A 57671-nucleotide genomic window follows, 5' to 3' on the forward strand; every position below is an offset into this window, starting at 1 on the left:
AACTTTTGTTTTATTGTGTCGCCCTCAAGCGACTTCTTAAGTATATCACTTAAGTTATTTCTTGTCAACAAGTTTTTTTAAGTTGAAATTCAATTTCTAAAAACTTAATTTTCTTAAACTTGTTCATCGCATCTCTCAGCGACGTGTTTTATCTTACCATATATATTATACAGCTCTATTATTGTATAGTTCTATATAGTAAAAATATATATACTATTCTTTATTTTACTTTTATTTTCTTCATATTTCTTATATTGACACGCCAGGATGACATTACTTCTTAGTATATACTTTATATCTCTAAACTAAGCTTTTATTTAGCATTTTATACCTATATAAAACAAAAAAACTATGTAGGAGTAACTAAAATCCTACATAGTTTTTTTATTTTATCACTTAAATTCTTTATCTATTCTATATCAATATCATTTTCACTATGGTCTTCTGCTCTCTCTACTAATTCATCTAAGCTATTATCTTCATTTACTAAATCAATTTCTTCATTAGATTCAAATTCATTTTCTTCTAAATCTTCATCATCACTTTTTAGTATTTTAGCTATAGCAACTATTTTCTCTTCTTCATTAGTTCTCATTAGAGTTACACCCATAGCAGATCTACTTGTTTTTGATATATCTGATACATTTATTCTTATAGCTACACCATTAGTATTGATAAGCATTAATTCATCATCAATCTTACAAACTGTAGCACCAACTAACTTTCCTGTCTTTTCACTTATCTTATAAGTTATAAGACCTACTCCACCCCTATGTTGAATCTTATATTCACTTACAGGAGTTCTCTTACCAAATCCATTTTCACTAATAACTAATAATTCTTCATCATCAACTGCAATATCCATACATACAGCTACATCATCACCTTTTAATGTTATAGCTTTAACTCCAGATGCAGTTCTACCCATATGTCTAACATCTTTTTCATTAAATCTTAATGCATAACCATTTTGAGTAACAAACATTACGTTAGCATCACCATAAGTAATCTTAACTTTTAATAATTCATCATTTTCTCTTAAGTTTATAGCTATTAGTCCATTCTTTCTTAAATTTCTAAATTCATTTAAGTGAGTTTTCTTTACAATACCTTGCTTAGTTCCCATAAATAAATAGCCATCTCTACGCTTATCTGTTACTGTTAATACTGTTTGTATTTTTTCATCTGGTTCAATAGCTATTAAATTAATTATATTGGTTCCCTTTGCTTGCCTTCCAGCATCAGGTATTTCATAAGCTCTTAATTTGTACACTCTACCTCTATTAGTAAAGAATAATACATCTGAATGAGTCGAAGTTATCATTACATGATCTACAAAATCATCTTCCTTCGTTGACATTGCTTGTATTCCTCTTCCACCTCTTCTTTGTGCTGAGTATACATCTGCTGAAATTCTCTTTATATATCCAGATTTAGTTAAAGTTATAACTACATCTTCTTCTTGAATAAGATCTTCTATATTAATTTCATTCATATCTTGTTCAATACTAGTTCTTCTTTCATCTCCATATCTAGCTTTTATTTCTAAAAGTTCATTTTTTATAACTCCTAGTAATTTTTCTTCACTTGCTAATATAGATCTTAAATATTCCATTTGTTTTAATAATTCATCATATTCATCATCAATTTTATCTCTTTCTAACCCTGTTAATCTTCTTAATTTCATTTCTAAGATTGCTTGAGATTGCTTTTCTGAAAGATTAAATTCATCCATTAAAGTATTTTTAGCTATTTCACTTGTAGATGAGTTTCTTATTACACTTATTACTCTATCAATATTATCTAGTGCAATTTTTAAACCTTCTAATATATGCGCTCTAGCTTCTGCCTTATTTAACTCAAATGTAGTTCTTCTTGTTATAACTTCTTTTTGGAAGTCTATATAATGAACTAATACTTCTTTTAAATTTAAAACCCTTGTTTCGTTATTTACTAATGCTAACATAATAACGCCAAAACTATCTTGAAGTTTTGTATGCTTATATAATAAGTTTAATATTATATTTGGATTAGCATCTTTCTTTAATTCGATTACGATTCTCATACCTTCTCTATCTGATTCATCTCTTAAATCAGATATTCCAGTAATCTTTTTATCTTTTACTAATTCAGCAATGTTTTCTATAAGTTTAGCTTTATTAACTTGGTAAGGTATTTCAGTAAATATTATTTTATGTCTACCATTTTCTTCTTCAATATCTGATTTAGCTCTAACTACTATTTTACCTCTTCCAGTTTCATAAGCTGATCTAATCCCTGCATGACCCATTATTGTTGCTCCAGTTGGGAAATCAGGTCCTTTAATTTTAGTCATAAGCTCTAGTACACTAGATTCTGGATTATCTATAAGCATTATTGTGCCATCTATTACTTCTCCTAAATTGTGAGGAGGTATATTAGTTGCCATTCCAACTGCTATTCCTGATGATCCATTAACTAAAAGATTTGGAAATCTAGACGGTAAAACTGTTGGTTCTTCTTCTTCACCATCAAAGTTTGGCATAAAATCAACTGTATTCTTGTTAATGTCTCTTAACATTTCAACAGCTATCTTATTCATCTTTGCTTCTGTATATCTCATTGCTGCAGCACCATCGCCGTCAACAGAACCAAAGTTTCCATGTCCATCTACTAACATATATCTCATTGAGAAATCTTGAGCCATTCTAACTAATGCATCATAAACAGAACTATCTCCATGTGGATGATACTTACCTAAAACGTCTCCGACTATTCTAGCACATTTTCTATATCCCTTTTCAGGTGATAATCCTAAAATTTGCATAGAATATAATATCCTTCTATGAACAGGTTTTAACCCATCTCTAACATCTGGTAATGCACGACCTACTATAACACTCATAGCATAGTCTATATAGCATTTTTTCATTTCATTTTTTATATCTACAGATATAATTTTTCCTTCATTAAATTCCATGTACTTCACCTCATATTAAGTACTAAATGTCTAAATTAACAACATTCTTAGCATTTTGCTCTATAAATTCTCTTCTTGGTTCAACTTTTTCTCCCATTAAGATAGTAAATATCTCATCAGCTGCCATTGCATCTTCAATTTCAGCCTTTAATAGAATTCTCTTTGATGGATCCATCGTTGTATCCCATAATTGAGTAGCATTCATTTCTCCTAAACCTTTGTATCTTTGAATATCTACCGAATTATCTTTTCCACCCATATCCTGTAATACTGCATCTAACTCAGCATCAGAATAAGCATATGTTTCTTTTTTACCTTTACCTACTCTAAATAAAGGTGGTTGCGCAATGTATACATGCCCTTGCTCTATTAATTCTCTCATATATCTATAGAAAAATGTTAATAATAATGTTCTTATATGCGCACCATCAACATCGGCATCAGTCATAATTATTATTCTATTATATCTAATTTTTTCAATATCAAAATCTTTTCCTATTCCACCACCAAATGCAGTAACCATTGATCTTATAGTTTCTGAATTTAATATTTTATCTAATCTTTGTTTTTCAACATTCATTATTTTACCTCTTAAAGGTAAAATAGCTTGGAATTTTCTATCTCTACCTTGTTTTGCAGATCCACCAGCTGAATCCCCTTCGACTATATAAATCTCACATTCCCTAGGATCTTTTGATGAACAATCTGCTAATTTCCCAGGTAATGTTGTTCTTTCTAATACAGATTTTCTTGTTAATTCCCTTGCTTTTCTAGCAGCTTCTCTTGCTCTAGCTGCCATTAAAGCCTTATCTATAATTATTTTACTTGTTCCAGGATTCTCTTCTAAGAATATTCCTATATATTCACTAACTATAGAATCTACTATTCCTTTAACTTCACTATTACCCAATTTTGTCTTAGTTTGGCCTTCAAATTGAGGATCTTCAATTTTAACAGATATTACTGCTGTAAGACCTTCTCTTATATCATCACCAGAAAAGTTCTTATCATTTTCTTTTATAAATCCAAATCTTTTTGCATAATCATTAAAAGCTCTAGTTAATGCTGTTTTAAATCCAACTAAATGGGTTCCCCCTTCAATTGTGTCAATATTGTTAGCAAAAGAAAATAAATTTTCTGTATATCCATCATTATACTGTAATCCTAATTCAACTGAAACTTTATCTTTTATTCCTTCTACGTATATAGGCTCTGGATGTAACGGTGTCTTATTTCTATTCAAATAAGATACGAATGATTTTATTCCACCCTCATAATAATAATTTTCTTCTCTATCATTTCTACAATCAATTAATGTTATATTAATACCTTTATTTAAAAAGGCTAATTCTCTTAATCTTTGAGATAATGTATCAAAATCAAATAAAACTTCATCAAATATTTCTGCGTCAGGTTTAAAGTATATTGTTGTACCGCTTTCTTCAGTATTACCAACCTGTTTTAAATCGTAAAGCACTTTACCTTTGCTATACTCTTGTTTCCATATATGTCCTTCTCTTTTTACTGTAACAATACATTTTTCTGAAAGAGCATTAACAACAGAGGCACCAACACCATGTAAACCACCAGATACCTTGTATCCTCCGCCACCAAATTTTCCTCCAGCATGAAGTATTGTCATTATTACTTCAACTGCTGACTTATGCATTTTAGGATGCATACCAACTGGCATTCCTCTTCCATCATCAGATGAAGTAATAGAATTATCTTCATTAATTTTAACTTCTATGTTTTTACAGTATCCAGCTAAAGCCTCATCTATACTATTATCAACTATTTCATATACTAAATGATGTAGTCCCCTAGAACTAGTACTACCTATGTACATACCAGGCCTTTTTCTAACAGCTTCTAACCCTTCAAGTACTTGAATCTGATTTTCATCATATCTTTGATTATTTTGTTCCAAAACAGACTCCTCCTAAATTTAAAAATATTTATAACTAAAATTTTAACTTACGAATTATATTCTATATCAGTTCTTTTAGTTAAAGTTGCAGAAGATATTGGTGAAAGATATATCTTACTCATTTTATTAACTTCAGCAATAACAAAAGATTTAGGTTTTTCATTCGTAATTCTTTGTACAAAGCCATCTTCTTCTGCTAATCTTAAAAATTGTATAGTATCTGAACTATACATAGTATTTTCCAAATCGAATATTCCAATAATATCTTTTATAGGAACTACAACATTTTCTCCTAAATGCAAAAACACTATATATTCCTCCTTTAATTCACTATTTCTCCATTGCATACTTTGAACACTTTAGATTTATCATCTAAGTAATCTTCTAAATCATTTATACCGGTACAAGTAATTATTGTTTGTATATCATTAAGAGTGCTCAATACATATCGCTTTCTATTTATATCAAGCTCAGAAAGAACATCATCAAGTAATAAAATCGGATATTCCTTTGTAATTTCTTTAATAATCTTAAGTGAAGAAAATTTCATAGTTAAAACTGCAGTTCTTTGTTGACCTTGAGAACCAAATTTTTTCACATCTATATTATTTATTAATATATTAAAGTCATCTCTATGCGGGCCTATTGATGTTAATCCTTGTTCTCTATCTCTTAACAAATTACTTCTTAATTTTTCTAGAAAAGCATATTTGAAATTATCTTTAAACTTTATTCCTGAATCATATTTGAAAACTATGTCTTCTTTTCCCGAAGTTATTTCATTATGAATAAATTTTCCATAATAATTTATCTTATCTATATATTCTAACCTTTCTTTAACAATATAATCAGCATATTCTATTAATTGTAAATCATATATCTCTAAAATATCCTTATTAAAATCTCTTGATCTTAAAATTATATTTCTTTCATTCAATATTTTATTGTATTGAACTAGATTAAAATAATATTTTTTATTGATTTGACATAACTCCATATCTAGAAACTTTCTTCTTATCCCAGGAGATTCTTTTATTATTTTTAAATCTTCTGGTGAAAACATAACTACGTTAAAAGTTCCAAAAAGCTCTCCTATTTTATTTATTTTTATAGAATTAACTTTTATAGCTTTTTTACCGTCTCTTAAAATTTTTATATCAATTCTTTTGTCTAATCTTTTTTTTCCTACAAGTAAACTTATATATGCTTCGTTCTCTTTCCAATTTATTAAATCTTTATCTCGTGATGTTCTGTGAGATTTAGCAAATGCACAATAGTAAATTGATTCTAAAATATTAGTCTTACCTTGGGCATTATCACCTATAAACACATTAACACCTTCACTAAGATTTAACTCTGAATTATTATAATTTCTATAATTAACCAACATTATCGCTTTTATATACATAAAATACACCTATAATCAATTATATCATAATAGAAAAGTTATAGCCTGTTTATTAAGAAAATTAAAAAGCTATACTAAACTATTTCAAATTTTTCATCTTTAAATTCTATAACATCTCCAACTTTCAATTTTTTTCCTCTTTGCAAACATATTTCATCATTAACTTTTACTAAACCTTCTTGTATATAAATTTTAGCTTCTGATCCTAGAGAAGCTATTCCACTCCATTTCAAAAATGCATCTAATTTTATAATTTCAGTATTGATCTCAATTTTATTCATAATTTTTGCATAAATATTAATAAATATTTACTTCCTCCTTATCTCATTTGTCTTACTGGTAAAACTAAATATTGAGAATTTTCTCCATTTTTTTCTTTTATGACACATGGACTTACTCCTGATGTCATTTCTAAAATTATCTCATCACTTTCCATATTCTTAAGAACGTCTAATAAATATCTCGAATTAAATGCAATTTCAATTTCATCGCCTTGCAAATTTATTGAGACTTCTTCCCTAACTTTTCCCAATTGAGAATTAGATGTTATTATTACAGTGTCTTCTTTAATGTCTAAATTGATTAAATTATTATTTCCATCTTTGGCCATTAAAGATGCTCTTTCTATACCGTTTTGTAATTCTTCTTTCTTTACGGTGACTAATAATTTATGTTCTTGAGGTAATAATGAAATGTAATTAACAAATTTTCCATCTAGTAATCTTGATATAATTTTAGTATTTTCTAAATTAAATAATATATGATTATTAGTAAATGTTATATCTACATTTTTATCATGATCTTCTAGAATTTTTGATACTTCAACTAATGTCTTTCCTGGGATAACAACCTCTAAATTAATATCATTATCTAAAAATTCACTTCTTATAGCTAATCTATATCCATCAAGTGCAACTAAATTTAAAGTTCTATCTTTAACTTGAAATAATATCCCTTGTAAAATAGGTCTTGCTTCATCTTGTGCAATAGAAAAAGAGGTTCCCTTAATCATATTTTTTAAAATGCTTTCATTAACTTCTACTTTTAAATCTTCGTTAATATTAGGTAATGAAGGGAATTCATCAGCATTCATACATACAACATTGAAAACTGATTTTTCACAAGTAATTTGTATTACATCTTCTTTTATTGTCTCTATTTTTATATCAGAGTTTGGAAGTTTTCTAATAATCTCTCCAAATATTTTAGCATCAATAACTATCTCACCTTTGTCCAAAACATCTGACTTAACTAATGTTTGAATACTAAGATCCATATCTGAACCTATTAATCTTAAACCATCATTAGTAGCATTTATGTAAATACCGTCTAATACTTTCATTGTTGATTTTCCTGTAATAGCTTTTTGAACTATAGAAATACCCTCTAATAATTTATGTTTTTCACATATAAAGATCATAAAAAATCCTCCTTAATTATTCACATATATTTTTAAATTTAATTAGAATAGATATATATTTATATATAATAGTAATAGTAGTAGGGGCTGTTAATTTGTTGATAAGTACTGTAATCCTAGTAATATCAACGGAATTTTATGCAAAAAGATTGTGGATAAGTCGGTAACTAAAAGCATACCTTATCCACAGTTTTCAACATAGTATTATTAAAATATAGTTATCCACAAGTTATTCAATACTTATTATGTACATATGTTAATTAATTTTGAGAAACCTTCTTTGTAATGTCAGAAACAGTATGCTGTAAGTTCTCATCATTCTTTAGATTTTCAGATATTTTTTCATAAGCATGAATTACAGTAGTATGATCTCTACCGCCAAATTCTTCTCCTATTTTCGGTAAAGACATATCTGTTAGTTTTCGGCTTAAATACATAGCTATTTGCCTTGGATAAGCTACATTTCTAGTTCTTCTTTGAGATTTTAAATCATCTATTTTTAAGTTAAAATAATTAGCAACTATTTCTTGAATTGATGCTATAGTTACGTGTTTACCTTGCTTTTTAGAAATTATATCTTTTAATGCTTCTGAAGCTAAATCAACAGTAACTTCTCTATTAGTTAAAGATGAATAAGCAATTATTCTTATTAATGCGCCTTCTAACTCTCTGATATTAGATTTAATTTTTGTAGCAATGTATCCCATAACTTCATTTGCTACTTTTAAATTTTCTACATCGGCTTTTTTCTTAAGAATTGCCATTCTAGTTTCAAAATCTGGTACTTGAATATCAGCAATTAAGCCCCATTCAAATCTAGATCTTAATCTATCTTCTAATGTTGGAATTTCTTTTGGTGGACGATCAGATGATAGAATTATTTGTTTATTTGCGTCATGTAGTTCATTAAAAGTATGGAAAAATTCTTCTTGAGTACGCTCTTTTCCAGCAATGAATTGAATATCATCTATAAGTAAAACATCTACATTTCTGTATTTTTTTCTGAATTCTTCATTTTTATCATCTTTGATGGCGTTTATTAATTCGTTTGTAAATTTTTCTGAAGAAACATAAACGACTTTAGCTTTAGTGTTATTTTGTAAAATATAGTGTCCGATTGCATGCATTAAATGCGTTTTGCCAAGTCCAACGCCTCCATATATAAATAAAGGATTGTACGCTTTAGCAGGAGCTTCAGCAACGGCAAGTGAAGCTGCATGAGCAAATCTATTGCTATTACCTATTACAAATGAATTAAAAGTATATTTAGGATTTAAAGTTGAAGACATTTCATCATTTACAACTATATTTCTTCTAGAATTTTTATTCATACTTTTACTAGAGTTATCATTACTATTTAATTCATCTTCATTATTAAGATCTGATTCTATTAAAAATTCTATATCATATAATTTAGAACAAACAGCTTCTATAGAATTAGCAACCAAACTTTTATATCTTTTGTCTAGAATATCTTTAGTAAAAGAATTTGGAACGCTTATTTTTATACTTTTATCAGATATAGAAATAGGTTCACAACTTTTAATCCAAGTATTGAAACTGACTTCACTCATTTCACTTTTTACTATATTCAAGGTTTTTTCCCATAATTTATTTAGGTCAGCATCCATCTCTATCCTCCAAATATTATTAAAAAAAAATTTTTTTTAAGGTATATATAAATTATTAACAAGATATTAACAATATAATAAACAATATATTTTAATTGTTGACTAAGCGAATAAACTTATACACATGTGGATAACTTATTTAGAAAAAAAATTAAACTATATACTTATCAACAATTATAAAAAATAGATATAAACATCAATCGATAGTATATAATTTCAATTATAGTGAGAAAATATAAAATAATTTTAAAAAATAAAATTAAAAGTAAACAAGTTATTCACATATTTATCCACAGCTGTGGATAAATATTTATTAAATTAAGTTATTCACAGTTATAGTATTTATAATATCATAAGTAAACAGGGAGATTCAATAAGTTATCCACAAAAATATTATGTTTAATAAATATTTATCAACAATAGACTGTATCTTGACAGAAAATTAGGATATATATATAATAGAAAAGTAATTTTAAAATAACCGCAAAGTATAGTTTTTACTATAAATAATAAAAATTAAGGGGGTGCATTTTAAATGTTCATGACTTATCAACCAAAAAAGAGACAAAGAAAAAAGGAACATGGCTTCAGAAAAAGAATGAGCACTCAATCAGGAAGAAACATTCTTAGAAATAGAAGACAAAAAGGAAGAAAAAAATTAACAGCATAAGGGCCGCATTAAGTGGCCTTTTTTCTGCAAATGCAGGAAAAAAGGAGTAATGGAAATACCGTATGATTTATAGATTAAAAAAAAATATAGAATTTATAATTGTATATAGAAGAGGGAAATCATTTGCTAATAAGACTTTGGTTCTATATGTATTGAAAAATAAAAGAAACAAAGACAAAGATGGTATCGCATATAGTAAAGTAGGAATTTCTGTAAGTAAAAAAGTTGGAAACAGTGTTGTTAGAAGTAAATGTAAGAGATTATTAAGCGAGAGCTTTAGATTAAATTATAATAATATATTAAAAGGATATGATTGTGTGTTTGTAGCAAGAAATCCTATGAGAGATAGTAATTATTTTGAAACTGAAAAGGCGATGAAGAATTTAATTAAAAAGGCAGGCTTATATTATGATGAAAAAAGTTGTATTAAGTCTAATTAAATTTTATAGAAAATCTATTTCACCTGGGAGAAGTCCATGTTGTAGATTTACGCCAACTTGCTCACAGTATGCATTGGATGCCATAAATAAGTACGGTGTTATTAAAGGAAGTTTAATGGCTCTGTATAGAATTTTAAGGTGTAATCCTTTTTGTAAAGGTGGGTATGATCCTGTAAAGTAATGAAGTTTAGGAGGTATAGATTTTAATGTTTGAAAAGATAATTCAGTTTATGGCTAATATATTCAATTATCTACATGATTCCATCTTAAACCTAGGTGTTTCAGATGTTGGATTATCGTATGTGTTAGCGATTCTTATATTTACATTAATGATTAGACTACTTATATTGCCACTTAACATAAAAGCAGCAAAGTCTACTCAGAAAATGCAAGCGGTTCAACCGCAAATGAAAAAGATTCAAGAAAAATATAAGAGTAATCCAGAAAAATTAAATGAAGAAATGAGAAAATTTTATAAAGAAAATAATGTTAGTTTAACTGGAGGATGTGTTCCATCATTATTACCATTACCAATATTAATGGCTTTATATTATGTATTCTTTAGAATAGAAGGCATGAATGGAGCATCATTTTTATGGATTGCAGATTTAGGTGCTAGAGATAAGACGATGATATTACCTATTTTAGCAGCCTTATCAACATACTTACCATCTTACTTAATGACAAAAGCTACTCCAATGGACGATTCACCTATGAATATGGGTACTATGAGCTTAGTTATGGCAGTAATGATGGGAGTTATGTCAATAAACTTTAAATCAATATTAGTTTTATATTGGATAATAGGAAATGTTATTCAAACTATACAAACATATTTCTTAAATTATTTACCAGCTAAGAAAAAGGTTGCATTAGCAGCTGAAGAAACAGCTGTTTCAGAATCTTCAGATTCTAGTTTTTCTATGATTGTTGAAGAACCTAAGAATTTAGCTAGTACAAAGAAGAAAAGTAAAAAGAAAAAATAATTTTTTAATATATACTTTCTTTATATAATAAGGTGGTGAATTAGGGAATGAGATCAGTGGAATTAGAGGGGAAAAATGTTGAAGAAGCCTTAAATAAAGCTTTACTTGAGTTAAATACAACAAAAGATATGGTAGATGTTGAGGTTTTACAACGTGGTTCAAAAGGGTTATTTGGCTTTATAAGTACTAAACGAGCTAGAATAAAAGTAACCTTAAAACATAACTATATTGATGATATAAGAAATTTTATAAACAAAATTCTTGATTCTATGGGCATAAAGGCAGAAATAGATATTAATGAACAAGATAATGTGATAAATATAAGTTTGTCAGGTGATAAACTAGGCTTGCTTATCGGCTATAGGGGAGAGACCTTAGATTCATTACAATGCCTTATTTCTTTAATGATTAACAAAGATAGCAGCATTCAATATAAAAGAATCGTACTTGATATAGAGAATTATAGAAAAAAGAGAGAAGAAACTCTCAAGAATGTTGCAAATAAAACTGCTGAAAAAGTAAAGAGAACGGGCAGACTATTTAGACTAGAACCGATGAATCCTTATGAAAGAAGAATAATTCATTCAGCTTTACAAGATAATTCATTTGTTAACACTTATAGTGAAGGAAAAGAACCTTTTAGAAGAGTTGTTGTAGAACTTAAAAAGAATTAAAAAGGAAAGCCTTGATGAGGCTTTCCTTTTTGGTTTTAATTTAATATATAGCTATATTTTAAACATATTTTGATATATATAGTAGGTAAAGTGGCATTGTAATTGGACTTTACTCATTTTAGTATTCATAAGTTCAATTACTTAGTTTAATTTACTTATGCAGATATCAATAATTTGATAAAATAGAGCTAATGCATGTGATTTTGACTAATTCGATATTCATTGGTTATAATAATACAAATAAATCACAAAATTAATAACATGAGGAGAATCAGATTATGAGAGAATTTGATACCATTTGTGGTATAGCAACCCCTATTGGTGAGGGTGGAGTTTCTATTATTAGAATTTCTGGAAGTAAAGCATTAGATATAATTATCAAAATATTTGTTAGTAAAAATAATATAGATTTAAAACAAATGAAAACTTATACTATGAGATATGGACATATTATAGAGCTTGAGAGTAAAGATGTAATTGACGAGGTTATTATAAGCTATATGAAGGGACCTCATAGCTATACTACTGAGGATATAATAGAAATTAACTGTCATGGTGGTGTTATATCAACAAATAGTGTAATGAATCAGGTTATTAAAGCGGGTGCAAGAGTTGCAGAACCAGGAGAATTTACAAAGAGAGCATTTTTAAATGGTAGAATTGATTTAAGTCAAGCTGAAGCAGTTATTGATATAATAAAAGCTAAAACAGATTTATCTATGAAGTCAGCACTTATGCAAAGTGGTGGAGCTTTATCAAAGCAAATTAAAGAAATAAGACAATATTTATTAAATACCTTAGCACTAATTGAGTACGGAGTAGATTTTACAGAAGACGATGAAGATATTGATGATACTTTAGTTTTAAGGGTTAAAGATGGAATAAAAACTACTATTTTAAAAGTTAAGGAACTATTAAAAGGGGCAGATGAAGGTAAAATAATTAGAGATGGTCTTAATGTTGTTATTATTGGTAAGCCTAATGTAGGAAAATCATCTTTACTTAATGTGCTATTAAAAGAAAAAAGAGCTATAGTAACAGATATTCCTGGTACTACAAGAGATATAATCGAAGAGTATTTAAATATAGATGGTATACCTATAAAAATAACTGATACAGCAGGGATAAGAGAGACTGAGGACACAGTTGAGAAGATAGGCGTTGAAAGATCTAGAGAAAAGATTGAAGAAGCAGATCTAATTATTTTAATATTAGATTCATCTAGAGAGTTGGAAGAGGAAGATAAGGAAATAATTAATACTATAAAAGACAAGAATCACATAGTATTATTAAATAAAACGGATTTAGATAGAAAAATAGCAGATATTGATTTGGATAATCAAATAAATATTTCAGCTAAAACTGGTTATGGAATTGATGAATTAAAAAATAAAATAAAAGAGTTATTTTTTAGTGGAGATATAAATAGTGAGAGTTTAATAGTCTCTAATGTTAGACATAAGCAAGCATTATATAGATCATTGGAAAATTGTGAAGTAGCATTAGATAGAGTCAATGCTAATGAATTTTTAGATTTAATTTCTATTTATGTAACGTCAGCAATGAAAGCACTTGGGGAAATAACAGGTGATGAATTAGAAGAGGATGTATTAAACAAGATTTTTAGTGAATTTTGTGTAGGAAAGTAGGAGTGGTATATGAAATATAATTATGAAGCAGGGGAATTTGATGTAGTAGTAGTTGGTGCTGGTCATGCAGGATGTGAAGCGGCATTAGCATCTGCTAGAATGGGATTAAATACTTTAATTTGTACTATAAATTTAGATTCAATAGCTATGATGCCATGTAATCCTAATATAGGGGGAACTGCTAAAGGTCATTTAGTTAGAGAAATTGATGCATTAGGCGGAGAAATGGGAGTGAATATAGACCATACATTCATTCAATCAAGAATGCTAAATACGTCTAAAGGACCAGCAGTTCATTCATTAAGAGCACAAGCTGATAAAAAAGACTATCAATTTAGAATGAAGAGAGTATTAGAAGAACAAGAAAATCTTCAAATAAGGCAAATTGAGGTTACTGAGCTTTTAGTTGAAGATAATAAAATAACAGGCGTTATTACTAAAAATGGAGGGATTTTTAGAGCTAAGGCTGTAATTTTATCTACAGGTACATATCTAAAAGGAAAGATAATAATAGGTGAAGTTAGTTATTCTGGGGGGCCAAATGGTTTATTCCCAGCCAATGATTTATCACAATCTTTATTAGATTTAGGAATTTCATTAAGGAGATTTAAAACTGGAACTCCAGCAAGAATCAATAGAAGATCTGTAGATTTTTCTAAAATGATTGAACAACCAGGTGATGATAAAATAGTACCTTTCTCATTTATGAGCAAAAATATAGATAAAGAACAAATATCTTGTTATTTAACATACACTAATGAACAAACTCATAATGTGATTAAGGAAAACATAGGAAGATCACCAATATATAATGGAAGTATTAAGGGAGTAGGTCCTAGATATTGTCCATCAATTGAAGACAAAGTAATGAGATTTCCTGATAAATTACAACATCAAATATTTGTTGAGCCAGAAGGTCTAGACACTCTAGAAATGTATGTAGGGGGGATGTCTTCATCTTTACCAGAAGAAGTTCAATTAAAAATGATGAGAACATTACCTGGATTAGAAAATGTAGAAATAATGAGAACTGCATATGCAATTGAATATGATTCTGTAGATCCTACTGAATTAGAACCAACATTAGAATTTAAAAATGTTGAAGGTTTATATGGTGCTGGCCAATTTAATGGTAGCTCAGGCTATGAAGAAGCAGGTGCGCAAGGATTAGTAGCTGGTATAAATGCTGCATTAAAAATCAAAGGCGAAGAACCAATGATATTAACTAGATCAGATGCATACATAGGAGTTCTTATAGATGATTTAGTTACTAAGGGTACTAATGAACCATATAGAATGATGACATCTAGAGCTGAGTATAGATTAATTTTAAGACAAGATAATGCAGATTTTAGATTAACTGAGATAGGAAAAAAAGTAGGATTAGTTACAGATGAAAGATATGAGACTTTCTTAAATAGAAAAAATACAATTGAAAATGAATTAGAAAGATTAAAGAAATTACAAATAACTAATAAAAGAGAAACAAATGAATTTTTACTATCAGTAGGATCAGCTGAACTAAAAAAACCTATAAGTTTTTATGAATTAATAAAAAGACCAGAAGTTGACTATTTTAGCTTAAAGGATTTAGATGCAGAAAGGCAAGAATTTTCAGAAGATATTGGTGAACAAATAAATATAATTGCTAAATATGAAGGATATATAAGTAACCAACTTGAACAAGTAGCTCAATTTAGAAAATTTGAGAAGAAACTATTACCTAAGGATATAGACTATAGTAATGTAAAAGGCTTAAGAACAGAGGCAGAACAAAAATTAAATAGTATAAAACCTATAAGTATAGGTCAGGCATCACGTATTTCAGGGGTATCTCCAGCAGATATATCTGTATTACTTATTTATCTTGAACATTATTATAATAAATAATTTATTGGAGGTATTTATGAAATTTTATGATTTAATGTGCAAAGCGGCACAAGATGTAGGGTTAGAATTATCAAAAGAGCAATATGAGAAGTTTATAATATATAAAAATCTTCTTCAAGAATGGAATGAGAAAGTAAATTTAACAGCTATTACAGAAGATGAAGAGATAATAAAGAAACACTTTATAGATTCAATTAAGGCATTTAAGAGGGATGAATTTAAAAAGGCAAGTACTTTAATAGATGTAGGTACAGGAGCAGGTTTTCCAGGGATACCAATAGCTATTATGAATGAAAACATACAAGTTACTTTGCTAGATTCATTAAATAAGAGGGTTAATTTCTTGAATTTAGTAACAGAAAAATTAGGATTAAAAAATGTAGTTACTATTCATTCAAGAGCGGAAGATGGAGCTAGACAAAAAAATCTTAGAGAATCTTTTGATATAGCAACATCTAGAGCAGTTGCAAATATGAGTGTTTTATCAGAGTTTTGTTTGCCATATGTTAAAATTAATGGTCACTTTATAGCTTTAAAAGGACCATCAGTGGAAGAAGAAATAAAGGATGCAGATAAGGCTATAGCTACGTTAGGAGGGCAACTACTAGATATATGTGAAGTTGAAATTGAAGATACTGAATTAAAACATAACTTAGTTATTGTTAAGAAGATAAAAGAGTGTCCTAAAGTATATCCACGAAAAGCAGGAAATGTTACTAAAAAGCCTATAAAATAGTGTGAATATAATTTTACAATTATTTACATAAGTTTCATTATTATAATAATTAATTTATATTTTATAGATTTATTCAGATATAGTTTGCAGATTATTGGATAATATTAATAAATTTGTTTTATAAAACAATTAACAAATTAAAGGAAAAATGTAGCTATTATAGAATATAAATGATATGATTTTGGTATTGAAATTGTTATATTAACTTAATAGGGGATGGGTTTAGATACATGAATAATGAAATAATCAAGATAGATATAGATAAGATAGTTCCTAATCTATATCAACCACGTAAATATTTTAATGAAGAGGCAATTGAGGAATTGTCACAATCAATAAAACAACATGGTATTATACAACCAATAACAGTTAGAAAAATCGGTGAAACTTATGAACTTGTAGCAGGAGAGCGTAGATTAAGAGCTGCTAAAGTGGCTGAGTTGGATGTAGTTCCATGTAATATAGTAGATATAACTGATTCAGAATCAGCAGAAATAGCATTATTAGAGAATCTTCAAAGAGAAGATTTAAATTATATTGAAGAAGCAGAGGCTTATAGTAATTTACTTAATGATCATAATTTTACTCAAGAAGATTTAGCTAAAAGAATAGGAAAAAAACAATCTACTATTGCTAATAAGTTAAGATTATTAAAACTAGATCCTAAGGTGAGACAAATGTGTCTTGAAAATAAACTAACTGAACGACATTCTAGGGCTCTTTTAAGTTTACCTAATGCAGAGCTTCAATTTAAAGTTGTTTCTAAGGTAGTAAAAGACGGACTTAATGTGAAGAATACAGAAGAATTAATTAATAAGGAATTGCTTAAACTAGCAGGAAAACAGTTAAATAAGAAAAGAACTAATATAAAAGCTACTTTACCAGCTAAATTGTATGTAAATACAATAAAACAAGTATTTAAGAAATTTAACATACCTGCTGAATATGATTGTACGGATTCAGATGAGTTTATTGAAGTAACAGTTAAAATTCCAAAGAATAATAAGTAATTGATTAGCTGAAATTATTACTTATTTATGACTTTTTAGTATTAATAGTATATAAACTAAGAAAAATTTTATTTTTTCAGGTTTATATACTATTTTTTTATTACATTATTCTTTTATTATTTATGGAATATATATATAATGTTAATATGGGAGAGGGGGTGTAGGCTCTTATAGGGCTTAATTATGAAAACAATTTGTGTTTTTAATCAAAAAGGTGGAGTTGGTAAGACAACTACGAATATAAATTTATGTGGTTATTTAGCTATGGCAGGACATAGAGTTTTAACAATCGATATTGATCCTCAAGGAAATACTACAAGTGGTCTTGGTCTTGATAAAAGAAATCTTAATGTATCAATGTATGATGTTTTAACAACAGATATACCTATAAAAGAGTCAATATTAAGAACTGATTTAGTTGAAAATTTATTTATAGCACCTTCTACTATGGAGCTTGCAGGAGCTGAAATAGAAGTTATAGGAAAAGAAAATAGAGAAAATATAATGAAAAACAAATTAAAAGAAATTGAATCAGAATACGATTATGTATTAATAGATTGTCCACCATCATTGGGATTACTAACTATAAATGCATTAACATGCTCAGATTCTGTTTTAATTCCTATTCAATGTGAATTCTATGCATTAGAAGGTGTAAGCCAATTAGTTAATACTATTCAATTAGTTAAAAAATCTTTAAATAAGAACTTGGAAATTGAAGGTGTAATCATGACTATGTATGATTACAGAACTAATCTTAGCAATGAAGTATTTAATGAAGTAAAAAAATACTTTAAAAGCAAAGTATACGAAACAACTATTCCAAGAAACATAAGACTCGCAGAAGCACCAAGTTTTGGATTGCCTATTATGTTATATGATGATAAGTGTAAGGGTGCAGAAGCTTATGTTAAATTAACCAAAGAATTTTTATCTAAACAGGAATAGGAGGAAATGAAAATGGTAAAAAAATTTGGACTAGGTAAGGGATTAGGTGCACTTATACCAGATGAAATAGATGAAAATATTAAGCAAGAAGATATCATTGATAACAGTAAATCAAATAATATGCTTATATCACTAAACAAAATACGAAGTGATAAGGAACAACCAAGAAAAGCATTTGATTCTGAAAAAATAGTAGAATTAGCTCAATCAATAAAACAACATGGTATAATTCAACCTTTAATAGTAAGACAAGTAAACAAAAGTGAATTTGTAATTGTAGCTGGTGAAAGAAGATGGAGAGCTGCTAAAATAGCAGGATTAAAAGAACTTCCTTGCATAACAATGGATATAAGTGATAAAGATATATTAGAAATATCTTTAATTGAAAATATTCAAAGAGAAGATTTAAATCCAATTGAAGAAGCACTAGCTTATAAAAAATTATTAGAGGACTTTAGAATAACACAATCTGAATTAAGTAATAGAATTGGAAAATCTAGAGTTACAATTGCAAATACAATGAGATTAATTAATTTAGATGAAAGAGTTCAACAATACTTAATTGAAGGAATTATCACAGAAGGACATGGTAGAACATTGCTTGCAATAGATAATAATGATTTACAGTATGAATTAGCTCAAAAAGTAATTGACAATAAATTATCTGTTAGAGAATTAGAGAGATTAATTAAAAATATAAATAGTGAAAAAGCAAATAAAGAACCATTAAAAGAATTAAATCCATATTATAAGGATGTACGTAATCAACTACAGAATTATTTTGGTACTAAGGTAAATATTCTAGATAAAAAAAATAAAGGAAAGATAGAAATAGAGTACTATTCTGAAGAAGATTTACAAAGAATTTTAGACATTATTAATATACAGTAAAATGTTTCACGTGAAACATTTAGTGAAAGGAATGACCTAGTTGGAAAAATTATTTGGGATAATTAATCAAATAACACCATATCTAATTATAGGTATGATAGTTATAATTGTTTTATTATTTATTTTAATTTTTGTATTAATTAATTCAATAAACAAATTAGAAAGTAAATACAGAAGATTAATGAGAGGCACAAATGGTAAAAACTTAGAAGAATTGTTGCTTGAAAAGCTAGATAGTATTGATGATATTAGAGAAACAGCCGAAAATACTTTAAATGAATGCAGTAAGCTAGAAACAAAGATAAAGGATTGCGTTCAAAAAGTTGCTATTATGAGATATAAAGCTTTTGAAAACGTAGGTAGTGACTTAAGTTTTTCAATTGCTATGCTAGATGATAATAATGATGGAATATTATTAACTGGAATTTATGCACGAGAAGAAAGTACAACATATGCAAAACCAATTGATAAGGGAATATCAAGATATGATCTTTCAGAAGAAGAGCTTTATGTATTAAACGAAGCTGCTAATAAATATGAAAATAAAAAACATAAATAATCTATATTACTAAAAAGAGCTAGTTTGAAANNTTTCAAACTAGCTCTTTTTATAGAAAAGTATAAAATTACTGGATTTGAAAAACAATCCAATAAGTGATATGGAAATTTATTTGAAAGTTAAATTCAGTAAATTTTGAGTAGATTTGAGCTTATGTAATTACATAAGCTCAAAATAATAACTTTCAACTTTATATCTTGGTTTTCAACTTGAAATTTAGTAGTTACATTTTTAGCGTATAAAAATATAATATTAATTATAATTGTTAGGAAAAGATATTACATGATTGTTTGACGTATAGTCATTAGTAGATTTTGTTTTTAAAGTAAAATGATATATAGCTTTTGAAATTATATCTGCAATCATTGTAACAGTATATAATCTAGTGTTTTGCAAAACTAGAAAATCAAAATTACTAGAAATATTAACTATACCAGTTATAGAAATGTCTCCAACTGCTGGAAGGTCTTTATTTAAGGCTTTTCCAGGATAAAGAGGCTTTCTATCTATAAAAATTTTCCCAATATTATTTATTTTGCCTAAGCAAGAATCTATTGCAATAATAAAAGGATTATTAAACTTTATATTTATTTCATTTATTCTTTGAATTAAATTTTTTGAATGAATTGGATTTTTTAAATTTCCACATATATGAATGTTATCATAAGATAAAAATTCAAGTTTATATCCAATTAAAGGGCCTAAACAATCACCTGTTGATCTATCAGTTCCTATGCAGAGAAAAACAATATTCCTTTTTTCGTCTAATATTGGTTTCAACTCTGAAAATAAATAATCACATATTTTTATATATGAAGTAGAAACACTTGAATCTATAGAAAATGAATTTTTCATATAAAACCTCCCTTTAAAGAAATTATTTCCTTTAAAGGGAGGTTTTATTCAGAATTTATGCTTATAATAAAATTAAAATACATTTAAAAATAAGTAATCCTATTTTAGGCTCTGTTTTAAGACAATATTGATATATGCATAAGTAAAGGTGGAATAAGTAATTAAACTTAGGAATACTAAAAATGAGTATAACACCACTACAATGCTACCTTTATATATATTTATCTTTGGCAATTTTATTTAAAATTTTCAATGTATAATCAATATCTTCAATAGAATTAAAATTACTAATACTAAGTCGTACTGTTCCGTCAGGATATGTACCAATTGTTTTATGTGCTAATGGAGCACAATGTAATCCAGTTCTGGTTTTAATGTTATTACATTCTAAATAATAACCTGTTTCTGAAGTATCTAAGTTATTTATGTTGATAGATACACAAGTTGTAGAATTATTACCAGTTGTATCTCCATAAACATTTAAGTCATTTATATTTAATAAACCTTGAAGTAGATGCTTTAATAAATAATTATTATGTTCATAAATATTATTGATACCAACTGAATTTATATATTTAATTCCTTCAGCTAATCCAACAATTCCAGGCATGTTTAGTGTACCAGATTCAAATTTATCAGGTAAAAATTCTGGCTGAGTTAACGAGTATGATGAACTGCCAGTGCCACCTTGAATAAAAGATTCACATGATTCATTTAATTTATTATCTAATATGAATCCGCCAATTCCTTGAGGACCAAACAAGCTTTTATGTCCTGTAAAACATACCGCATTTGCATTTATTTCTTTCATATTAAGATTAATCACTCCAGCACCTTGGGATGAATCTACAATAAAAAATATATTATTTTTTTTACAAATTTCCCCTACAGATTTTAAATCTTGAATTGAACCAATTACATTTGAAGCTTGAGTAAGAATTATAAGTTTTGTATTAGATTTTATCTTATTTTCAATATCGATAGGATTTACAAAACCTCGTGTATTTGCATTTATTATATCAATTTCTATATTTAACTTTTCTTTTGCATAAAATAGTGGTCTTATTACAGAATTATGTTCCATAGATGAGGTAATAACATGATCACCACATTTTAAAAGACCTTTGATAAGTGTATTTAAAGATGTAGTTACATTGTTAGTAAATATAACATTTTGTGAACTATTAAATCCAAAAAAATTACAAACAGTTTCTCTAGCTTCATAAAGCAATTTATTACTTTCTATTGAGTTTACGTAATTTCCTCTGCCTGAATTTCCACCCACGTTAATCATATAATTATACATCGCATCAACAACTTGTCTTGGCTTAGGAAAAGTCGTTGATGAATTATCTAAATAGACTTCCATACTAAAATATCACCTCTAAAAAATAAATTTTAATAATCCCCATATAATAAATAGTATACTTAATATAAAAAGAAAATAATTTAAAACTTTTGATGTTTTGTTACAAAAATCATCTTTACACATTTTTATTCCTTTTATGCTTAATAAATTAAGAATAAAAAACCAAGTTAAGCTTCCGACTATCATTGCTAATAAAGCAAAAGTAAAATAAACTCGTCCATGTAATCTCCACACGCTTAAAATTGTACCACTTAAAGCAATCCATAATGATGGTGTAGTAGGATTTAAAAAAGTTATAAAAAAGCCAGCTAAAAAACTATTGGAAGAACGTGAATTAGATATATTTATTGATTTAGAATTTAAGTTATTATTACTTTTATTATTAGACATATTATTAAACAGCAATAAAACAAATCCTGAAATGATCCAAAATAATCCTTCAAACTTTCTATTGTTATTTAGCATGTTAAATAATCCTAAATTTATTATTATTATATATAAAAGATCTGCTGATACGGCGCCAAGTGATACTTTATATCCTTCTTTAAACCCATGAGAAATAGACCTATTAATAGCTTCTAATCCGGAAGGACCTAAAGGAATAGCAGATACAAATCCAGTCATAAAACCTATTAGTAATGGTTTAAAAATCATAAATAAGTATAACATTTTAATCTCCCTTTAATTTTAGTCATATATAATTATAATGTAATATGATAAATTAATCATTAAAATTAAGTACATAATTATAATTGGGTTTATTTTAGCAGAGCATTGATATATACATAAGTAGTGTGGAACAGAATTTTTAAAGTTTAATTACAATTTCACTATACGTATTATATATAAATACATATTTAAAATAGAGTCTTAGTATTAAGATAAATAATCAATATATATATTTATTATTTATTAAAATTAGATATAATATAATGTATAAATAATAGATGAATATAGGTAGGTGTAAAATGAATTATTATATAATAGTCTTTAAAAATACTTTTGATGCTATGGCTGCAGAAAAATATTTACAAGAAAGTAAATATGAATTTAAAATAATGCCGACTCCAACTTCTATAACTAAAAGTTGTGGAATATGTGTTAGAATTAATGATAAAGAAGTGATAAACGAAGTAATTAAAGATAATAAATTTGAATATAAAAATATATATTTAAGAGATAATAGTGAATATGTTTCAATTGAATAAATTAAAAATTAGGAGTGCTTGAATTAATGGTTAATTATTTAATAAAATTTAATTGGAGTCAAGAGGAGATAAAATTAGGTAATATATCAATAGGATTAAATAATATTGAATTTTTAGTAAATAAATCATTAAGAATACTTAGTGTATTTATATTAATGTATATATCTATTAAAATAGGAAATTACTTAATTAAAAAGTTTGTTGAAAGACAAATAAAAAGCAATACAATGCTATCTCTAGACTCACAACGTGCAAAAACACTGGGAGAAGTGCTGAAGAGTGTTTTAAAATATTCAGTTTACTTTATAGGTATAACTTCTATAATATCTACTTTATTTAATGGATTGTCATTTACGTTTGCTAGTATGGGTGGATTAGCTGTTGGATTTGGTGCTCAAAGTTTGATTAAGGATTTGATAAATGGATTCTTTATATTATTTGAAGATCAATTTGGTGTTGGCGATCATATAACAGTAGGAAAATTTAGTGGAATAGTTGAAAGTATAGGAATTAGAACTACAATAATAAAAGACTTTACTGGAGATATTCATTCTATTCCAAATGGTTCAATTATTGAAGTGACTAATCATTCAAGAGGCAATATAAGATTTATAGTAGATGTTGATATTGCATATGAGGAAAATATAGATAATGCAATTTCTATAATAAAAGAAGTTTGTTCAAACTTTGAACAAGGTAATGAAGATATAGGAGAACCTATAGAAGTATTAGGGGTAAATGCTTTAAACGCTTCAAGTGTAACAATTAGGGTAATTGGAAAAAGTAAACCTCTTAAGCAATGGGAAATGGAAAGAGAATTAAGAAAGTTAATAAAATTGAGATTGGATAAAGAGGGAATAGAAATACCATATCCTAAGACTCAATTAGTAAGTGCTAATATGGAAAAGGGGGACTTATAATGATAGAAATATTTGAACTTGGTGAAATAGTAAAAATGAAAAAACAGCATCCATGTGGTTCATATGAGTTTGAAATTATTAGATTAGGAGCAGATATAAAAATAAAATGCACAGGATGCGGTAGAATAATAATGCTTCCTAGAAGTAAATTTCAAACAAGAGCAAAAAAGGTAATAAAAACTGAAGAATAGTATAAAAAGTAAAAAAAACTTGAATTAATGATTTTACACTGATATAATTAGAAAATGAAATCCCTGCTGTGTGAATAACACAGCCGTTAGTCCAAAGGAGGTGAAAATGATGAGAAAGTATGAAACTATATTTATACAACACCCATCATTCGATGAAGAAACTGTAAAAGCAAACATCGAAAAGTTTAAAGGTGTTATAGAAAATGGTGGAGGAACAATCGAAAATGTTGATTTTTGGGGTAAGAGAAAGCTTGCTTATGAAATCTCAAAGGTTAGCGATGGTTACTACACTTTAGTTAGCTTTAATGCTGGTCCTGAATTACCAAAAGAATTAGATAGAGTATTCAGAATTACTGATGGTATAATCAGACATATCATTGTTAAGGAAGAAGTTTAAGGTGGTGTTTTAAATGAACAAAGTAGTTTTAATCGGAAGATTGACGAAAGATCCAGAACTAAGATTTACTCCTGGAGCTGGAACAGCAGTAACTACCTTAACATTAGCAGTTGATAAGTATAATTCTAAATCTGGTCAAAGAGAAGCAGACTTTGTACCTGTAGTTGTATGGGGCAAACAAGCTGAAAGTACTGCGAATTACATGAGTAAGGGTAGCCAAATGGCTATAAGCGGTAGAATTCAAACCAGAAATTATGAAGCAAAAGATGGAACAAAGAGATATGTTACAGAAGTAGTTGCTACAGAAGTTCAGTTTTTAAGTAAATCAAATGCTTCAGGAAATGTTGGTGCTAATTATGGTAACAACACTGAATATTCATCATCAAATAATCCATTTGATGATATGAACTTTGAAGAAGACATAACTCCAGTAGATGATGGGGATATGCCATTCTAATTTAGGTAAGGAGGGAATAACATGAGCAGAGAAGATAATAGAAGATCTGGCGGAAGAGCTAGAAGATCTAAAAGAAAAGTTTGTGCTTTTTGTGTAGATAAAGCTGAGTCTATCGATTATAAAGATATAAACAAGTTAAGAAAGTATGTTACTGAAAGAGGTAAGATACTTCCTAGAAGAATTTCTGGAACTTGTGCTAAGCATCAAAGACAATTAACAGATGCTATTAAGAGAGCAAGAAACATAGCTTTATTACCATTCACAACTGAATAGTAATAAAATTACTCCCCTGAGAAATCAGGGGTTTTTTATTACACAGAAATCTTTAAGTTAAACGTATTTATACTTAATTATATAAATAAATGGAAAAATAATACAAATAAATATGTATATGCCTTGCATTAGTAAGTAAAAAAATTTAAAATAATTATACAGGGTTGGGAAATGTGAGGTGATTATAGATGAAAAAAGATGAATTAAATATAATGACTAGTGTTAAAATAATAGAAAATTTAAAAGCTCAATTATTATGTATTATAGGAGAATTTTTCAGATTATTAACAAAAGGTAGTAATGTTACTCGTAATTCCATATTAGATTGTATTTCAGGTGCAATTAGTATATTATATGTTCTCGCAGAAAAGTTAGGATATTCTTTTGCAGAGGTTGATCATGTTATGAAAGAAAACTTAGAATTAGGAATTAGAGCTGAAGATGAGGTTGAAAGAGATGGTAAAAGTCTAAGTAAGCTTAAGACCTATATCAATAATAGAAGAGATTAACAATAAATTTAGGAGGCTTTTTTATGAATAAAGTAACAACTATGAGGAGGTTACTTAAGCCGATTATATTAATTTTATTTTCATTAATTTTATATTATTTTAATTATCCAGGAATAGCATTAATAATTTTTTTAGTTTACTTAGTGGATAATTTTTATCAATTAAATTATTATTGGAAAAAAGACAATGATATTGATGAATTTATAGAAAAACTTAATAAGGGTATAGAGAGTAATATATTTCAGTTTGTACATCCTCTAGCTTTAATTAGAAGAAATGGTGATATTGTATGGAGCAATTCTATATTTACTGAATTGAAATCTAAGGAAGAATCATTAAACAAAAATATTTTAAGTATAGCTAGAGGTATAAATTTAGGACGCATATTAAGTGATAAGGAAACCTTACATCAAAGATTAAAGATAAAGGGTAAATTATATGATACTTATGCAACTAAAATTAATATAGAAGATAATGAAGAACTATATTTAGTGTATTTTAATGATGTAACTGAAATAATAGGTTATGAAACTACAAAAGAAAGTGTTATGTTAATTGAAGTTGATAATTTCACAGAAGCACTAGAAACAACTGAAGAAAGTAATAGACCTTTATTAGTTGCAGAAATAGAAAGAACAATAAATGCATATGCTAATAATTTAAAAGCAATGATAAGAAAATATGATACTAATAAATATGTTCTATCTATTCAAGATAATTTTATAAAAAAACAGATTGATGAGAAATTTAAAATATTAGATGAGATTTCTAAGATAGATAAAGGAAATAAAATTGAAGTTACACTAAGTATTGGTATTGGCAGAGGGGGAATATCTCCAGCAGAAAATGCTAAATATGCTAATACTGCAAAAGAATTAGCTTTAGGTAGAGGCGGAGATCAAACTGTTGTTAAAAGTAACGATGAAATAAAGTTCTTTGGTGGAAATACTAAAGAAATAGAAAAAAGAACTAGGGTTAGAGCTAGAGTTGTAGCACATGCTTTGAATGAATTAATCTTCGTAAGTAGTAATGTTTATATTATAGGACATAAGAATCCTGATATGGATTGCTTTGGAGCAGCTATGGGTTTAGCAAGTGTTATTAAGCAATTAGGTAAATCGTGTAAGATTGTATTACAAAATGATACAAATGCGATAGAATATTATTTAGATAACCTAATGAAAGATCCTAAATATGATGATTTATTTATATCCACAGAAAAAGCAAAAAATGATTTAGATGATGATTCATTGCTTATAGTAGTAGATGTTCACAATAAAAGCTACGTGTCTGATTTGGAACTAGTAATGAATGCTAAGAGAAAGGTTATTGTAGATCACCATAGAAGAAGTCCTGATATGATTGAGGGAGATATATTAAATTATATAGAAGTATATGCATCATCAACTTCAGAGATGGTTACGGAAATGATTCAATATATGATTGATAAGCCTAAGTTAGCTAGAACTGAAGCAGAAGGATTACTCGCAGGAATATTTATGGATACTAAAGGTTTCTTATTTAAGACTGGAGTAAGAACATTTGAAGCAGCATCATTCTTAAGAAAATCAGGAGCAGATACTATAGAAATCAAAAAAATATTTAGTGATGACTTAGAAAATTATTTACTTATTGCAGAAGCAATAAAATCTGCAGAAGTAAATGACAATATAGCTATTGCAATATGCCCTAAAAATGTGGATACTGTAATTGTAGCCAAATCTGCTGATGAACTGTTAAATATATCTGGCATAAATGTATCTTTTGTTTTAGCACAAATAAATAACGATATATATATAAGTGGAAGATCAGCTGGGGATGTAAATGTTCAAATAGTTCTAGAAACCCTAGGGGGCGGAGGACACATGAATATTGCAGGTGCAAAAGTATCAGACGCTAAAATTGAAGACGTCGTTTATGATTTAAAAGAAGCAATAAAAAAATATTTAAAGGTGGGAGATTAACTATGAAAGTTATTTTATTACAAGATGTTAAAAAGATAGGTAAAAAAGGTGAAGTTATAGAGGCTTCAGATGGTTATGCAAGAAACTTTTTATTTCCTAGGAAATTAGCTCAAGAAGCTACTGATTCAAATATGCATATCTTAAATAACAAAAAAGAAAATGAAAGAAAGAAAAAATTAGCTGAAATAGAAGCAGCACAAAAATTAGCTGGAGAGCTAAAGGGAAAAGAAATAACAATAAAAACTAAAATAGGTGAAAGTGGAAAATTATTTGGTGCTATTACTAGTAAAGATGTGGCTGCATTAATAAAAACTCAATATAATGTTGAAATAGATAAAAAGAAAATAGTAATGGATACAATAAAATTATCAGGAAATTATGATATAGAAGTTAAATTATATCCTGAAGTTAGTACAAAAATGAAGATAAATATAATTCCACAATAATAAGGAGGATTTGTTTTGAAATCAAATGAAGAAACAAACTTATTAAATAGTATAATGAGTGGGAATTTATCAATAGAAGCTCAAATAGATGCTTTATTTAATGTAACAAAAAATATTTTAGATAAAGGTGCATTTAGATCTAGAGTTGTTAGATTTAAATTAGATAGATATGTAAAATCACAAGATAATTGTGATAGAATGTTTGCTTTAAAAACTATACTATCTGAGGGCGAAAAAAAAGGAATTCCTAAAGAAGAGGACTTGGAACAAGAAGTAAAAATAATTATAGAACTGATTGTAGATGAGATTGCCAAAAAATATGTTCAAAACAAAATAGAAATGAAGGTTGAACAGGCAATAATGGAGAAACAAGAAAAGTATATTGATGAAGTAAAATTATCTGTAATTAAAAAGCAAAAAGGTATTGAAAATAATAATACTATGAGTAAATTAAATAATTTAATTTCTTTAGATGAAAAAGTAACTAGTAAAAATATCATGAGCTTTTTAAGACCAGATAGTTTTGATGAAGTAGTAGGTCAAGAACGTGCTATCAAGTCATTAATATCTAAATTGTCTTCTCCATATCCTCAACATATTATATTATACGGACCACCTGGGGTTGGTAAAACAACTGCAGCAAGACTTGCTTTAAAAGAAGCAAAAAAATTAAATTTTACTCCATTTGATGATGAATCAAAATTTGTTGAAGTAGATGGAACTACTTTAAGATGGGATCCAAGAGAAATAACTAATCCTTTATTAGGATCAGTACATGATCCTATATACCAAGGAAGTAAAAGGTATCTATCAGAGGCAGGAGTTCCTGAACCAAAGCCAGGACTAGTTACTGAAGCACATGGAGGAGTATTATTTATAGATGAGATAGGAGAATTAGATCATATATTACAAAATAAACTTTTAAAAGTTTTAGAGGATAAAAGAGTAGAATTTTCATCTTCATATTATGATCCAGATGATGAATCAACTCCTAAATATATAAAATATTTATTTGATAATGGAGCACCAGCTGATTTCGTATTAATAGGTGCTACTACTAAAAGTCCAAGTGAAATAAATCCAGCATTAAGATCTAGAGCTACTGAGGTTTATTTTGAACCATTATCTTCTGATGATATAGAGCTTATAGTTAAAAAAGCTTCTGAAAAATTAAATGTTACTTTAGAAGAAGGTGTTGCTAAGAAAATTAGTAATTATACTTTTGAAGGTAGAAAAGCAGTAAATATATTAACAGATGCTTATGGATATGCATTATACATAGAAAAGCAAAGCAAAGATAATGTTGAAATAAAGCTAGAATATTTAGATGAAGTATTGTCTGTTGGAAGACATGTTCCTTTTGAAATATTTGATAATACTGAGGAATATGAAATAGGACATATTTATGGCTTAGGAGTAAGTGGATTTTTAGGTTCAACTATTGAAATTGAAGCCAATGTTTTTGAGGCTAAAAAGAAAGGTGCTGGAGTAGTAAGATTTAATGAAACAGCAGGTTCTATGGCTAAAGATTCTGTATTCAATGCAGCTTCAGTTATAAGAGCCATAACTGATAAAGATATAAAAGATTATGATATACATGTTAATGTTATAGGTGGTGGAAAAATTGATGGTCCATCAGCTGGGGTTGCAATTACATTATGCATAATAAGTGCATTATTAAAGAAACCTATAAAGCAAGATATAGCAGTAACAGGTGAAATATCTTTAAGAGGAAAAATAAAACCTGTAGGCGGAATATTTGAAAAAATATATGGTGCTAGAAGAAAAGGAATTAAAAGAGTTTTAGTTCCAAAAGATAATGAAAAAGAAATTCCAATGGGTCTTAAAGATATAGAAGTTAAATCAGTAAGTACTATAGAAGAAATTATGGATATTGTTTTTGAATAATGAAATAGGCTTCCTTGAACTAGGAAGCTTATTTTAAATTAAAGTTTAGATTGTATTTTATTAAATTCAAAAAGGGAGGACTGTTTTTGGAATCACAAGTTATGAGAACTTTACCTCAGAGTATAGAAGCTGAACAATCGGTAATAGGATCTATGATTATAGATAAATCTGCTATTGCTAAAGTCTTAGAAAGCTTAGAAGAAGAAGATTTCTATAGAGATGGTCATAAAGTAATATTTAGAGCTATATTAGATATGTTTAGAAAAGATATGGGTGTAGATTTAATTACTTTATTAGAAAACTTAAAAAGTACGGAAATGCTTGAAAGAGCAGGTGGAGTAACTTATATAACAGAAATAAGTGCATCAGTTCCTACTACAGCAAATTTATCTTCTTATATAAAAATAGTAGAAGAAAAATCGGTTTTAAGAAAACTTATAAAGGCTTCAACATCAATAATAGAATCCAGCTATAATAATCAAGGCGAAGTTGAAAATGTATTAGATGGAGCTGAAAAAAGAATATTTGATATAGCTGAAAAGAAAACATCAAAGGATTTTGAACCGTTAAGTGACGTTTTAGAAAGAGGTTTTCTTGAAATAGAAAGACTTTTTAATAATAGAGGTGAAATTACAGGGGTAGGCTCTGGTTTTGCAGATTTAGATTCTAAAACATCAGGATTTCAAAAAGGTGATATGATTCTTATTGCTGCTAGACCATCTATGGGGAAAACTACATTTGCATTAAATATAGCAGAACATGCAGCGTTAAGAGAAGGAAAAAGCGTAGTTGTATTTTCTTTAGAAATGTCAAAAGAACAATTAGCATATAAATTACTTTGTTCTGAAGCAAATGTTGATATGTTAAGACTTAGAACAGGTGAGTTAGATGATAAGGATTGGGAGAATATAGCTAGAGCTACAGGTCCATTATCTAAAGCAAAAGTTTATATAGATGATACAGCAGGGGTTTCCGTTATGGAAATGAGATCTAAATGTAGAAGATTAAAAATGGAATATGGAATAGATTTAATAGTTATAGACTATTTACAACTTATGTCTGGAAGTACTAGTAGTGATAATAGACAACAAGAAGTATCAGAAATATCAAGATCGATAAAAGCGCTGGCAAAGGAAATGGAATGCCCAGTTATAGCATTATCGCAATTATCGCGTGCTCCAGAACAAAGAGCAGACCATAGACCAATGTTATCGGATTTAAGAGAATCTGGTTCTATAGAACAAGATGCTGATATTGTTATGTTCTTATATAGAGATGAGTATTATGACAAAGAAACTGAAGATAAGAATATTGCTGAATGCATAATAGCAAAGCAAAGAAATGGTCCAGTAGGAACAGCTAAACTTGCATGGCTTGGTCAATTCAGTAAATTTGGAAATTTAGATGTTATTCATAAAGAATAAAAATATTTACATTACTATTTTTAAATCAATAGTTAAAAATAATAATATATCAGGTAAGATATATTATTAGTGAAAAACTGAGAATGAGCGTATTTAGTTTAAATCTCAAGACAATACTGATAATCAAGAAAAAATTCTTATTTGGAATTTTAAAATATACGTTTTAAAGCCTTTGATTTTAAATTAAAACTCTCAACTCTCATTTCTCAACTTCTAACTAGTAAAGCTCAATTTAGCAATTTTATTTTTAAATACATCTAATTTTTTTTACTTTAGGAATATTAATTTTAATTTCTTTTTTTTCTTTGAAAAGAGAGATTTCTTCTATATTAATATCTTCTAAATAATAAATTCTTCTAAAATTATAATTTACATCATTATATTCATAAAATTCGAAAATTAAAAAATTATTCTTATAGAAGATTTCTAAAAAATAATTCCTATTAGAGGAAAATAATATATCTATATAATAAAAATTATAAGTTTCTTTTAAGTTAATCTTAGGAATTTTTGAGTCTAAGGTTTTTTTATCTAAAAAGTAATTTATAAAATCTTCTTTATTTAATAAAGAGTTATAACAAAGCATAGAATCATTGTTCATAGATATTAACCTCCCTTCTAATGTCATTATTAGTTTATGAAATAGAAGAGTAGCTATACTATGATTATAGTGGAGAAAATTTTAAAAATAGGCTATGTTTTAAGAATGTGTTGATATATGCATAAGTAGGTGTACAGAGTAATTGAATTTAAAAATGTTATTTTAAAACACGCATTTAAAATGTAATAAAAATAAAAAAATGGGGGCTTAATTTATGGATAGAAAAATTGGTTTTATAGGTTGTGGAAATATGGGAAGTTCTATGGTTGGAGGATTAATTAATTCAGGATCTTTTGAATCTAAGAACATATTTGTTTCTACAAAAACAGAAAGTTCAGCAAGCAATATGAAAGATAAATTCAACATCAATGCTAGCATTAATAATAAAGATGTAGTCAAAAATTCTAATATAATTATTTTATCTGTTAAACCATATATGTTTAAAGATGTAATTAATGAAATTAAGGATTATTTAACTGAAGATAAATTAATAATTAGTGTAGCAGCTGGGATTACAATTGAAAATTTAGAAGATTTAATAAGCAAGAAGCATAAAATAATTAGAAGTATGCCTAATACTCCAGCCTTAGTTGGAGAAGCAATGTCTGCAATATGTCCAAATGCAAATGTATCTAAAGAAGATATGGAAGTATGTAAAAAGATATTTGAAAGTTTTGGAGAATGTGTTGAAATATCAGAAAAAGATTTTCATGCATTTATTGCTTTATGTGGATCGTCACCAGCATACATATTTATGTTTATAGAAGCTATGGCAGATGGTGCAGTAAAGTTAGGAATACCTAGAAATAAAGCTTATAAGATGGCAGCTCAAAGTGTATTGGGTTCTGCAAAAATGGTTTTAGATACAGGAAAACATCCAGGAGAATTAAAAGATGCAGTTTGTTCACCTGGTGGAACTACAATTGATGCTGTAGTTGAATTAGAAAAGTTAGGTTTTAGAAGCAGTGTTATAGAAGCTATGGATAAATGCGCAGAGAAGTCTAAAAATATGTAATGTATCTGAAATAGATTATGTTTTAATGGAGTATTTATATATGCATAAGCGAAGTGGACTAAGTAATTGAACTTAAGAGCTCTATTGCATATATAAATACACATTAAAAATATAATTATAAAATTTAAAAAAATAAATATAGTTTTTCTTTTAATTAATCATAAAAAATAAAAAATTATATTGCTCCCTCTGTTTTGTGGACAAAAATTCAAACTTTTTTTGGGGATAACTTTTTAATTATGAATTGTGGATAAATTTCAAAAAAATTTTATGTGGATAAGTATTTTGAAAATTTGTGTGAATAATTTTTAAAAATATAAATCTATAAATAAAATTAAAAAAACTACAAATTATAATGATTAAAAAATTTAATGGCAACTATGGGATTTATAATATTATGATCAAATGTTGAAATATAAGAGTAATAAAAAATAATAAACATTTATATTTAATGTAAGAAAATATATCAGATGTTAAATGAATTAATAAAAAGTAAGCAAAATTATATTTAAAAGTTAATCAAAATTTTATATTAAAACATTATTGACAAAATTATATGAGAATAATATACTATAAAACATAAACAATGGAGTTAAAAAATGCGATGCATTCGCAGTTTTTTAACTCCTTTTTTTTATATTAATTATAAAAAAATTTAAAACTTTAAAGCTAGCAATTAAAAGTTTTTAAATTAATAGTAATTTTAATTTAAAGGGGGAACTTTTATGGAAATTAATTTAGCAGATAGTTCATTTATTATAATTTGTTCAGCATTTGTATTTTTAATGACACCTGGGCTTGCATTTTTTTATGGTGGTATGGAAAGAAGAAAGAATGTGCTAAATACAATTATGACATCATTTTTTAGTTGTGGTCTTGCATCTGTAATGTGGGTTTTAATAGGTTATTCATTGTCATTCGGTAATGATTTTCATGGAATAATAGGTGGTTTTAATTTATTAGGACTTGTTGGCGTAGGAGCACATCCTAATGCTGCATATGCAAGTAATATACCACAATTGCTTTTTGCTGCATTTCAAATGATGTTTGCAATAATAACACCAGCACTTATAACAGGATCTTTAGCAGGAAGAATGAAGTTTTCATCATTATTTATTTTTATTGCAGCTTGGTCAATTTTAGTTTATTATCCAATGGCTCATATGGTATGGGGTGATGGTGGATTAATTAAAGCTTTAGGTGCAGTTGATTTTGCAGGTGGTAATGTAGTACATATTAGTTCAGGTATTTCAGGACTCATAGCTTGTATTATGCTTGGCAAAAGAAGAGGTTATGGTATGATGTCATATAAGCCTCACAATATACCGCTTGTAGTACTTGGAGCATCATTACTTTGGTTTGGATGGTTTGGATTTAATGCCGGTAGTGCATTAGGAGCTGGAACGCTTGCAGTTCATGCTTTTATGACAACAAATACTTCAGCAGCTGCTGCTATGCTTTCATGGATGTTAATTGAAAAAGTTAAACATGGTAAGCCAACAGTACTTGGTACAGCAACAGGCGCAGTTGTAGGGTTAGTTGCAATTACACCTGGAGCAGGATTTGTTCCAATTTGGTCTTCAATTATAATTGGAGCACTTGTATCACCAATATGTTTCTTTTTTATAGGAAGGGTAAAAGCAAAATTTGGATATGATGATGCACTTGATGCTTTTGGATGTCATGGTATGGGAGGAGTTTGGGGTGCTATTGCTACTGGTCTTTTTGGTAATACATCAATTAACTCAGGGGCACAATGGAATGGACTTTTATTTGGAGATACTCGTCTTTTTATAGCTCAAATATTAAGCATTATAATAACAATTATATTTGCAGGAATTATGACTTTCTTAATTATAAAAGTTATGAAATTATTTAGTGATATTAGAGTTGAAAGTTCAGAAGAAGCTGATGGCCTTGATGTTGTTGAACATGGTGAATCTGCTTATCCTGCATTTACTGGATTAGATTAAGGAGGGAAATTTATTGTGAAGAGAATAGAAGCTGTTATTAGACCTTCAAAACTTGAAGAGATTAAAGAAGCTTTAAAAAATAAAAACATTAATGGAATGACAATCAACCAAGTTATGGGGTGTGGAAAGCAATATGGTTGGACTGAATATCATAGAGGTAGTGAAGTTATAACAAATGTATTGCCTAAAATAGAAGTAAAAATGGTTGTTGAAGATGATAAGGTAGAAGAAGTTATTTCATTAATTTCGGAAATTGCAAGAACTGGAGATGTTGGAGATGGTAAAATATTTGTTATAGATATTGCAGAATGTGTGAGAATTAGAACTGGTGAAAGAGGCAATAAAGCATTGTAATAAATTAAAATATAATTATTAAAGATATAACTGTTGAATAATTTCTAAGTTATATCTTTAATTTATAAAAACTAATATTTTAGTTAAATTAAGTATTGTTATATTTGTGCAGCTCCGCTTTCAATTGCAGCTTTTTTCACAGCATCTGCAACAATAGTTTGAACATCTAAATTAAATGCTTTAGGAATTATAAATTCAGCACTTAACTCTTCATTAGAAACAGAATTAGCTATTGCATAAGCAGCAGCAACTTTCATTTCTTCATTTATTTCTGATGCTCTTACATCTAATGCACCTCTAAATATGCCAGGGAAAGCTAATACGTTATTTATTTGATTAGGATAATCTGAACGTCCAGTGCCCATTACAGCAATTCCAGCTTCTTTTGCATCTTCAGGGAATATTTCTGGAGTTGGATTTGCCATAGCAAATATTATTCCATTTTCATTCATAGTCTTAACCATTTCTTTTGATACTATATTAGGAGCAGACACACCTATAAATACATCAGCATTTTTTATTGCATCTTTTAAGTTACCACTCTCATTATTAGGATTAGTTATTTGAGCTAATTCTTCCATATATGAATTATTAGAATCCTTACCTTTTGTAATTATTCCATTTATATCACACATAATAACATTTTTAACTCCTGAAGATATTAACAATTTACATATAGCAGTTCCAGCAGAGCCAGCACCATTTATAACCACTTTAATATCGTCTAGATTTTTATTTACTATTTTCAAAGCATTAATCATACCAGCAAGAACAACAATAGCAGTTCCATGTTGATCGTCATGAAAAACTGGTATATTTAATTTTTCTTTTAATTTCTTTTCTATTTCAAAACATCTAGGAGCTGAAATATCTTCTAGATTAATTCCACCTAAAGTTGGAGCTATATTACAAATAGTAGAAACTATTTCATCAACTTCTTTAGTATCTAAAACTATAGGAAATGCATCAACATCTGCAAATTCCTTAAATAAAACACTTTTACCTTCCATAACGGGTAATGCTGCAAGTGGTCCAATATCACCAAGTCCTAACACTGCTGTACCATCTGATATAACAGCAACAGAATTCCACTTTCTAGTATACTCATATGCTTTATCAGGATTTTTATGTATTTCTCTACAAGGCTCAGCTACTCCAGGGGTATAGGCTAGGCTTAAGTCTTTAGAATTTTTTACTTCACAAGTTGATTTAATTTCTATTTTACCTCTTTTTTCTTTGTGGAACTTTAAAGATTCTTCATAAATATTCATACCAACACTCCTTAATAGTTTTTATAAAATTTAACGGTATAATTCTAATGATAATTCAATTATACGAATTATTATTAAAAAAATCAAAAAAATATTCGATGCCTAGTTGACCATATGATTTGACTTTGCTAATATTTAAAAGGAGAGTTATTTAAAAATTAAATAAACATCCAAATATTTTTACATAAAAGCTATTAAAGCTTGTATTTAAGGAGGCAAACGAATGTCAGCATTTATTGTTTTAGGAGCCCAATGGGGAGATGAAGGAAAAGGAAAGATGACAGATTATCTAGCAGAAGAAGCTGAGGTTGTTGTTAGATTTCAAGGAGGTAATAATGCTGGTCATACTGTAGAAGTTGGAGATAAGCAATATAAATTGCACTTAATTCCATCAGGAATACTATATGATGATAAATTAAATGTTATTGGAAATGGAGTAGTAGTAGATCCTAAAGCTCTATTTGAAGAAATAAATTATTTAGAAGGTGTAGGAGTTAAAGTTACACCAGAAAAATTAATCATAAGTGATAGAGCACAACTTATAATGCCATATCATAAAACACTAGATGTTTTAAAAGAAAAAGCAAGAGGTAAAAATGATATAGGAACTACAGGAAAGGGCATAGGTCCATGTTACACAGATAAGTTTGAAAGATGTGGAATAAGAGTTTGCGATCTTATGCATGAAGATGTTTTTAAAGAAAAATTAGAAGAAAATATAAGAATGAAAAATGACTATATTACTAAGGTATTAGGTGGAGAACCTTTAAACTTTAGTGAAATATTAAATGAATATTTAGAATTTGCAAAGAAATTAAGACCTTTTGTTCAAGATACTTCAGTTAATGTTTATAACAATATTAAAGAAAACAAAACTGTACTATTTGAAGGTGCGCAAGGAATGCTTTTAGATATAGATTATGGAACATATCCTTATGTTACATCATCTAACACAACAGCTGGTGGTGTATGTAGTGGTATAGGTATTGGACCTAACATGATAACTAATGCAGTAGGAATAACAAAGGCTTATACTACAAGAGTTGGTAAAGGACCATTCCCTACAGAATTAGTTGATGAAACTGGAGATTGGATAAGAGAAAAGGGTCATGAATATGGAGTAACAACAGGAAGATCAAGAAGATGTGGTTGGTTAGACTTAGTTATAGTTAAAACTGCTGCAAGAGTAAGTGGATTGACTTCATTAGCTGTTACTAAGATAGATACACTAGCAGGATTAGAAAAATTAAAAGTATGTGTAGGATATAAATTTGATGGTAAAGTTATAGATTACTTCCCAGCAAGTTTAGAAGATCTAGCTAAATGTGAACCAGTATATGAAGAATTTGATGGTTGGGATGATAGTGTAGCAGAAGCTAGAACATATGAGGAACTACCTGAAAATGCTAAGAAATACTTAAATAGAATAGCTGAATTTACAGATACTAAGATTTCTATAATAGGTGTTGGACCAAAGAGAGAACAAACTATAAGAATAGATAGTATATAATATTAAGTTTTCATGTTATTGACTTTACTTTTAGTATAAAATATAATTCATAGTAGATAATATTTGTATGAATTGAGTTTTATGAATAAGAAGGTGAAAAATATGATAACAAAGGACATGACAATTGGTGAAGTAGTTAAAAATGATTCATCTAAGGCTGAAGTTTTAATGAGCTTTGGTATGGGATGTGTCGGATGTCCATCAGCTCAAGCTGAAACAATAGAAGAAGCTGCTATGGTACATGGAATTAATTTAGATGAATTAATAGAAGCATTAAATAAATAATACTTAAAAAGAAGAGGCTGTTGCAAAAATGCAATGGCCTTTTTACTATTAAATTATGATTTACAAAAATTTAAACTGTGCTGTATAAAAAACATTATATATAGGAAGAATTTGCAGTATAATAGATATTATGTATATAAAGGAGGGGGGAAATATTACACAGTAAATAGGGATTATTTTTACTTTAGTAATATTATAATTATGGGTAAGATTTTTAGTAAAGAATATGAAGTTAATTATTATGATGTAGATTCAAATTTAAAATGTAAGCTATCATCTATTATTAACTATATATGTGATGTAGGTAGTAGACAGTCTGAATTAATAGGCGGAGGAATGGAATACTGTACAACGAATAATTGTTCGTGGGTGTTTTATAAGTATGATATAAAAATGTACAGATATCCTAAGTTTGGAGAAACTATAAGTTTAACAACACAAGCTATAGGTTTTAAAAAATTCTATGGATTAAGAAAATATTCTATTAAAGATTCAGATGGTATTTTAATAGGAGAGGCATTAGCACTATTCTTTTTAATAAATATTGAAAAGAGAAGACCTATGAGAATACAAAAAGAACAATATGAATTTTATGGGGTAGATGGTGATTTAGATCATGATGTATCAATGGAAGATATAGAAAAGGTTGAAGAAGAACAATTTATTAAAGAGTTTCAAATCAGATATAGCGATATAGACTCTAATAAGCACGTAAATAACGTAAAATATATAGAATGGGCCATTGAAGCAGTTCCACTTGAAACAGTAAAAGAATATGAATTAAATAGAATTAAAGTGCTATTTGCTAAAGAAACTACTTATGGAAAAACAATTTCGTCAACAGCGACTTTAAGACAAATAGATGAAAATAATTTAAAGACTTATCATAAAATAAAAAATGATGAGGGAACTGAAATAACATTCTTAGAAGCAGATTGGATAAAAAAATAATATTAATGATAATAAAGCGATATCAAAGTAGGGTTTAATGTTTATACTTTGATATCGCTTTATGTTTTTAAAACACTAAAATTTATTTTTCAGCAGCAGATTTACCAGCTAAACATCCTGAGCTCCAAGCCCATTGTAAATTAAATCCTCCACAATCACCATGGACATCCATTATTTCACCACAGAAATAAAGATCTTTCACTATTTTTGATTCTAATATATTATCGTCTATTTCTTTAGTATTAACTCCGCCAAGTGTTACTTGAGCGTTGGAGAATCCATTAGTACCAGTGCATTTAAATTCCCAGTTTTTTAATCTAGAAATCAATATACTTAAATACTTCCAATCTAATTCAGAGCAACAAGAATGAATATCTTTAATACCGACATCCTTTAAAAGAGTAGATATCATTTTCTTATTTATCACACCTATTAAACAAGATGAAATTTCTCTATAGTTAAAAATTGAAAAATGACTGTATATAAAATTCTCTATTTCTTCTTTTGTTTCATTAGGGAACATATCAACACTAATTTTTACATCTTTGTTCTTATAAAGTGCTTTTGAAGCATATGAAGATAATTGTAAAATTGGTGGACCTGATATTCCGTAGTCAGTAAATAGTACTTCACCTTTTTCTGTTCTAATTACTTCACCATCAACTAGAATACTTACTTCACCATCAAATTTAATTCCTGATAATGCTTTCAAATAAGGATAGTCTAATTTAAGCTGAACAATGCCAGGAAGAGGTTCTACTATATTATGACCTAGTATTTTGCTAAGTTTAAATCCAGAGCCATCAGATCCTGTTTTAGGGGCAGATTTACCACCACAGCTTAAAATTAATTTTCTAGAGCTAAATTCTTTAAATTCTTCATTATTTGTATTAATGGTGAATTTCTTTGATTTTCTTATATCTGTAACTTTGCAATTGGTGTATAGAGGAATATTTTTATCATCTAAACACATTCTCAATATATCAACTACTGAAGATGCCTGAAGTGATTTTGGAAACATCTTACCATTTTCAAGTTCTACAATAGGTAAACCTAATGATAAAAATAAATTTTTTGTATCTTCAATTGTAAATTTATTTAATGTTTTAGTAAAAAAATTATTATTTTCGCTATGAAAATTAACAAATGGAGAACAGATATTATTATTAGATATATTACATCTACCATTTCCAGTGGTAAGAATTTTTTTACCTATTCTATCAGTTGCTTCTATTATAGCGACATCTTTTCCTAAATCCTTAGCCATTATTGCAGCAATTAATCCTGAAGCTCCACCGCCAACAACTATTAAATCATGATGAATCATATATGTTAATCTCCTTATATTTAAATGAATTATAAAGTAATACTTATATAAGTGTTTTCTAAATTACTTAAATAAATTCTAACATAGTAATATAAATCTTAAAAGCAAGGAATAATAAACTTAAAACAAAGCCAAAATATTTATAAGAAGTGGTGATTTTAGCTATGAAAGCAAAAGTTATTAATAAAGAACTAGAAGACTATGATTCAGTTTTTCAAATTAGAAGAATGAATTTTGATCAAGCTGTAATAAATTATCCTACAGGAAGTGGTTTAAAAACATTTCAAATAGAAGATATAGAATTAATTCCTGAAAACAAGGTTGATGAATTTTTAATAAGCAATAAGCAATTTTTAAAAATTAAACTGACAAAAGGAATATCTGTATTCTTTTATATGGCATTATTGGAGTCCCTGGAAGATGAAATAAATGAAAAAGTAATAGAATTAAATGTATTAAAAGATAAATATAAGATAAATAGAAGGGGTATATGGGATAAAGAAATATTAATATTTGTAAATAATAAGTTCCCTATAGAAGTATTATCTTCAGGACAAAACTTCAAAAAAGAAGGGTATAGCATAAATATCAATAAAGTTTCTGAAGAAAACTTTTTAAATATTTGTTTTAATGAAATCAATAAAATTGAAAAAGAAATACAGGATAGAAATAGGATGTTATCTGGGTTTGGGAAGGCTATTAATGAGATAAAAGGAAGTTATAATAATGAGCAAAAATTGTTGATTTAGCACTAAATAAAAATATAATAATAAAAAAAATCAAAAAATGTGTTGACACATAATATAAAATTATGTATTATAGTCTATGTGGTCGGGAACACGGTCACGAAAAATAAAAAACCAAGGCTCCTTGGTCAAGCGGTTAAGACACCACCCTTTCACGGTGGTAACAGGGGTTCGATTCCCCTAGGAGTCACCATTTTCTATCTTATGGGCGCATAGCTCAGCTGGGAGAGCATCTGCCTTACAAGCAGAGGGTCACAGGTTCGAGCCCTGTTGTGCCCACCATAAGATGGCTCAGTAGCTCAGTTGGTTAGAGTGCCGGCCTGTCACGCCGGAGGTCGAGGGTTCGAGCCCCTTCTGAGTCGCCAATTAAATTAGCTGGCATGGCTCAACGGTAGAGCAGCTGACTTGTAATCAGCAGGTTGTAGGTTCGATTCCTATTGCCAGCTCCATTTAAAAAATATTTTCGAAAAATTAATATGGCTCCTTGGTCAAGCGGTTAAGACACCACCCTTTCACGGTGGTAACAGGGGTTCGATTCCCCTAGGAGTCACCATTTTTTATCCTTATGGGCGCATAGCTCAGCTGGGAGAGCATCTGCCTTACAAGCAGAGGGTCACAGGTTCGAGCCCTGTTGTGCCCACCATAAAACATAAAAAATAATATGGCTCAGTAGCTCAGTTGGTTAGAGTGCCGGCCTGTCACGCCGGAGGTCGAGGGTTCGAGCCCCTTCTGAGTCGCCAACAAAACTCTAGTAAAACTAGAGTTTTTTGTTTTTAACGTCAATAACTACTTTTATATATATAAATAGCTTCTAAAATTATTAGAAGCTATTTTTTTATCTATTTTTTTGTAGGTTTTTCTTAATTCTTATATCTTCTGAATAGAACTTACAAAGTTTAAAATCACCAAGTAATCTAGAAGCAATTCTTTCTGTATATTGCTTTGTTATACCTGGTAATGTTAAATTAGTAGAAATAAGCATTTTCTTTTTAGTTAATATTCTTTTATTAATAATATTAAATAATTCTGTTATAGAAAATTCATTTAAATGTTCTGCACCTAAATCATCAATTATTAGTAAATCACAATTTAAAAGTAGTGCCTCTAAATTGGCATTATTATTAAATCTTATTTCACTTAGATTTTTAATTAATTCATCAGATGTTTTATATACAACTAGATAACCTTTATCTAATATTGCTTTAGATAAGCAATATGATAAATAAGTTTTTCCACTACCGGGATTACCATAGAATAATAAATTTATATTTTGAGATGAAAAGTTCGGAATATAATCATTTAAAACATATTCTAATATATTTTCAATATTTTTTCTTGGAGAATACTTTTCATCACCTAATCTATGGGTAGAAAATAGATTTAAATCAAAATTATTAAAATTATTTTCTTTTATAGTATTTTCTAATTCGGAATCTTTGTAGTGTAATCTGATTAATTTTTGTTTGTAACAAGTACATTTATTTGCACCTATAAATCCAGTATCTTTACATTTGCTACATGTATACTTTAAATTTAAATATTCAGGATCATAACCATTTGCTACGAGCATTTCACATTTTCTTACTCTTAAGTCTGTAATTTTTTCTTTATATTGTGTTAATGTTTTTTCACTGTCATCAGCTTTTATGATTTCTAAAGACATTCTTAAAGACATTCTTTGTATTTCATTATCCAACTCTAAAATTTCAGGGCATATATTAGATACTTCTAGCCTTCTTAATTTTAGATTTTTGGCTTCATTTTCTCTAATATTCTCATATGTTTTTAAGATTTCTGCTTGATATCCATTAATCATTATTATCCCATCCTAGTAATTTTTTTTCTAAAGAGTCATAATCATATTCTCTTGCTTCAAAGTTATTAAACTTAAGAGGTGGCTTTTCAGAAGAATAGTTAGTTTTTTTATAATTTTTATTTTTAGGGGTTTTATCTTTAAGTGCTATATCCTCTAATGTTTTTATATTATTCTTATACCAGTTAGATAATATACCATCGATATATTTAAAGTCTGCCCTATTTAACCTTTCAAAACATATATCACAGGCTTTAAATATAATCTCTGTAGGAAATTTATAAACTAAAAGCCATTTTTCTATAATATCTTGTTGAGGTTTCATAATTTCAGTATTTTTTATACCAAGATAATTTAGTATTTTTCTTATGTTTAACCATTTATCTTCTGTTTTCTTTATTAAATTTTGAGCCTGATCAATGGTTCTTATCTTTAAATCATGCCAAGATAAAGCAACTTTTTCTATATATCTTGCATCAGACTTTCCTTTAGATATACAATATTCTATTAATATTAAAATTAGTTCTGAGGAAAAACCTAATTCCCTTTGCCAATTTAAATAAATTGACATTTCTTTAGGGGATAGTGGTCTTGCAAGTAACTTTTCTATATGTTTTAACATATCTTTTGTATTATTTTCATCAAGTGCATTAAGTAAATCAACTTGTTTTGAATCATCTAAATTTTCTTCTGATAAATTTAAGAATTCTATATTAAAATTTCCCATGTTATCAATAGGAGTAAATTTTATTACTCCTTCATCATTCCAATAATTAAAGGCATTCATAATATCAGATTCTAATAAATTAAGAGAGGATGCTAGTATTGATGAGCTGACTCCTAATTCGTTACAAGTATTATACTTTAGCATTAATAAATAAACTTTTATAAATTCTCCTCTAGCTTTAGGCATATACTTTTCGATAAAAATATTACTTATAGGAGTAAATGTTGGTACCTTATTTTTTAGCATAAAAGTGCTCATACTTATCACTACCTACCTTTCATAATAAAGTCTTTGTAAATTATTATAACAAACCAATATTATAACCACAATGAATACAGAAAACAACTAATACTTTAAACTAATGAATAAATTTGTTTGTAATAGGATAGATTATAAATTGTATTTTTAATTATAAAAGTGAAAGGATTAAATTATGAACACGAGAAAAATGAAAGTAATTAAATTTATAATTTGTCTTACAGTTATATTTAATTCAATAATTTTAATAGCAAATGCAAATTCTAATAAGGTATTTGAAGCATATGTTGATGGAAGGCTAGTAGGTTATATTTATGATAAGAAAGAATTTAAGCAAATGTATAGTGAGGTTAATGATGAATTAAATAAAAGACTAGGTACTGATTTAGTACAAGATAAGAAATTAAGATTTAAGACTAACAAAGAAAATATAGAAAAATCTAGTGAAGAAAATATTAAAAAGAATATAAAGAAAATCATTAATGATGAAGTTGATGCAAAGTTAATAAACATAAATAATAAAGATTACGGAATAGTATTCAATGAAAATGAAGCTAGTGATGTTTTTAAAGATTTCATAATGCAAAATTTAAATAAGTTTAATATAAAATTAGATTCTGTACTTGATACTGAGATTAATGCTAATGTAAAATACTCAGATGTTAAAGTTCCAATTTCAAATGTAAATGATATTAAGCAAATAGTTGACAATATGATAAATGATGAAAATATAAAAGTAGATGTTAAAATTAAAGAAGAAAAAGAAGTAACTGTAGCGCCTAAAACACAAATAAAAAGAGATGATTCTATGTATATAGGAGAAAACAATATCAAAGAAGGCGAGGCTGGTAGCAAAAAAGTTACTGCTGAAGTTACTTACCGTAATGGAGAAAAGCTGAATGAAAATATAATTTCAGAATATGTAACAAAAGAAGCTAAAGATAGGATTGAATATAGAGGTAGCAAAACTCCAATTGGAACTAAAGCAACATTTTTACAATATCCAACTAGAGGTAGATACATCACATCTAAATTTGGTCCAAGATGGGGGAAGACTCACAATGGAATAGATATAGCAGGGAATACAGGGGACCCTGTTACAGCGGCTTTTGATGGGGTTATTGAAGACGCTGGAGTTGTAAGCGGATATGGTAATATGATTAAAATAAAACATGAAGATGGATTAGAAACACTTTATGGTCATTTAAGCTCAATTCATGTGAAGAAAGGACAAGAAATAAAAAAAGGAGATGTTATTGGTGCTGTTGGTAGTACTGGAAGAAGTACAGGACCTCATTTACATTTTGAATTAAGATCAAAGGGAACTCCAATAAACCCAGAGTCATATATAAAGCAATAAATAAAAAGATCTATATCAACACTCTACTAATATATAGAGCCAAATAAAAAAATAATAAATACTAAAAATATTTATAGTATTTATTATTTTTATAATTTAGGGCATCAATGTATCAATATTTATAATACCTTCACCACAAATATTTTTAGGAATATCATCAACAGGATCACATGCAACTTTTAATAGTGAAGTTAAATCATTAAAAGTTAGTTCAGGATTATTTTCAAATAGCAAAGCACATAATCCACTAACATATGATACGGCAAGTGATGTTCCGGTAAAAGTTTTATATGGTGCTTCAAGCTTTTTAGGATAAATCTTTAAGCCATTTTTTTCACTTAAGTAATTAGTATCACTGTTCAATGAAACTATATTTACACAAGAAGCAGATAAATTAGGCTTTCCAGATTTTCCAAATGGACCTGATGAAGAAAAGGTATATGGCTTTATTATCGGAGTAGTGCTGTCTAAGCCTGCAACTGTAATACAATTATCACACGTAGATATTCCCATAATAGAAGACGAGTTATTTAATGTACTTCCACTAGGTACTATAGGAATAACATTATTTAATATTGCATATTTAAATGTCAAATCAAAGCAAGAGATGATAAATGTATTATGACTTAATAATTCAAATGGTAGACATAATACTTTTATGTTATTTTCTTTAGAGATTTCTACTAAAGATTCTATTGAATATAATATGTCAGAAGCAAAACCCTTTCCTAGTTTATCAAAAGCTTTATAACAAAATAATTTACTTTTATGTGCTATTCCTTTGTACATATTATTTGAGGCAAGTCCACTACTACATAAAATGCCGCTAGTTGATGTACCGTGACCATTATCATCGTAAGGATAATTAAAATCATTAATTAAATCAACAAATAATGATATTTTATTGCTAGGAGATATTAAATCAGGATGTGGAAATACACCACTATCTACAATCCCAATTCCTACACCAGCTCCTGACAACTTATATTTCTCTGAAAAGTGTACTTTGTTAGCTGTAGCAACACTCATACCGCAAAGAAATAAATATTCGTCTAAATAAACTTTTTCTATTTCTGGATATTCAACAATTCTTTCAATACCTTTAGAAGTTAAAGTAGCACTTATTAAATTAGAACATTTTATAACATGATGTAATTTACCTTTATATGATGTAACTTTTTTCTCTATAGAGGATTGAAAATTTTTATATTTTATCAGCACTCGATAATTTTTATAACAATTATTAGACATATAGTGTTTTAAATTAGGATCTAGCTTATTTTTATATGAAAATGCAAACATATTCTTCTCCCAATTATTTATTTCAATATATAGTATATGAATAATAGGTGTTTTGTTAATACACAAGTTAACTAAAATATTTACAATTATATTTAGAAATATATAATATAAGTATTTATATAAAGAATAAGACTAGAAAATAAACGTTTCTCCAATATCAATTATCTTTATATTATTATCTTTTAAGTTTTTTAATATCAATTCAGTTTCATTGAAATCTTCTAATGATATTATAAATGTTTTATAGTGAATAGGTATCATTACTTTGGAATTCATCATTTTAAACATTTCATAAGATTCAAGAGGAGTACAATGCATATGAGAAAATCTTTCTGGAATATAACATCCAACTGGCATTAAAGCAATATCAGATACAATTCCTTTAAAATTATCAGTAAATGCAGTATCACCAGCAAAAAAAACTTTTTTATCGTTTCTTTCAATTAGATAAGATAAGCTTTCATCATCAATTCCTACATAAAATCTTCTTCCATCATGATTTGCTTCATATGCAGTTATTTTAATATTATCATCTTCATAGGTTTCATTAGGATGCAAAAGAAATACATTTTTAAATCCTAATAATCTAAGGATTTTCTTATATCCTTTAGGCGCTATAACAATAGCATCTTTATTTAGTTTACTAAGAGATGGAAAGTGCATATGATCCATATGTCCATGAGATAGGATTATATAATCTATTTTTAAATCTTTTAAGTAATTAGGTTTTTGAACAACTCTTTTAAAATAACCTAATACATCGGATAATACAGGATCAGTTATAATTACTTTTCCACTTAAGTTTATAACTGTTGTAGCATGACCAAACCAATTAACAGAGTTAAATTGTAGTTGATCAAATTTAATAGCATTTTTCTCTTTAAAATATTCCTTTAAATTGTTGTTAGTTAAATTAAATAAAAAATTTATATTCTTAAAAAAATTTGACATAGAAGGTCCTTTCTATATTTAAATGATTGTTTTATTTTGGATATTTTTTAGTAGAGTACTGATATATGAATAAGTAAAGCTTAGCAGAATTATCAAAATTAAATTACAATGCCACTTTACCTATTCCATATATCAATTACCGTATTTAAAATATGTAATTCAAAAATATTATACAACGATTAAATTAGTGTTTCCATTTAAATATTATAATTCCAACTATCATAATTGCTATTCCTAAAAATTCATGAAGTGTAAATTTGATTTTTTCAGTGCCAAACAATCCAAAGGCATCAATTATTCCTGCTGCTAAGAGTTGAGCTATTAATATAGTACCTATACCAAAGGTAGTACCCATTCCACCAATGCTTTTCATTACAGTAAATATAATAACAACTCCAAGTGCTCCTCCTAAAAGAAATATCTTATTAGCATTTTTTATATTAGAATAACTCCCTTTTCCACAAAAAAAAGATATAACTAAAGTTAAAATTAGTCCAGTAAGCTGTACTATAACATTTGTTTCCCAAATTCCTATTTTTTCACCTAATTTTGTGTTAAATACGCCTTGTAAACTCATTGAAATTCCAGAAATTATAGCATATATTATGCCCATCATAAAAATCACCTCAAAAATATTATGTCCTTACTATGAGGCAAATATTAAGTTTATAAAAAAAATGTGAAGGTGATTTTTGGAATTATAAACTATATGATTTATAATTTTTTAAACAATAAAAAAAGTAGCTCCAAATTAAAGAGCTACTTTTTCATACGTATTTTTAGAAAATTCATTTTTTAGTTCAGTTTGAGTAAATCCTAAGGTTATTGCTAAACTTAAGATGTCTTCGAATAAAGTAAGGTAGTGATCTTTTGATGGTGATATAATTAAATCGTTTATATCAATATATAAGTTTAAAAATTGATCACTTAAACAGTAGTCATTAGGTTTTACATCAATCTCAGTTATATCAGAATAATTATTATCTAGTCCGATAGTAATAATTTGCGATAAACAGGATACATATTTTCTAAATACAACTTGCATATCTATAAAATTGTTAGTATCCATCAAGTATTTAAAGCATTTAGTTTCATTAGCTAGTTCGCTAATCTTAACGTTGAATTCCAAATATTTTCTAGTTTGAATCTTACAGTCATCTAATTGATTATTTAATGTTAAATTTTTATTTATTATTCTTTGAGTTTCAAAGAGGTCTTTAACATTCATACTGAATCCCCCTACTTTAATAAATCATTATTTTTATTTTACAAAAATTTTAAAATAAAAGAAAGTGGAGAAAACGAATACAATAAAAAATATTTTAAATTTTCTTAAAAATACAAAAAATAATAGTAAAAGGGAATGATTAATTATCAAATTCTCTTTTACTAAAACAAATAAATATATTTAAAATTTTTTTAAAACAAATGATTTTAACGGTAAATCTTTTTTAGATGTAGGTATTTTCCAAACTTCTATTTTTTTAATCTTTAATTTTATATAAGGATTATTTTTATATAGGTATGGAAAATTTAACTTTATATCCTGCTTTTTATAGTCTTTTGATATATAACCTAAATTTGATAGAGAAACAAAATTTTCATCAAATGTTTTAATATTAAATCCACTTAAAATAAGCATGTCACTAAGAGCACGAGAAATTCTCTTAATATATCCTCTATTATCAATCCTTAAATTAACGCTTCTAGTATTATCGTATACATAAACAGAATCCAAAGCATCAATCCTAAAAACTTTATATGGCGATATAATTTTGTTTATAATCGGATAAAGTTTATCGAAATTAGGATTATCAACAATACATAAAGGAATAAATGGCATAGGTGAATTTCTATTGCCTCTAAATTTTTTTGACATATTTTTTTGAATAGGTGAAATTAATTGATATGTTTCATCATCAAATACCGCAACTATATAATACTTCATGTAAACCTCACAATCTAAACTAATGTCTTGCTATTACAAAGTTTTAATAAATTATAACACAATAGAACAAATAAAAAAATAGAAGAATAATTAAAATATGAATGATAATAATAAAAATGTAATTAAGTAAATAATTTTACATAATACCCATAATTTATATCGTTAAAATTTGACTATATTACATTTAATATTATAAAAAGGAAATTTATTAAGTAAAATGTTTAAAAAACTATTAATATAAGGAAAAAAATATATTTAAATAAATTAAGTTTATGATATAATGATAAAAGTAGATTTTAATAAATATAATAGGACAATAATGTCTAATGAAAATATAGATATAATCAGGAGTTTGACGTATTTAAATATAGATTTTATGAATAGGGTGAATTCGATGGAAAGATTGATAATAAATGGAGGGAATATTCTTAGAGGTTCTGTTGAGATCAATGGTGCTAAAAATGCAGCTGTAGCAATATTACCAGCAGCAATAATGGCCAGTGAAGGAAAATGTGTAATTGATAATATACCAGATATTGAAGATGTACATTGCCTTGAAAGAATATTAGAAAGTTTAGGTTGTAATACAGTAAAAATAGATAATAATACATTAGAAATAGATAGTACAAATGTAAGTAATTTTGATGCTTCAACTGAGGATGTAAGAAGAATGAGAGCCTCTTATTACTTTATAGGAGCTTTATTAGCAAGATTTAAGCAAGCAAAGGTTGTGTTACCTGGTGGATGTCCAATTGGTGTTAGACCTATAGATCAACACATAAAAGGATTTGAAGCTCTTGGTGCAGAAGTTACTATAGAACATGGTGCTGTAATAGTGAAAGCAGAAAAATTACAAGGAACAAATATATTTTTTGATGTAGTATCAGTAGGTGCTACAATAAATGTTATGATTGCAGCAACATTAGCAGATGGTGTTACTACTCTTGAAAATGTGGCAAAAGAACCACATGTAGTTGATGTAGCTAATTTTTTAAACTCAATGGGTGCAAATATTAAAGGTGCTGGTACTGATGTTATTAGAATACAAGGTGTTGAAAAACTAAAAGGTTGTTCTTATAGCGTTATACCTGACCAAATAGAGGCTGGTACATTTATGATAGCAGCTGTTGCAACTCGTGGAGATGTTTATGTGAGGAATGTTATTCCAAAGCATTTAGAATCAATTTCAGCAAAACTTAAAGAAATGGGTGCAGTAATTGAAGAAGATGATGATTGTATAAGGGTTTGTGCTAGTGATGAACTAAAAGCAGTAAACGTAAAGACTACCCCTTATCCAGGATTCCCGACTGATATTCAACAACCTATGTCAGCTTTATTAAGCGTTATTTCTGGAAAGAGTATAGTTACTGAGTCTATATGGGAAAATAGACATAAACATATAGATGAACTTAAAAAGATGGGCGCTAACATAAAAGTTGAAGGTAGAGTAGCTATTATTGAGGGTGTTAAAAGACTTACTGGAGCAGTAGTAAAAGCAACTGATTTAAGAGCTGGAGCTGCTATGGTTATAGCTGGTTTATTAGCTGAAGGAAGAACAGAAATAACAAGTATAGAACATATAGATAGAGGATATCCACATATAGAAAATAAATTAAGAGCTTTAGGAGCGGATATAAAGAGAACTACAGTAGAATAGAGTGGCTTTTTATGTTATCATAGGAGGAATTTAAATGATATTCTGTTCTTTATACAGTGGAAGCAGTGGGAATAGTATGTTTGTTGCTTCTGAAAAATCAAAAATATTAATAGATGCTGGACTTCCAGGTAAAAGAATTGATGAAGCATTGAAATCAATAAATCAGTCACCAAATGATTTAGATGGTATTTTTGTAACACATGAACATAGTGATCATATAAAGGGTGTTGGAGTTTTATCAAGAAAATATGATATACCAATATATGCAAATGCCAACACTTGGAGTGCTATGGAATCATTAATTGGAAAGATAAAAGAGCATAATATAAAGGTAATTGATAAAAGATCAGTTACTCAAATTAAAGACTTAGATGTGAAAGCCTTTAATATTCCTCATGATTCAATATCTCCTATGGGTTATACTATTGCTAACAAAAATAAAAAAGTTAGTGTAGCAACTGATTTAGGAACATTTACAAAAGAAATATATGATAATATTAAAGAATCAGAAATTATTTTACTTGAAAGTAATCATGATGTCAGTATGCTTAAATATGGACCATATCCGTATAGCTTAAAAAGAAGAATATTAAGTGAGATAGGACATTTATCTAATGATGATTGCGGTGAAGCTATTGTAGAAATATTAAAGAATGGCTTTAATAAGAAGGTTATTTTAGGACATTTAAGCAGTACTAATAATCAACCTGATTTAGCATATCAAACAGTAGTTAATGTATTAAGAGAAAATGGAATTAATGAAAAGAATGACATAACATTAACTATGGCAAATAGACATGAACCTAGTGAATTTATAGAATTTTAAATTGGTTACTATAAAATAAATTTATAAATATAAAACAAAAGCAACATTAAGGGAGGATTTTAAAAATGAGTTTATATACAGATTGGACTAATATGGTTGTAGACTATGTAAAAACTAAGGGAGAAAATGCTTTCTGGCAAGAATATAGTAAGTTAGAAAAAAGCATTTATAAAGATTTATTAGCAAAACATAAAGAACCTAAGAAGACAACAATTGCTGGTTTAGCAAAAGAATATGATTCTTCATTAGAATTTATAATGGGATTCATTGATGGAATAAATGATAGTTTAAAAAATCAATATGATTTAGAAAATTTAGATGAAAATACTGAATTAGTATTAGATATTGATTTAGAAAATTTATATTATAATATGTTAGATGCAAAAGCTGAATATCTTTACACTTTACCACAATGGGATGGAATATTCTCAGAAGAAAAGAGAAAAGAAATTCAAAAACAATTTAGAGATTCTAAAATCATTAGAAATAATGAAAAAGTTGGAAGAAATGACGATTGTCCATGTGGAAGCGGAAAGAAATATAAAAAGTGTTGTGGTAAATAGTTTTCTAAAAAGGGATCTACAATGATCCCTTTTATTTATATATAGAAAATTTTAATGGACAACCACTGTAAAAATATATAAGAATTTAAATTCATAATCAACTATGTTTCTTTTGGGTATTAGTTGATAAATACAGTAAACCTTTTATTAATAAAAGATAATATACATTTTAAAATTAAGTGAAAATATTATAGGGATATTATTTGATTTCTATATGGTAAATTTTGTATAATGATATTATGATTTATACTCAATATGATTGATTGGGATTATAAATACAATATAGCGTGGGGTGATAATATGGACAATAATATTATGTGGGTAAATGAACAAAAAATATTAAGAACAATAGATGAGTTAAGAAAAAGTAATATGAATGGGTATTTTGCTAAATCTAAAGATGACTTAATAGGTATTATAGAAAATATAATAGAACCAGGTAATAAAATTGCATTTGGAGGATCAATGACCTTATTTGAATGTGGGGTTATGGATTATCTTAAGAATGGAAAATACAATTTATTAGATAGAAATAAACCTAATATCACACGTGAAGAAGTAAATGAAATATACAGACAAGCATTTCTTTCAGATGCTTATTTCACAAGCTCAAATGCTATTACTGAAAAAGGTGAAATTTATAATGTTGATGGTAATGGTAATAGGGTAGCAGCTATTCTTTATGGACCAAAAAAAGTAATAATAATTGCAGGCGTAAATAAGATAGTTCCAACTATAGAGGATGCAATTAAAAGAAATAAAGAAGTATCAGCACCAGCAAATACAAAAAGATTAAACAAGGCTACACCATGCTCAAAAATAGGAAAATGCATGGACTGTAATAGCAAAGAAAGAATTTGTAATGAATACACATTAATTAAGAGACAAATTGATAAAGATAGAATACATGTAATATTTATAAATGAAACTTTAGGCTATTAAAACAGAATTGTGTTTTAAGTGTATATTAGTATTTTAGTATAGGTAGAACTTTTAGTTTTATATCTTAGCTTGTAGAAAAGATTAAATTTTACGAGCTTATTTTTGTACTAAAATATTAATAATTACCTAAAATATAAGGTGAAAATAAAATAGATTATGAGACTAAAACTAAGGAGAAAATATGAATATAACAATTATTTCAGTAGGAAAACTTAAAGAAAAATACTTGAAACATGCTATAGATGAGTATTCTAAAAGATTATCTCGTTATTGTAAATTAAATATAGTGGAGCTACAAGATGAACAAACTCCAGACAATGCGTCTGAAAAGGACGAACTCATCATAAAAGATAAAGAAGGCAATAAGATTTTAAATTCTATAAAAGATAATATGTATGTAATTACATTAGATCTTAAAGGTAAGATGATGTCATCAGAAGAACTATCTAAATTCATTGATAATTGCGGAGTAAGAGGTAATAGCAACTTATGCTTCGTAATTGGAGGAAGCTTAGGTTTAAGTGAAGCTGTTTTAAAAAGATCTAATCATAGTCTTTGCTTTAGTAAAATGACATTTCCACATCAACTTTTCAGAGTTATGCTATTAGAACAAATATATAGAGCATTTAGAATAAGTAATGGAGAACCGTATCATAAGTAAATGCAAACTTTACTAAATTTGTATAATTAAAATATAATACTCAAAAAGCTATGGAATGATTTCTATAGCTTTTTTGAGGTTATATAAAATTACAAGATTTACGCAACAAATTGAGTTGAACAAAATGTTGACAAGGAAACAAAAATATTATAATATTATTTCCAAGGAAACAAAAATCATAAAGACTGTTTAGTTAGAACTCTAAAGGAGGTTTTTTAAGTGGATAATAATATTATTATGAAGAGTTTAAAAAATATATATGAAAAGGAAGAAACTCTAGGAAAATTAGCATTTAAAGGTGAATATGAAAATTATGGAGTTTCAGAAATACATTGTTTAGATTTTATAGGAAAAATAAAAGATCCTAATGTTACTAAAATATCTCAAAGTATGAATATGACGAGAGGTGCAATAAGTAAATTGTGCAAAAAACTTTTGAATAATAACCTTATTGATAAATATAAAAAGCCTAAGAATGATAAAGAAATATATTTTAAGTTAACAGAATTGGGAGAAAAATTATACAAATATCATGAAATAAAACATAAGCAGTGGGAAGAAAGAAATAATAAATTTTTTAAAAGCATAACTAAGCAAGACCAAGAAATTGTAGCTAGTTTCTTAATAAAATTTAATAACTATTTAGATGAAATAATAGAATCAGAAGGAGATATATAATATGAATTTACATTTAACGGAATTTAATATTCCAAAGAAAATATTAAAATGGGGAGACTCACAACCAGCACATCAAAGACAACATATAGGAACGCATATAGATTGCTACAATCTATCAAATATAGAGTTACCAGTAGAAATAGATGTTACTGTAATAGATGTTAGAAATCTAGATATTATAGATATTGATATATTAGACAGTATATCAATTAAAAAAAATTCTTTCGTAATATTTAGAACCGGATATTTAGAAAATTATGGATATGGAAGTGAAGAATATTTTAATTCTAAAGCAAGTCCATATTTAACTAATGAGCTTATAGATAAATTATTAGAGTGTAATATAAAATTAATAGGTATTGACTTAAGTGGAATACAACATGGCAAAGCTCACGTAGCAATAGACAAATATGTTGAAAATAAAGGAGCGTATGTTATAGAAAACATATGTAATTTAGATAAGGTTACTACAGAATTCAAAGCGAATTTAAACTGGATTCAACTAGAAGGTGCTACAGCAATAAAAGTTGAGATTGAAACTATATAAAGTACAAAGAGAAGTAGATAGGTATAGGATGTAAAAAGTTTATTAAAGGGAAACGTAGGGAAATGCATATAGGAAAGTTGGAAATTATAAAGAGTTATTAGATAAGAAGGTTCAAGAACCATTTATAAGAGAGAACTATAAGGGGAGTAAATAGAATAAACCTCATTTGTAACTGATACGGAGAACCGTATCACAAATAAGTGAGGTTTTTACTGAAATTGGACTGTTGAATAATTAGTATTTAGAGTTTAAGATTTAGTAAATATATAAATCAATAGTTAGGAGAGAACATATGAAAAACTTAACACAAAAACTAGTTATTGCATTAAGCTCCAAGCAAAGACTGTAATAGCACAGAACATATTTTGTTAGGAGCTGCTTTAAAAGAGAGATTTAATCAAAGTAGTTTTGTGCAGTTTTTGCTTTAATATTAAAAAAATATAATATTAAATAGGAGCAAAGGCTATGAAATATAAAAATGCACAAAATATATTACCTAAGGAAATTATTAAGATAATTCAACAGTACGTTGATGGAAGTTATTTATATATACCTAGAAAAGATGAAAATAGGAAAAACTGGGGAGAAAATAGTGGATTTAAAAATGAATTAATAGAAAGAAATATACAAATTTACAATAGCTTTAATAATGGAAGTTCAGTTAAGGAATTAGCAAATAAATATTATCTTACTGAAAATAGTATTAGGAAAATTATTAGGGAATATAAAATGTATTATAAATAAAGCACTTAGTATGTAGGAATAAATAATACAGAAATGTTTATAGACTAACTATATTTTTAAAACGCATGATACTATTTAAATAATTAAATTATTATTAGGAGGAATTAACATGAGTAAGATAAGCATATTAGAATTGTCTTTCAAATTTGGTAACAAAAAGGATACTATTTACCCTGTAATATTAGAAGATGAAAATGAAATGGTATTAATAGATTGTGGATACCCTGATTTTCTTAGATTGATAGAGAAGGTTGCAATAAATAATGGAGTCAACATAAAAAATTTATCTAAAATAATTATAACGCATCATGATTTTGACCATATGGGAGCGTTAGCAGAATTTAAGAGACAATATCCTAATATACAGATATTAGCATCTAAAGAAGAGGAACCATATATTAATGCTAGTAAAAAATCGTTAAGACTACAACAAGCTGAAAGTATATATGATTCTTTAACAGAAAATCAAAAAGAGCAAGCTAATCATTTTCATAAAATCCTTGAAGCAGTAGAAAGTTGTAATGTAGATATAACATTAAAAGATAAAGATTATTTAGAGTTTTGTGGAGGAATTGAAATAATAGCTACACCTGGACATATGCTAGGTCACATATCTATTTATCACAAAGAAAGCAAATCATTAATAACTGGAGATGCTTTGGTTGTAGAAAATGGAAATTTAGATATTGCATTACCTCAGTATACTTTCGATATAGAAGAGGCTAAAAGGTCTATTAAAAAATTTTTGAATTATGATATTGATAGAATCATATGTTATCATGGTGGAATATATGAAAATGAGATAATAGAAACACTTAAAAACATTTAATATTAAAAAATGAAGAATTAGAACATTTATTTTGTTTTAGGGCTATTGAATTAATTAAATAAATTTAATTAAGAGTAAAGTACACTATTCTTTGTGGGATGGGTGCTTTT

At 27.5% G+C, this 57671-nt stretch carries 60 protein-coding genes and 7 tRNA genes; 47 read left to right on the forward strand and 20 right to left on the reverse strand.

What is annotated here, in order from left to right:
* Positions 1-409: 409 nt before the first annotated feature.
* From gyrA to dnaA, 7 genes are all read right to left on the reverse strand, one after another.
* Positions 410-2959: a DNA gyrase subunit A gene (gene gyrA / locus NG918_RS08705; RefSeq protein ID WP_252225593.1), complete on the reverse strand. Its 2550-nt coding sequence runs from the start codon at positions 2957-2959 to the stop codon at positions 410-412.
* 22 nt (positions 2960-2981) lie between these two features.
* Positions 2982-4889 (reverse strand): DNA topoisomerase (ATP-hydrolyzing) subunit B, encoded by a 1908-nt coding sequence (gyrB, locus tag NG918_RS08710; RefSeq protein WP_252216624.1) that lies wholly within the window; start codon positions 4887-4889, stop codon positions 2982-2984.
* 47 nt (positions 4890-4936) lie between these two features.
* On the reverse strand, positions 4937-5197 hold the full coding sequence (gene remB, locus NG918_RS08715; protein ID WP_252216622.1) for an extracellular matrix regulator RemB: 261 nt from the start codon (positions 5195-5197) through the stop codon (positions 4937-4939).
* A 14-nt stretch (positions 5198-5211) separates the two neighbouring features.
* Positions 5212-6297, reverse strand: coding sequence for a DNA replication/repair protein RecF (gene recF / locus NG918_RS08720; protein WP_252216619.1), 1086 nt, complete (start codon positions 6295-6297; stop codon positions 5212-5214).
* Between the two features lie 74 nt (positions 6298-6371).
* The gene (locus NG918_RS08725) at positions 6372-6578 is read right to left on the reverse strand and encodes an RNA-binding S4 domain-containing protein (protein ID WP_252216617.1); all 207 of its coding nucleotides are present in this window, start codon (positions 6576-6578) and stop codon (positions 6372-6374) included.
* A 38-nt stretch (positions 6579-6616) separates the two neighbouring features.
* On the reverse strand, positions 6617-7717 hold the full coding sequence (gene dnaN / locus NG918_RS08730; RefSeq protein ID WP_252216609.1) for a DNA polymerase III subunit beta: 1101 nt from the start codon (positions 7715-7717) through the stop codon (positions 6617-6619).
* Between the two features lie 260 nt (positions 7718-7977).
* Positions 7978-9348, reverse strand: a complete 1371-nt coding sequence (dnaA, locus tag NG918_RS08735; protein WP_252216607.1) for a chromosomal replication initiator protein DnaA — start codon at positions 9346-9348, stop codon at positions 7978-7980.
* Positions 9349-9883: 535 nt separating this feature from the next.
* Here dnaA and rpmH point away from each other — a divergent pair.
* From rpmH to NG918_RS08795, 12 genes are all read left to right on the forward strand, one after another.
* Positions 9884-10018: a 50S ribosomal protein L34 gene (gene rpmH, locus NG918_RS08740; protein WP_252216606.1), complete on the forward strand. Its 135-nt coding sequence runs from the start codon at positions 9884-9886 to the stop codon at positions 10016-10018.
* A 62-nt stretch (positions 10019-10080) separates the two neighbouring features.
* The gene (gene rnpA, locus NG918_RS08745) at positions 10081-10458 is read left to right on the forward strand and encodes a ribonuclease P protein component (RefSeq protein ID WP_252216594.1); all 378 of its coding nucleotides are present in this window, start codon (positions 10081-10083) and stop codon (positions 10456-10458) included.
* Positions 10430-10639: a membrane protein insertion efficiency factor YidD gene (yidD, locus tag NG918_RS08750; protein WP_252216637.1), complete on the forward strand. Its 210-nt coding sequence runs from the start codon at positions 10430-10432 to the stop codon at positions 10637-10639. Before rnpA ends, yidD begins: the two co-directional genes overlap by 29 nt.
* Positions 10640-10664: 25 nt before the next feature.
* Positions 10665-11444 (forward strand): membrane protein insertase YidC, encoded by a 780-nt coding sequence (locus NG918_RS08755; protein WP_252225641.1) that lies wholly within the window; start codon positions 10665-10667, stop codon positions 11442-11444.
* Positions 11445-11491: 47 nt separating this feature from the next.
* Positions 11492-12118, forward strand: a complete 627-nt coding sequence (gene jag, locus NG918_RS08760) for an RNA-binding cell elongation regulator Jag/EloR (protein ID WP_252225645.1) — start codon at positions 11492-11494, stop codon at positions 12116-12118.
* A gap of 278 nt (positions 12119-12396) precedes the next feature.
* Entirely contained in the window at positions 12397-13767 is a 1371-nt protein-coding gene (gene mnmE / locus NG918_RS08765; RefSeq protein WP_252225647.1) for a tRNA uridine-5-carboxymethylaminomethyl(34) synthesis GTPase MnmE, read from the forward strand.
* A gap of 9 nt (positions 13768-13776) precedes the next feature.
* Positions 13777-15657: a tRNA uridine-5-carboxymethylaminomethyl(34) synthesis enzyme MnmG gene (gene mnmG / locus NG918_RS08770; protein WP_252216573.1), complete on the forward strand. Its 1881-nt coding sequence runs from the start codon at positions 13777-13779 to the stop codon at positions 15655-15657.
* Positions 15658-15673: 16 nt separating this feature from the next.
* Positions 15674-16393: a 16S rRNA (guanine(527)-N(7))-methyltransferase RsmG gene (gene rsmG, locus NG918_RS08775; RefSeq protein ID WP_252216570.1), complete on the forward strand. Its 720-nt coding sequence runs from the start codon at positions 15674-15676 to the stop codon at positions 16391-16393.
* Positions 16394-16623: 230 nt separating this feature from the next.
* The gene (gene noc, locus NG918_RS08780; protein ID WP_252216567.1) at positions 16624-17403 is read left to right on the forward strand and encodes a nucleoid occlusion protein; all 780 of its coding nucleotides are present in this window, start codon (positions 16624-16626) and stop codon (positions 17401-17403) included.
* A gap of 183 nt (positions 17404-17586) precedes the next feature.
* A complete protein-coding gene (locus NG918_RS08785; protein ID WP_286673978.1) occupies positions 17587-18351 on the forward strand; it encodes a ParA family protein in 765 nt (254 codons plus the stop codon).
* A 12-nt stretch (positions 18352-18363) separates the two neighbouring features.
* Positions 18364-19242 (forward strand): ParB/RepB/Spo0J family partition protein, encoded by an 879-nt coding sequence (locus NG918_RS08790; protein WP_252216557.1) that lies wholly within the window; start codon positions 18364-18366, stop codon positions 19240-19242.
* Between the two features lie 40 nt (positions 19243-19282).
* A complete protein-coding gene (locus NG918_RS08795; protein WP_252216552.1) occupies positions 19283-19801 on the forward strand; it encodes a DUF4446 family protein in 519 nt (172 codons plus the stop codon).
* A 252-nt stretch (positions 19802-20053) separates the two neighbouring features.
* On the opposite strand, the gene yyaC is transcribed toward NG918_RS08795, so the two are convergent.
* The 3 genes from yyaC to NG918_RS08810 form a co-directional block, all read right to left on the reverse strand.
* Positions 20054-20656, reverse strand: a complete 603-nt coding sequence (yyaC, locus tag NG918_RS08800) for a spore protease YyaC (RefSeq protein ID WP_252216545.1) — start codon at positions 20654-20656, stop codon at positions 20054-20056.
* A gap of 211 nt (positions 20657-20867) precedes the next feature.
* The gene (locus tag NG918_RS08805; RefSeq protein WP_252216543.1) at positions 20868-22025 is read right to left on the reverse strand and encodes an aminotransferase class V-fold PLP-dependent enzyme; all 1158 of its coding nucleotides are present in this window, start codon (positions 22023-22025) and stop codon (positions 20868-20870) included.
* A 15-nt stretch (positions 22026-22040) separates the two neighbouring features.
* Positions 22041-22694 (reverse strand): LysE family transporter, encoded by a 654-nt coding sequence (locus NG918_RS08810; protein WP_252216542.1) that lies wholly within the window; start codon positions 22692-22694, stop codon positions 22041-22043.
* Positions 22695-22993: 299 nt separating this feature from the next.
* On the opposite strand from NG918_RS08810, the gene NG918_RS08815 reads away from it, so the two are divergent.
* From NG918_RS08815 to NG918_RS08865, 11 genes are all read left to right on the forward strand, one after another.
* Positions 22994-23233, forward strand: a complete 240-nt coding sequence (locus tag NG918_RS08815; RefSeq protein ID WP_252216541.1) for a putative Se/S carrier protein — start codon at positions 22994-22996, stop codon at positions 23231-23233.
* Positions 23234-23259: 26 nt separating this feature from the next.
* The gene (locus NG918_RS08820) at positions 23260-24153 is read left to right on the forward strand and encodes a mechanosensitive ion channel family protein (protein ID WP_252216540.1); all 894 of its coding nucleotides are present in this window, start codon (positions 23260-23262) and stop codon (positions 24151-24153) included.
* Entirely contained in the window at positions 24153-24344 is a 192-nt protein-coding gene (locus NG918_RS08825; RefSeq protein ID WP_252216539.1) for a DUF951 domain-containing protein, read from the forward strand. The genes NG918_RS08820 and NG918_RS08825 overlap by 1 nt, the downstream gene beginning before the upstream one ends.
* 109 nt (positions 24345-24453) lie before the next feature.
* A complete protein-coding gene (gene rpsF, locus NG918_RS08830) occupies positions 24454-24741 on the forward strand; it encodes a 30S ribosomal protein S6 (RefSeq protein WP_252216633.1) in 288 nt (95 codons plus the stop codon).
* A gap of 13 nt (positions 24742-24754) precedes the next feature.
* Positions 24755-25198, forward strand: coding sequence for a single-stranded DNA-binding protein (locus tag NG918_RS08835; RefSeq protein ID WP_252216537.1), 444 nt, complete (start codon positions 24755-24757; stop codon positions 25196-25198).
* Positions 25199-25219: 21 nt separating this feature from the next.
* Positions 25220-25471 (forward strand): 30S ribosomal protein S18, encoded by a 252-nt coding sequence (gene rpsR, locus NG918_RS08840; RefSeq protein ID WP_252216530.1) that lies wholly within the window; start codon positions 25220-25222, stop codon positions 25469-25471.
* Positions 25472-25659: 188 nt separating this feature from the next.
* The gene (locus NG918_RS08845; RefSeq protein WP_069680984.1) at positions 25660-25980 is read left to right on the forward strand and encodes a MazG-like family protein; all 321 of its coding nucleotides are present in this window, start codon (positions 25660-25662) and stop codon (positions 25978-25980) included.
* Between the two features lie 23 nt (positions 25981-26003).
* On the forward strand, positions 26004-27944 hold the full coding sequence (locus NG918_RS08850) for a DHH family phosphoesterase (protein WP_252216529.1): 1941 nt from the start codon (positions 26004-26006) through the stop codon (positions 27942-27944).
* 2 nt (positions 27945-27946) lie between these two features.
* Positions 27947-28390: a 50S ribosomal protein L9 gene (rplI, locus tag NG918_RS08855; protein WP_252216528.1), complete on the forward strand. Its 444-nt coding sequence runs from the start codon at positions 27947-27949 to the stop codon at positions 28388-28390.
* 15 nt (positions 28391-28405) lie between these two features.
* A complete protein-coding gene (lonC, locus tag NG918_RS08860) occupies positions 28406-30298 on the forward strand; it encodes a Lon family ATP-dependent protease (RefSeq protein ID WP_252225708.1) in 1893 nt (630 codons plus the stop codon).
* Positions 30299-30384: 86 nt separating this feature from the next.
* Complete coding sequence (locus NG918_RS08865; protein ID WP_252216523.1) at positions 30385-31722, forward strand: replicative DNA helicase; 1338 nt, start codon at positions 30385-30387, stop codon at positions 31720-31722.
* Positions 31723-31969: 247 nt separating this feature from the next.
* Here NG918_RS08865 and NG918_RS08870 read toward each other — a convergent pair whose 3' ends face one another.
* Positions 31970-32323, reverse strand: a complete 354-nt coding sequence (locus NG918_RS08870) for a protein phosphatase (protein WP_252216520.1) — start codon at positions 32321-32323, stop codon at positions 31970-31972.
* A gap of 214 nt (positions 32324-32537) precedes the next feature.
* Here NG918_RS08870 and proC point away from each other — a divergent pair, with 214 nt between their 5' ends.
* The 3 genes from proC to NG918_RS08885 all read left to right on the forward strand — a co-directional run bounded on the left by proC (position 32538) and on the right by NG918_RS08885 (position 35665).
* Positions 32538-33338, forward strand: coding sequence for a pyrroline-5-carboxylate reductase (gene proC / locus NG918_RS08875; RefSeq protein WP_252216518.1), 801 nt, complete (start codon positions 32538-32540; stop codon positions 33336-33338).
* Between the two features lie 725 nt (positions 33339-34063).
* Complete coding sequence (locus NG918_RS08880) at positions 34064-35311, forward strand: ammonium transporter (protein WP_252216515.1); 1248 nt, start codon at positions 34064-34066, stop codon at positions 35309-35311.
* A 15-nt stretch (positions 35312-35326) separates the two neighbouring features.
* Positions 35327-35665 carry a P-II family nitrogen regulator gene (locus NG918_RS08885; RefSeq protein WP_252216512.1) on the forward strand — a complete coding sequence of 113 codons (339 nt, stop codon included), beginning with the start codon at positions 35327-35329 and terminating at the stop codon, positions 35663-35665.
* A gap of 98 nt (positions 35666-35763) precedes the next feature.
* Here NG918_RS08885 and NG918_RS08890 read toward each other — a convergent pair whose 3' ends face one another.
* The gene (locus NG918_RS08890; RefSeq protein ID WP_252216509.1) at positions 35764-36936 is read right to left on the reverse strand and encodes an NAD(P)-dependent malic enzyme; all 1173 of its coding nucleotides are present in this window, start codon (positions 36934-36936) and stop codon (positions 35764-35766) included.
* 223 nt (positions 36937-37159) lie between these two features.
* Between NG918_RS08890 and NG918_RS08895 the strand changes: the two genes are divergently transcribed.
* The 3 genes from NG918_RS08895 (at position 37160) to NG918_RS08905 (ending at position 39682) form a co-directional block, all read left to right on the forward strand.
* Positions 37160-38446, forward strand: a complete 1287-nt coding sequence (locus NG918_RS08895) for an adenylosuccinate synthase (protein WP_252216506.1) — start codon at positions 37160-37162, stop codon at positions 38444-38446.
* Positions 38447-38548: 102 nt separating this feature from the next.
* Positions 38549-38731 carry a DUF1858 domain-containing protein gene (locus NG918_RS08900; RefSeq protein ID WP_003371961.1) on the forward strand — a complete coding sequence of 61 codons (183 nt, stop codon included), beginning with the start codon at positions 38549-38551 and terminating at the stop codon, positions 38729-38731.
* Between the two features lie 201 nt (positions 38732-38932).
* Positions 38933-39682 carry an acyl-[acyl-carrier-protein] thioesterase gene (locus NG918_RS08905; protein WP_252216504.1) on the forward strand — a complete coding sequence of 250 codons (750 nt, stop codon included), beginning with the start codon at positions 38933-38935 and terminating at the stop codon, positions 39680-39682.
* 82 nt (positions 39683-39764) lie between these two features.
* Here the strand turns inward: NG918_RS08905 and NG918_RS08910 are convergent, their stop codons facing one another.
* On the reverse strand, positions 39765-41009 hold the full coding sequence (locus tag NG918_RS08910) for a BaiN/RdsA family NAD(P)/FAD-dependent oxidoreductase (RefSeq protein WP_252216502.1): 1245 nt from the start codon (positions 41007-41009) through the stop codon (positions 39765-39767).
* Positions 41010-41173: 164 nt separating this feature from the next.
* Here NG918_RS08910 and NG918_RS08915 point away from each other — a divergent pair, with 164 nt between their 5' ends.
* The 8 genes from NG918_RS08915 (at position 41174) to NG918_RS08950 (ending at position 42495) form a co-directional block, all read left to right on the forward strand.
* On the forward strand, positions 41174-41758 hold the full coding sequence (locus NG918_RS08915) for a hypothetical protein (protein WP_252216499.1): 585 nt from the start codon (positions 41174-41176) through the stop codon (positions 41756-41758).
* A gap of 115 nt (positions 41759-41873) precedes the next feature.
* Positions 41874-41948: transfer RNA gene (locus NG918_RS08920), tRNA-Glu, on the forward strand.
* Between the two features lie 13 nt (positions 41949-41961).
* Positions 41962-42037: transfer RNA gene (locus NG918_RS08925), tRNA-Val, on the forward strand.
* A 6-nt stretch (positions 42038-42043) separates the two neighbouring features.
* Positions 42044-42120: transfer RNA gene (locus NG918_RS08930), tRNA-Asp, on the forward strand.
* Positions 42121-42129: 9 nt separating this feature from the next.
* Positions 42130-42204: transfer RNA gene (locus NG918_RS08935), tRNA-Thr, on the forward strand.
* Between the two features lie 29 nt (positions 42205-42233).
* Positions 42234-42308, forward strand: a tRNA-Glu gene (locus tag NG918_RS08940).
* 14 nt (positions 42309-42322) lie between these two features.
* Positions 42323-42398 (forward strand) — tRNA-Val (locus NG918_RS08945).
* Positions 42399-42418: 20 nt separating this feature from the next.
* Positions 42419-42495 (forward strand) — tRNA-Asp (locus tag NG918_RS08950).
* 95 nt (positions 42496-42590) lie between these two features.
* On the opposite strand, the gene NG918_RS08955 is transcribed toward NG918_RS08950, so the two are convergent.
* The gene (locus NG918_RS08955) at positions 42591-43571 is read right to left on the reverse strand and encodes an ATP-binding protein (RefSeq protein ID WP_252216393.1); all 981 of its coding nucleotides are present in this window, start codon (positions 43569-43571) and stop codon (positions 42591-42593) included.
* Positions 43564-44553, reverse strand: a complete 990-nt coding sequence (locus tag NG918_RS08960; protein WP_252216406.1) for a DnaD domain protein — start codon at positions 44551-44553, stop codon at positions 43564-43566. The genes NG918_RS08955 and NG918_RS08960 overlap by 8 nt, the downstream gene beginning before the upstream one ends.
* A gap of 175 nt (positions 44554-44728) precedes the next feature.
* Here NG918_RS08960 and NG918_RS08965 point away from each other — a divergent pair, with 175 nt between their 5' ends.
* Complete coding sequence (locus NG918_RS08965; RefSeq protein WP_252216407.1) at positions 44729-45913, forward strand: peptidoglycan DD-metalloendopeptidase family protein; 1185 nt, start codon at positions 44729-44731, stop codon at positions 45911-45913.
* A 96-nt stretch (positions 45914-46009) separates the two neighbouring features.
* Here NG918_RS08965 and NG918_RS08970 read toward each other — a convergent pair whose 3' ends face one another.
* The 5 genes from NG918_RS08970 to NG918_RS08990 all read right to left on the reverse strand — a co-directional run bounded on the left by NG918_RS08970 (position 46010) and on the right by NG918_RS08990 (position 50114).
* Positions 46010-47215, reverse strand: coding sequence for a S8 family serine peptidase (locus tag NG918_RS08970; RefSeq protein ID WP_252216408.1), 1206 nt, complete (start codon positions 47213-47215; stop codon positions 46010-46012).
* Between the two features lie 132 nt (positions 47216-47347).
* Positions 47348-48166 carry an MBL fold metallo-hydrolase gene (locus tag NG918_RS08975; protein WP_252216409.1) on the reverse strand — a complete coding sequence of 273 codons (819 nt, stop codon included), beginning with the start codon at positions 48164-48166 and terminating at the stop codon, positions 47348-47350.
* A 184-nt stretch (positions 48167-48350) separates the two neighbouring features.
* Complete coding sequence (locus tag NG918_RS08980) at positions 48351-48782, reverse strand: DMT family transporter (RefSeq protein ID WP_252216410.1); 432 nt, start codon at positions 48780-48782, stop codon at positions 48351-48353.
* Between the two features lie 135 nt (positions 48783-48917).
* On the reverse strand, positions 48918-49394 hold the full coding sequence (locus NG918_RS08985; protein ID WP_252216411.1) for a dUTP diphosphatase: 477 nt from the start codon (positions 49392-49394) through the stop codon (positions 48918-48920).
* Between the two features lie 180 nt (positions 49395-49574).
* Entirely contained in the window at positions 49575-50114 is a 540-nt protein-coding gene (locus tag NG918_RS08990) for a hypothetical protein (protein WP_252216413.1), read from the reverse strand.
* A gap of 394 nt (positions 50115-50508) precedes the next feature.
* Here NG918_RS08990 and murA point away from each other — a divergent pair, with 394 nt between their 5' ends.
* The 9 genes from murA (at position 50509) to NG918_RS09035 (ending at position 57561) form a co-directional block, all read left to right on the forward strand.
* Positions 50509-51771: a UDP-N-acetylglucosamine 1-carboxyvinyltransferase gene (murA, locus tag NG918_RS08995; RefSeq protein WP_252216415.1), complete on the forward strand. Its 1263-nt coding sequence runs from the start codon at positions 50509-50511 to the stop codon at positions 51769-51771.
* 34 nt (positions 51772-51805) lie between these two features.
* Entirely contained in the window at positions 51806-52597 is a 792-nt protein-coding gene (locus tag NG918_RS09000) for an MBL fold metallo-hydrolase (RefSeq protein ID WP_252216419.1), read from the forward strand.
* 65 nt (positions 52598-52662) lie between these two features.
* The gene (locus NG918_RS09005; protein WP_035783332.1) at positions 52663-53160 is read left to right on the forward strand and encodes an SEC-C metal-binding domain-containing protein; all 498 of its coding nucleotides are present in this window, start codon (positions 52663-52665) and stop codon (positions 53158-53160) included.
* A 300-nt stretch (positions 53161-53460) separates the two neighbouring features.
* Positions 53461-54102, forward strand: a complete 642-nt coding sequence (locus NG918_RS09010) for a lactate utilization protein (protein ID WP_252225714.1) — start codon at positions 53461-53463, stop codon at positions 54100-54102.
* Between the two features lie 181 nt (positions 54103-54283).
* Positions 54284-54763, forward strand: a complete 480-nt coding sequence (rlmH, locus tag NG918_RS09015) for a 23S rRNA (pseudouridine(1915)-N(3))-methyltransferase RlmH (RefSeq protein WP_053342617.1) — start codon at positions 54284-54286, stop codon at positions 54761-54763.
* A 237-nt stretch (positions 54764-55000) separates the two neighbouring features.
* Entirely contained in the window at positions 55001-55441 is a 441-nt protein-coding gene (locus NG918_RS09020; protein WP_286673980.1) for a MarR family transcriptional regulator, read from the forward strand.
* Between the two features lies 1 nt (position 55442).
* The gene (locus tag NG918_RS09025) at positions 55443-55988 is read left to right on the forward strand and encodes a cyclase family protein (protein ID WP_252216427.1); all 546 of its coding nucleotides are present in this window, start codon (positions 55443-55445) and stop codon (positions 55986-55988) included.
* 465 nt (positions 55989-56453) lie between these two features.
* Complete coding sequence (locus tag NG918_RS09030) at positions 56454-56732, forward strand: CD3324 family protein (RefSeq protein WP_252216429.1); 279 nt, start codon at positions 56454-56456, stop codon at positions 56730-56732.
* A 109-nt stretch (positions 56733-56841) separates the two neighbouring features.
* Positions 56842-57561: an MBL fold metallo-hydrolase gene (locus tag NG918_RS09035; RefSeq protein ID WP_252216431.1), complete on the forward strand. Its 720-nt coding sequence runs from the start codon at positions 56842-56844 to the stop codon at positions 57559-57561.
* Positions 57562-57671: the final 110 nt, after the last annotated feature.

The sequence above is a fragment of the Clostridium sp. ZBS2 genome (genome assembly GCF_023845855.1).
GTDB classification, from domain to species: Bacteria; Bacillota; Clostridia; order Clostridiales; family Clostridiaceae; genus Clostridium; species Clostridium aquiflavi.

Bases quoted from the DNA above. Each gene is read 5' to 3' on its own strand.
- gyrA (WP_252225593.1), bottom strand. From the start codon at position 2,959: ATGGAATTTAATGAAGGAAAAATTATATCTGTAGATATAAAAAATGAA.
- recF (WP_252216619.1), bottom strand. From the start codon at position 6,297: ATGTATATAAAAGCGATAATGTTGGTTAATTATAGAAATTATAATAAT.
- NG918_RS08725 (WP_252216617.1), bottom strand. From the start codon at position 6,578: ATGAATAAAATTGAGATCAATACTGAAATTATAAAATTAGATGCATTT.
- dnaN (WP_252216609.1), bottom strand. From the start codon at position 7,717: ATGATCTTTATATGTGAAAAACATAAATTATTAGAGGGTATTTCTATA.
- dnaA (WP_252216607.1), bottom strand. From the start codon at position 9,348: ATGGATGCTGACCTAAATAAATTATGGGAAAAAACCTTGAATATAGTA.
- rpmH (WP_252216606.1), top strand. From the start codon at position 9,884: ATGTTCATGACTTATCAACCAAAAAAGAGACAAAGAAAAAAGGAACAT.
- rnpA (WP_252216594.1), top strand. From the start codon at position 10,081: ATGATTTATAGATTAAAAAAAAATATAGAATTTATAATTGTATATAGA.
- yidD (WP_252216637.1), top strand. From the start codon at position 10,430: ATGAAAAAAGTTGTATTAAGTCTAATTAAATTTTATAGAAAATCTATT.
- NG918_RS08755 (WP_252225641.1), top strand. From the start codon at position 10,665: ATGTTTGAAAAGATAATTCAGTTTATGGCTAATATATTCAATTATCTA.
- jag (WP_252225645.1), top strand. From the start codon at position 11,492: ATGAGATCAGTGGAATTAGAGGGGAAAAATGTTGAAGAAGCCTTAAAT.
- mnmE (WP_252225647.1), top strand. From the start codon at position 12,397: ATGAGAGAATTTGATACCATTTGTGGTATAGCAACCCCTATTGGTGAG.
- mnmG (WP_252216573.1), top strand. From the start codon at position 13,777: ATGAAATATAATTATGAAGCAGGGGAATTTGATGTAGTAGTAGTTGGT.
- rsmG (WP_252216570.1), top strand. From the start codon at position 15,674: ATGAAATTTTATGATTTAATGTGCAAAGCGGCACAAGATGTAGGGTTA.
- noc (WP_252216567.1), top strand. From the start codon at position 16,624: ATGAATAATGAAATAATCAAGATAGATATAGATAAGATAGTTCCTAAT.
- NG918_RS08785 (WP_286673978.1), top strand. From the start codon at position 17,587: ATGAAAACAATTTGTGTTTTTAATCAAAAAGGTGGAGTTGGTAAGACA.
- NG918_RS08790 (WP_252216557.1), top strand. From the start codon at position 18,364: ATGGTAAAAAAATTTGGACTAGGTAAGGGATTAGGTGCACTTATACCA.
- yyaC (WP_252216545.1), bottom strand. From the start codon at position 20,656: ATGAAAAATTCATTTTCTATAGATTCAAGTGTTTCTACTTCATATATA.
- NG918_RS08805 (WP_252216543.1), bottom strand. From the start codon at position 22,025: ATGGAAGTCTATTTAGATAATTCATCAACGACTTTTCCTAAGCCAAGA.
- NG918_RS08810 (WP_252216542.1), bottom strand. From the start codon at position 22,694: ATGTTATACTTATTTATGATTTTTAAACCATTACTAATAGGTTTTATG.
- NG918_RS08815 (WP_252216541.1), top strand. From the start codon at position 22,994: ATGAATTATTATATAATAGTCTTTAAAAATACTTTTGATGCTATGGCT.
- NG918_RS08820 (WP_252216540.1), top strand. From the start codon at position 23,260: ATGGTTAATTATTTAATAAAATTTAATTGGAGTCAAGAGGAGATAAAA.
- NG918_RS08825 (WP_252216539.1), top strand. From the start codon at position 24,153: ATGATAGAAATATTTGAACTTGGTGAAATAGTAAAAATGAAAAAACAG.
- rpsF (WP_252216633.1), top strand. From the start codon at position 24,454: ATGAGAAAGTATGAAACTATATTTATACAACACCCATCATTCGATGAA.
- NG918_RS08835 (WP_252216537.1), top strand. From the start codon at position 24,755: ATGAACAAAGTAGTTTTAATCGGAAGATTGACGAAAGATCCAGAACTA.
- rpsR (WP_252216530.1), top strand. From the start codon at position 25,220: ATGAGCAGAGAAGATAATAGAAGATCTGGCGGAAGAGCTAGAAGATCT.
- NG918_RS08845 (WP_069680984.1), top strand. From the start codon at position 25,660: ATGAAAAAAGATGAATTAAATATAATGACTAGTGTTAAAATAATAGAA.
- NG918_RS08850 (WP_252216529.1), top strand. From the start codon at position 26,004: ATGAATAAAGTAACAACTATGAGGAGGTTACTTAAGCCGATTATATTA.
- rplI (WP_252216528.1), top strand. From the start codon at position 27,947: ATGAAAGTTATTTTATTACAAGATGTTAAAAAGATAGGTAAAAAAGGT.
- NG918_RS08870 (WP_252216520.1), bottom strand. From the start codon at position 32,323: ATGAACAATGATTCTATGCTTTGTTATAACTCTTTATTAAATAAAGAA.
- proC (WP_252216518.1), top strand. From the start codon at position 32,538: ATGGATAGAAAAATTGGTTTTATAGGTTGTGGAAATATGGGAAGTTCT.
- NG918_RS08880 (WP_252216515.1), top strand. From the start codon at position 34,064: ATGGAAATTAATTTAGCAGATAGTTCATTTATTATAATTTGTTCAGCA.
- NG918_RS08890 (WP_252216509.1), bottom strand. From the start codon at position 36,936: ATGAATATTTATGAAGAATCTTTAAAGTTCCACAAAGAAAAAAGAGGT.
- NG918_RS08895 (WP_252216506.1), top strand. From the start codon at position 37,160: ATGTCAGCATTTATTGTTTTAGGAGCCCAATGGGGAGATGAAGGAAAA.
- NG918_RS08900 (WP_003371961.1), top strand. From the start codon at position 38,549: ATGATAACAAAGGACATGACAATTGGTGAAGTAGTTAAAAATGATTCA.
- NG918_RS08905 (WP_252216504.1), top strand. From the start codon at position 38,933: ATGGGTAAGATTTTTAGTAAAGAATATGAAGTTAATTATTATGATGTA.
- NG918_RS08910 (WP_252216502.1), bottom strand. From the start codon at position 41,009: ATGATTCATCATGATTTAATAGTTGTTGGCGGTGGAGCTTCAGGATTA.
- NG918_RS08915 (WP_252216499.1), top strand. From the start codon at position 41,174: ATGAAAGCAAAAGTTATTAATAAAGAACTAGAAGACTATGATTCAGTT.
- NG918_RS08955 (WP_252216393.1), bottom strand. From the start codon at position 43,571: ATGATTAATGGATATCAAGCAGAAATCTTAAAAACATATGAGAATATT.
- NG918_RS08960 (WP_252216406.1), bottom strand. From the start codon at position 44,553: ATGAGCACTTTTATGCTAAAAAATAAGGTACCAACATTTACTCCTATA.
- NG918_RS08965 (WP_252216407.1), top strand. From the start codon at position 44,729: ATGAACACGAGAAAAATGAAAGTAATTAAATTTATAATTTGTCTTACA.
- NG918_RS08970 (WP_252216408.1), bottom strand. From the start codon at position 47,215: ATGTTTGCATTTTCATATAAAAATAAGCTAGATCCTAATTTAAAACAC.
- NG918_RS08975 (WP_252216409.1), bottom strand. From the start codon at position 48,166: ATGTCAAATTTTTTTAAGAATATAAATTTTTTATTTAATTTAACTAAC.
- NG918_RS08980 (WP_252216410.1), bottom strand. From the start codon at position 48,782: ATGATGGGCATAATATATGCTATAATTTCTGGAATTTCAATGAGTTTA.
- NG918_RS08985 (WP_252216411.1), bottom strand. From the start codon at position 49,394: ATGAATGTTAAAGACCTCTTTGAAACTCAAAGAATAATAAATAAAAAT.
- NG918_RS08990 (WP_252216413.1), bottom strand. From the start codon at position 50,114: ATGAAGTATTATATAGTTGCGGTATTTGATGATGAAACATATCAATTA.
- murA (WP_252216415.1), top strand. From the start codon at position 50,509: ATGGAAAGATTGATAATAAATGGAGGGAATATTCTTAGAGGTTCTGTT.
- NG918_RS09000 (WP_252216419.1), top strand. From the start codon at position 51,806: ATGATATTCTGTTCTTTATACAGTGGAAGCAGTGGGAATAGTATGTTT.
- NG918_RS09005 (WP_035783332.1), top strand. From the start codon at position 52,663: ATGAGTTTATATACAGATTGGACTAATATGGTTGTAGACTATGTAAAA.
- NG918_RS09010 (WP_252225714.1), top strand. From the start codon at position 53,461: ATGGACAATAATATTATGTGGGTAAATGAACAAAAAATATTAAGAACA.
- rlmH (WP_053342617.1), top strand. From the start codon at position 54,284: ATGAATATAACAATTATTTCAGTAGGAAAACTTAAAGAAAAATACTTG.
- NG918_RS09020 (WP_286673980.1), top strand. From the start codon at position 55,001: ATGAAGAGTTTAAAAAATATATATGAAAAGGAAGAAACTCTAGGAAAA.
- NG918_RS09025 (WP_252216427.1), top strand. From the start codon at position 55,443: ATGAATTTACATTTAACGGAATTTAATATTCCAAAGAAAATATTAAAA.
- NG918_RS09030 (WP_252216429.1), top strand. From the start codon at position 56,454: ATGAAATATAAAAATGCACAAAATATATTACCTAAGGAAATTATTAAG.
- NG918_RS09035 (WP_252216431.1), top strand. From the start codon at position 56,842: ATGAGTAAGATAAGCATATTAGAATTGTCTTTCAAATTTGGTAACAAA.